The organism is Streptomyces hygroscopicus subsp. hygroscopicus (assembly GCF_001553455.1).
GTDB classification, from domain to species: domain Bacteria; phylum Actinomycetota; class Actinomycetes; order Streptomycetales; family Streptomycetaceae; genus Streptomyces; species Streptomyces hygroscopicus.
This window is the reverse complement of the sequence record NZ_BBOX01000212.1, coordinates 1-50,593: the sequence shown is the minus strand read 5'-3', so window position 1 is coordinate 50,593 and position 50,593 is coordinate 1. Positions and strand designations below refer to the sequence as shown.

Annotated in this window: 48 protein-coding genes; 23 read left to right on the top strand and 25 right to left on the bottom strand. The window is 72.0% G+C overall.

The window, feature by feature from the left end; all coding sequences use genetic code 11:
* The 4 genes from AXW62_RS22275 to AXW62_RS22260 form a co-directional block, all read right to left on the bottom strand.
* Nucleotides 1-826, bottom strand: an 826-nt coding sequence (locus AXW62_RS22275; protein WP_060946089.1) for an APC family permease, incomplete at its 3' end; no start/stop codon positions are given.
* A complete protein-coding gene (locus AXW62_RS22270) occupies nt 823-1,206 on the bottom strand; it encodes an ArsR/SmtB family transcription factor (RefSeq protein WP_060946088.1) in 384 nt (127 codons plus the stop codon). The genes AXW62_RS22270 and AXW62_RS22275, both read right to left, overlap by 4 nt.
* Before the next feature lie 67 nt (nt 1,207-1,273).
* Nucleotides 1,274-2,050 carry an SDR family NAD(P)-dependent oxidoreductase gene (locus AXW62_RS22265; protein ID WP_060946087.1) on the bottom strand — a complete coding sequence of 259 codons (777 nt, stop codon included), beginning with the start codon at nt 2,048-2,050 and terminating at the stop codon, nt 1,274-1,276.
* A gap of 171 nt (nt 2,051-2,221) precedes the next feature.
* Complete coding sequence (locus tag AXW62_RS22260) at nt 2,222-3,070, bottom strand: SDR family oxidoreductase (RefSeq protein ID WP_060946086.1); 849 nt, start codon at nt 3,068-3,070, stop codon at nt 2,222-2,224.
* A 143-nt stretch (nt 3,071-3,213) separates the two neighbouring features.
* Here AXW62_RS22260 and AXW62_RS22255 point away from each other — a divergent pair, with 143 nt between their 5' ends.
* The 4 genes from AXW62_RS22255 (at nt 3,214) to AXW62_RS22240 (ending at nt 7,439) form a co-directional block, all read left to right on the top strand.
* The gene (locus AXW62_RS22255) at nt 3,214-3,771 is read left to right on the top strand and encodes a TetR/AcrR family transcriptional regulator (protein ID WP_244503139.1); all 558 of its coding nucleotides are present in this window, start codon (nt 3,214-3,216) and stop codon (nt 3,769-3,771) included.
* Between the two features lie 513 nt (nt 3,772-4,284).
* A complete protein-coding gene (locus tag AXW62_RS22250) occupies nt 4,285-4,644 on the top strand; it encodes an ArsR/SmtB family transcription factor (RefSeq protein WP_060946084.1) in 360 nt (119 codons plus the stop codon).
* A 386-nt stretch (nt 4,645-5,030) separates the two neighbouring features.
* The gene (locus AXW62_RS22245; protein WP_060946083.1) at nt 5,031-5,822 is read left to right on the top strand and encodes a thioesterase family protein; all 792 of its coding nucleotides are present in this window, start codon (nt 5,031-5,033) and stop codon (nt 5,820-5,822) included.
* Between the two features lie 279 nt (nt 5,823-6,101).
* Entirely contained in the window at nt 6,102-7,439 is a 1,338-nt protein-coding gene (locus tag AXW62_RS22240; RefSeq protein ID WP_060946082.1) for an MFS transporter, read from the top strand.
* 291 nt (nt 7,440-7,730) lie between these two features.
* On the opposite strand, the gene AXW62_RS22235 is transcribed toward AXW62_RS22240, so the two are convergent.
* Entirely contained in the window at nt 7,731-9,068 is a 1,338-nt protein-coding gene (locus AXW62_RS22235; protein ID WP_242438245.1) for an FAD-binding oxidoreductase, read from the bottom strand.
* Between the two features lie 261 nt (nt 9,069-9,329).
* Between AXW62_RS22235 and AXW62_RS22230 the strand changes: the two genes are divergently transcribed.
* Nucleotides 9,330-9,803, top strand: coding sequence for a nuclear transport factor 2 family protein (locus AXW62_RS22230; RefSeq protein WP_060946080.1), 474 nt, complete (start codon nt 9,330-9,332; stop codon nt 9,801-9,803).
* 26 nt (nt 9,804-9,829) lie between these two features.
* Complete coding sequence (locus tag AXW62_RS22225; RefSeq protein WP_030830811.1) at nt 9,830-10,390, top strand: TetR/AcrR family transcriptional regulator; 561 nt, start codon at nt 9,830-9,832, stop codon at nt 10,388-10,390.
* 789 nt (nt 10,391-11,179) lie between these two features.
* Here AXW62_RS22225 and AXW62_RS22220 read toward each other — a convergent pair.
* A complete protein-coding gene (locus AXW62_RS22220; RefSeq protein ID WP_030830813.1) occupies nt 11,180-11,395 on the bottom strand; it encodes a tautomerase family protein in 216 nt (71 codons plus the stop codon).
* A gap of 263 nt (nt 11,396-11,658) precedes the next feature.
* Between AXW62_RS22220 and AXW62_RS22215 the strand changes: the two genes are divergently transcribed.
* From AXW62_RS22215 to AXW62_RS22200, 4 genes are all read left to right on the top strand, one after another.
* Nucleotides 11,659-12,522, top strand: coding sequence for a helix-turn-helix transcriptional regulator (locus AXW62_RS22215; RefSeq protein ID WP_060946079.1), 864 nt, complete (start codon nt 11,659-11,661; stop codon nt 12,520-12,522).
* Between the two features lie 345 nt (nt 12,523-12,867).
* The gene (locus AXW62_RS22210; protein WP_060946078.1) at nt 12,868-13,749 is read left to right on the top strand and encodes an aldo/keto reductase; all 882 of its coding nucleotides are present in this window, start codon (nt 12,868-12,870) and stop codon (nt 13,747-13,749) included.
* A 224-nt stretch (nt 13,750-13,973) separates the two neighbouring features.
* The gene (locus AXW62_RS22205; protein WP_060946077.1) at nt 13,974-14,582 is read left to right on the top strand and encodes a 3'-5' exonuclease; all 609 of its coding nucleotides are present in this window, start codon (nt 13,974-13,976) and stop codon (nt 14,580-14,582) included.
* Nucleotides 14,583-14,749: 167 nt separating this feature from the next.
* Nucleotides 14,750-15,505, top strand: coding sequence for a dienelactone hydrolase family protein (locus AXW62_RS22200; RefSeq protein ID WP_060946076.1), 756 nt, complete (start codon nt 14,750-14,752; stop codon nt 15,503-15,505).
* Between the two features lie 101 nt (nt 15,506-15,606).
* On the opposite strand, the gene AXW62_RS22195 is transcribed toward AXW62_RS22200, so the two are convergent.
* Together AXW62_RS22195 and AXW62_RS22190 are read right to left on the bottom strand one after the other, a co-directional pair.
* The gene (locus AXW62_RS22195) at nt 15,607-16,509 is read right to left on the bottom strand and encodes a serine hydrolase (RefSeq protein ID WP_060946075.1); all 903 of its coding nucleotides are present in this window, start codon (nt 16,507-16,509) and stop codon (nt 15,607-15,609) included.
* Complete coding sequence (locus AXW62_RS22190) at nt 16,506-17,408, bottom strand: LysR family transcriptional regulator (RefSeq protein WP_030830831.1); 903 nt, start codon at nt 17,406-17,408, stop codon at nt 16,506-16,508. Before AXW62_RS22190 ends, AXW62_RS22195 begins: the two co-directional genes overlap by 4 nt.
* Nucleotides 17,409-17,586: 178 nt before the next feature.
* On the opposite strand from AXW62_RS22190, the gene bla reads away from it, so the two are divergent.
* A complete protein-coding gene (gene bla, locus AXW62_RS22185) occupies nt 17,587-18,570 on the top strand; it encodes a class A beta-lactamase (RefSeq protein ID WP_060946074.1) in 984 nt (327 codons plus the stop codon).
* A gap of 475 nt (nt 18,571-19,045) precedes the next feature.
* Here the strand turns inward: bla and AXW62_RS22180 are convergent, their stop codons facing one another.
* Nucleotides 19,046-19,333, bottom strand: coding sequence for a hypothetical protein (locus AXW62_RS22180; protein WP_060946073.1), 288 nt, complete (start codon nt 19,331-19,333; stop codon nt 19,046-19,048).
* A 98-nt stretch (nt 19,334-19,431) separates the two neighbouring features.
* Nucleotides 19,432-19,884: an RrF2 family transcriptional regulator gene (locus AXW62_RS22175; RefSeq protein WP_060946093.1), complete on the bottom strand. Its 453-nt coding sequence runs from the start codon at nt 19,882-19,884 to the stop codon at nt 19,432-19,434.
* Nucleotides 19,885-20,091: 207 nt separating this feature from the next.
* Here AXW62_RS22175 and AXW62_RS22170 point away from each other — a divergent pair, with 207 nt between their 5' ends.
* A complete protein-coding gene (locus AXW62_RS22170; RefSeq protein ID WP_214516868.1) occupies nt 20,092-21,234 on the top strand; it encodes an NADH:flavin oxidoreductase in 1,143 nt (380 codons plus the stop codon).
* Nucleotides 21,235-21,802: 568 nt separating this feature from the next.
* A complete protein-coding gene (locus AXW62_RS22165; RefSeq protein ID WP_079080232.1) occupies nt 21,803-22,738 on the top strand; it encodes a D-alanyl-D-alanine carboxypeptidase family protein in 936 nt (311 codons plus the stop codon).
* A gap of 69 nt (nt 22,739-22,807) precedes the next feature.
* Here the strand turns inward: AXW62_RS22165 and AXW62_RS22160 are convergent, their stop codons facing one another.
* Together AXW62_RS22160 and AXW62_RS22155 are read right to left on the bottom strand one after the other, a co-directional pair.
* On the bottom strand, nt 22,808-24,289 hold the full coding sequence (locus tag AXW62_RS22160) for a GntP family permease (RefSeq protein ID WP_060946070.1): 1,482 nt from the start codon (nt 24,287-24,289) through the stop codon (nt 22,808-22,810).
* Nucleotides 24,290-24,477: 188 nt separating this feature from the next.
* On the bottom strand, nt 24,478-25,467 hold the full coding sequence (locus AXW62_RS22155) for a Bug family tripartite tricarboxylate transporter substrate binding protein (protein WP_060946069.1): 990 nt from the start codon (nt 25,465-25,467) through the stop codon (nt 24,478-24,480).
* A 98-nt stretch (nt 25,468-25,565) separates the two neighbouring features.
* Here AXW62_RS22155 and AXW62_RS22150 point away from each other — a divergent pair, with 98 nt between their 5' ends.
* Nucleotides 25,566-27,233, top strand: coding sequence for a sensor histidine kinase (locus AXW62_RS22150; RefSeq protein WP_107406328.1), 1,668 nt, complete (start codon nt 25,566-25,568; stop codon nt 27,231-27,233).
* The gene (locus AXW62_RS22145; RefSeq protein WP_030830855.1) at nt 27,230-27,922 is read left to right on the top strand and encodes a response regulator; all 693 of its coding nucleotides are present in this window, start codon (nt 27,230-27,232) and stop codon (nt 27,920-27,922) included. The genes AXW62_RS22150 and AXW62_RS22145 overlap by 4 nt, the downstream gene beginning before the upstream one ends.
* Before the next feature lie 126 nt (nt 27,923-28,048).
* Here the strand turns inward: AXW62_RS22145 and AXW62_RS22140 are convergent, their stop codons facing one another.
* Nucleotides 28,049-28,864: an SAM-dependent methyltransferase gene (locus AXW62_RS22140; protein ID WP_030830856.1), complete on the bottom strand. Its 816-nt coding sequence runs from the start codon at nt 28,862-28,864 to the stop codon at nt 28,049-28,051.
* A gap of 191 nt (nt 28,865-29,055) precedes the next feature.
* Complete coding sequence (locus AXW62_RS22135; RefSeq protein WP_060946068.1) at nt 29,056-29,931, bottom strand: Sco1979 family transcriptional regulator; 876 nt, start codon at nt 29,929-29,931, stop codon at nt 29,056-29,058.
* 411 nt (nt 29,932-30,342) lie between these two features.
* Here AXW62_RS22135 and AXW62_RS44055 point away from each other — a divergent pair, with 411 nt between their 5' ends.
* From AXW62_RS44055 to AXW62_RS22110, 5 genes are all read left to right on the top strand, one after another.
* On the top strand, nt 30,343-30,732 hold the full coding sequence (locus tag AXW62_RS44055) for an ATP-binding protein (RefSeq protein WP_030830859.1): 390 nt from the start codon (nt 30,343-30,345) through the stop codon (nt 30,730-30,732).
* Between the two features lie 132 nt (nt 30,733-30,864).
* Nucleotides 30,865-31,197 carry a hypothetical protein gene (locus tag AXW62_RS22125; RefSeq protein ID WP_236259992.1) on the top strand — a complete coding sequence of 111 codons (333 nt, stop codon included), beginning with the start codon at nt 30,865-30,867 and terminating at the stop codon, nt 31,195-31,197.
* 339 nt (nt 31,198-31,536) lie between these two features.
* The gene (locus tag AXW62_RS22120; RefSeq protein ID WP_060946091.1) at nt 31,537-33,828 is read left to right on the top strand and encodes an AbfB domain-containing protein; all 2,292 of its coding nucleotides are present in this window, start codon (nt 31,537-31,539) and stop codon (nt 33,826-33,828) included.
* A 122-nt stretch (nt 33,829-33,950) separates the two neighbouring features.
* A complete protein-coding gene (locus tag AXW62_RS22115; protein ID WP_060946066.1) occupies nt 33,951-35,801 on the top strand; it encodes a glycoside hydrolase family 76 protein in 1,851 nt (616 codons plus the stop codon).
* Between the two features lie 268 nt (nt 35,802-36,069).
* On the top strand, nt 36,070-37,518 hold the full coding sequence (locus AXW62_RS22110) for a glycoside hydrolase family 43 protein (RefSeq protein ID WP_060946065.1): 1,449 nt from the start codon (nt 36,070-36,072) through the stop codon (nt 37,516-37,518).
* A 47-nt stretch (nt 37,519-37,565) separates the two neighbouring features.
* On the opposite strand, the gene AXW62_RS22105 is transcribed toward AXW62_RS22110, so the two are convergent.
* A complete protein-coding gene (locus AXW62_RS22105; protein WP_060946064.1) occupies nt 37,566-38,204 on the bottom strand; it encodes a TetR/AcrR family transcriptional regulator in 639 nt (212 codons plus the stop codon).
* Between the two features lie 170 nt (nt 38,205-38,374).
* On the opposite strand from AXW62_RS22105, the gene AXW62_RS22100 reads away from it, so the two are divergent.
* From AXW62_RS22100 to AXW62_RS46940, 3 genes are all read left to right on the top strand, one after another.
* The gene (locus AXW62_RS22100; protein ID WP_060946063.1) at nt 38,375-38,989 is read left to right on the top strand and encodes an NIPSNAP family protein; all 615 of its coding nucleotides are present in this window, start codon (nt 38,375-38,377) and stop codon (nt 38,987-38,989) included.
* Between the two features lie 81 nt (nt 38,990-39,070).
* Entirely contained in the window at nt 39,071-39,412 is a 342-nt protein-coding gene (locus AXW62_RS46945; RefSeq protein ID WP_306305062.1) for a LysR family transcriptional regulator, read from the top strand.
* A complete protein-coding gene (locus AXW62_RS46940) occupies nt 39,409-39,996 on the top strand; it encodes a LysR substrate-binding domain-containing protein (protein ID WP_306305063.1) in 588 nt (195 codons plus the stop codon). Before AXW62_RS46945 ends, AXW62_RS46940 begins: the two co-directional genes overlap by 4 nt.
* Nucleotides 39,997-40,316: 320 nt before the next feature.
* Here AXW62_RS46940 and AXW62_RS22090 read toward each other — a convergent pair whose 3' ends face one another.
* The 10 genes from AXW62_RS22090 to AXW62_RS22040 all read right to left on the bottom strand — a co-directional run bounded on the left by AXW62_RS22090 (nt 40,317) and on the right by AXW62_RS22040 (nt 50,440).
* On the bottom strand, nt 40,317-41,177 hold the full coding sequence (locus AXW62_RS22090) for a class II fructose-bisphosphate aldolase (protein ID WP_051886208.1): 861 nt from the start codon (nt 41,175-41,177) through the stop codon (nt 40,317-40,319).
* A 51-nt stretch (nt 41,178-41,228) separates the two neighbouring features.
* The gene (locus tag AXW62_RS22085) at nt 41,229-42,116 is read right to left on the bottom strand and encodes an SIS domain-containing protein (protein ID WP_060946062.1); all 888 of its coding nucleotides are present in this window, start codon (nt 42,114-42,116) and stop codon (nt 41,229-41,231) included.
* Nucleotides 42,117-42,152: 36 nt separating this feature from the next.
* Nucleotides 42,153-43,463 (bottom strand): alpha-glucosidase/alpha-galactosidase, encoded by a 1,311-nt coding sequence (locus AXW62_RS22080; protein WP_060946061.1) that lies wholly within the window; start codon nt 43,461-43,463, stop codon nt 42,153-42,155.
* Complete coding sequence (locus AXW62_RS22075) at nt 43,460-44,416, bottom strand: carbohydrate kinase family protein (RefSeq protein ID WP_060946060.1); 957 nt, start codon at nt 44,414-44,416, stop codon at nt 43,460-43,462. The genes AXW62_RS22080 and AXW62_RS22075 overlap by 4 nt, the downstream gene beginning before the upstream one ends.
* Before the next feature lie 46 nt (nt 44,417-44,462).
* The gene (locus AXW62_RS22070) at nt 44,463-45,374 is read right to left on the bottom strand and encodes a carbohydrate ABC transporter permease (RefSeq protein ID WP_060946059.1); all 912 of its coding nucleotides are present in this window, start codon (nt 45,372-45,374) and stop codon (nt 44,463-44,465) included.
* Entirely contained in the window at nt 45,371-46,321 is a 951-nt protein-coding gene (locus tag AXW62_RS22065) for a carbohydrate ABC transporter permease (RefSeq protein ID WP_060946058.1), read from the bottom strand. The genes AXW62_RS22070 and AXW62_RS22065 overlap by 4 nt, the downstream gene beginning before the upstream one ends.
* Nucleotides 46,322-46,331: 10 nt before the next feature.
* Complete coding sequence (locus tag AXW62_RS22060) at nt 46,332-47,660, bottom strand: ABC transporter substrate-binding protein (protein WP_060946057.1); 1,329 nt, start codon at nt 47,658-47,660, stop codon at nt 46,332-46,334.
* A 165-nt stretch (nt 47,661-47,825) separates the two neighbouring features.
* Nucleotides 47,826-48,656 carry an endo alpha-1,4 polygalactosaminidase gene (locus tag AXW62_RS22055; RefSeq protein WP_102885028.1) on the bottom strand — a complete coding sequence of 277 codons (831 nt, stop codon included), beginning with the start codon at nt 48,654-48,656 and terminating at the stop codon, nt 47,826-47,828.
* Between the two features lie 706 nt (nt 48,657-49,362).
* Nucleotides 49,363-49,689: a DUF742 domain-containing protein gene (locus AXW62_RS45965; RefSeq protein ID WP_244503141.1), complete on the bottom strand. Its 327-nt coding sequence runs from the start codon at nt 49,687-49,689 to the stop codon at nt 49,363-49,365.
* Between the two features lie 301 nt (nt 49,690-49,990).
* Nucleotides 49,991-50,440 (bottom strand): roadblock/LC7 domain-containing protein, encoded by a 450-nt coding sequence (locus AXW62_RS22040; protein WP_060946054.1) that lies wholly within the window; start codon nt 50,438-50,440, stop codon nt 49,991-49,993.
* Nucleotides 50,441-50,593 lie beyond the last annotated feature (153 nt).

Below are 50,593 nucleotides of genomic sequence, written 5' to 3'. Positions count from 1 at the left end.
CCGGCGCGAGCCCCGGGAGCCCGGCGGCCCGTACGGCGTCGGCCAGCGGGGCGCCCGCCGCGCCCAGCCCGCCGCCGCCCAGCACGGCCAGCGCGGCGACGGCGACCGCCGCGTAGACGGCCAGGGTGATGCCGAGCGCGAGGGGGATGGCGCGGGGGATGGTGCGGGCCGGGTCGCGGACCTCCTCGCCGAGGGTGGCGATCCGGGCGTATCCGGCGAAGGCGAAGAACAGCAGGCCGCCCGCGCGCAGCACCCCGCCGAGGGTCGCGTCGTGACCGATCCCCAGCCGTGCGGCGTCGGCCTCCCCGGAGGTGAGGAGGGCGACGACCACGGCGGCCAGGACCGCGAGCACGACGGCCACGATCGCCCGGGTCAGCCAGGCGGCCTTGTGCACGCCGACGTAGTTCACGGCCGTCAGCGCCACCACGGCCGCCACCGCCACCGCGTGTGCCTGGGCGGGCCACACGTAGGAGCCGACGGTCAGGGCCATCGCCGCGCAGGAGGCGGTCTTGCCGACCACGAAACCCCAGCCGGCCAGATATCCCCAGAAGTCGCCCAGCCGCTCACGGCCGTAGACGTACGTACCGCCCGAGCGCGGGTGGCGGGCGGCGAGACGCGCGGAGGAGGTAGCGTTGCAGTACGCCACCGCTCCGGCCGCCACCAGGCCGAACAGCAGCCCCGAGCCCGCCTCCCGGGCCGCGGGCCCCAGCGCCCCGAAGACGCCCGCGCCGATCATCGACCCCAGGCCGACCACGACCGCGTCGAAGACCCCCAGGCGGCGCCGCAACTCCCCCGGTGCGGGCGGGGTGTCCGCCGGTCCGCTCATCGGCCCCGGTCCGGGTCGGAGCCGGCGGCCGGCGGCAGATCGCGTGCGCCGAGCCGCAGATGCTCGATGTGGTAGATGGCCTCGTCGAGGAGTTGGGCGACGTGGTTGTCGTAGAGGCTGTAGACGATCCGGCGGCCCCGGCGCGAGCCGGTGACCAGTCCGAGGGCGCGCAGCAGCCGGAGCTGGTGGGAGACCGCGGACTGCTCCATGCCGACCGCCTCGGCGAGTTCGGTCACCGCGCAGGGGGCCTGGCGGAGCCGGGTGAGGATCATCAGCCGCGAGGGGGTGGCCAGGGCCTGGAGGGTGGCGGCGATGGTGGCGGCGGAGTCCGCGTCCAGATGCGCTGCCGGGGTGGTCTGACTGTCGGCTCCGTGTCCCATGACGTCATCGTATCCACAGCATTACATGAAGAGGTCTTCATGCGTTCCAGTGGGGACATCGGGGGGGTCAGCGGATGGTGAGGCCGCCGTCGACGGCGAGGATGGCGCCGGTGGTCCACTGAGCGGAGGCCAGGTAGGCGGCCGCGGCGGCGATGTCGTGGGCGGTGCCCAGGCGCCCCAGGGGGTAGGAGTGCTCGATCCGCCGGTCGTGCGCGGTGCGTTGCTCCGCGGTCATGGGGGCGAGGTAGGAGCGTTCGTAGGTGGGGGTGTGGACCGCGCCGGGGGCGATGGCGTTGACCCGGACTCCCTGGGGGCCGAGTTCGTTGGCCAGGGCCCGGGTCAGGGAGTTGAGTGCTCCGCGGGTGGCGGAGTACGCGGCCGAAGAGCGCCCGGCGACCATTTTGTGGGCCCAGTAGCTGCTGATGTTGATGATGTTTCCGCGGGCGTTCAGGAGGGCGGGCAGCAGTTGCTGGCTCAGCAGCAGCGGCACCTGGACGTTGAGGTGCCACATCGTGTTCATCGCGTCGACGGTGGTGTCGGCCAAGGAGGCGAAGTGGGCGATGCCGACGTTGTTGACGAGGGTGTCCACCCGGTCGGTCAGGTCCGCCACCTGTGCGGCGATCCGGGCGGGGGCGTCCGGCGCGGAGAGGTCCGCGGCCACGGTCCGCACGGCGGTGCCGTGCCGCCCCAGTTCCCCGGCGGCGGCCTGGAGCTTGTCGCGGTTGCGGGCGACGAGGATCAGATCCGCCCCGTCCGCGGCGAAGGCGTCCGCAATGGCCAGGCCAAGGCCCTCACTGCCGCCGGTGACAACGGCGAGGGGCGCGGTGGTGTGGTGCTCGTGCATGTCAGGTCCATGGGGTGATCGGTGGAGGCGCTCGGGGACGCGGAACGGGGTGATCGGTGGAGGCGCTCAGAGGCGCGGAACGTGGTGATCGGTGGACGCGCTCAGGGACGCGGAACGTGGTGATCGGTGGACGCACTCAGAGGCGCGAACCGGGGTCATCGGTGGAGGCACTCAGAGGCGCGAACCGGGATGATCGGTGGAGGCACTCAGAGGCGCGTATCGGCGTAGCTCTGCGAGCTGGTCGCTGCGGGTGTTCTCGATACCGGCAAGGGCGTCGCTGCCCAGGGGGAGGCGCAGCGGGGGGTTTGGCATGTCGGCCAGGGCGACGAGGGCCTGGGCCATGCGGACGGGGTCGCCGACCTGGCCTCCCGCGGCGCCGGCGGACCGCGCCAGCGCTTCGTGCACGGGAAGGTAGTCGGGGATGGCACCGCCGGTGGGCAGCCGGCTCGCCCAGTTGGCACGGAAGCCGGTGCGGGATGCTCCGGGCTCCACGATGGTCGTCCGGATGCCCAGCGGCGCGAGTTCGGCGGCCACTGAGACGCTCAGACCTTCCAGAGCGTGCTTGCTGGCCGTGTAGGCGCTCATCCCGGGGGCGCCGATCTGCCCCGCCAGCGAGCTGATCTGCAGCACGCGGCCCGCCTTCGCTGCGCGCAGATGCGGCAGAGCGGCGCGCAGGACGTTGACGGCGGCGAAGAAGTTCACCTCGAACTGAGCGCGCAGCTCCGCGTCGTCCAGCTCCTCCAGTGGGCCCGCCAGCGCGTAGCCGGCGTTGTTGACGACGACGTCGAGGCGGCCGAATCGCGCGATCGCGCCATCGAGGACCTGCCGAAGCGCGTCGGCGTCGGTGATGTCCACGCTGCTGGTGAGCAGGCGTCCTGGGTGGTCAGCGGCCAGCGGCCGCAGCGGCTCGTCGTCGCGCGAGACGGCGACTACTCGCTCGCCCGCGCCCAGAACCTCGGCTACCAGCGCCCGGCCCAGACCGCCGGACGCACCGGTGATCAGCCATACACGGGTGTCCACGCTCCGCACCTCCCGTACGAGTCCACTAAACGGACAGGATCTGTCCGCTTTCTTCAGCGTAGAGAAACGGACAACTCTTGTCCACTTGCGGGTAGGGTGGGGGCATGAACGCGGAGCAGCCTGCAGCGGCCCAGGAGACAGCGATGCCCGTGCGCGTCGATGCGCAGCGCAATGCCGCGCGTGTCCTGGCGGCAGCGCGCCGCGCCGTCGCGGCCAACGGGCTGGGCGTGAGCTATCACGAGATTGCGCGGGAGGCCGGTGTCGGTGTGGGGACCGTCTACCGGCGCTACCCCGATCGCGACCAGCTCATGGCGGCGGTGCTGGCCGACATCCTCGCCGAGCTGATCGCCACCGCACACCAGGCCCTGAGCTGCGAAGACGCCTGGGAGGGTTTCTCGCTGCTGTTCACCGGCCTGGCCGTGCGCACCGCGCAGAACGCGGGACTGTCCGGCTCCCTGGACCAGCATGGCGGGCCCGCCATCGCCGAGCAGCGCCACCAGCTCCTCGGTCTCTCCCAACGGGTCATCGAACGCGCCCAGGACGAGGGGCGCCTGCGCCGGGACCTCGCCTGGCAGGAGGTGCTGCGACTGACGGGGGCCGCGACGGTGCAGGGGTGCGTGCTGGGGCTTGAGCCTGATTCCGCACACGGTCACCGCCCGGTGCTGACCGTTCTGCTCGACGGTCTGCGGGCAGGCGGGTAGTCGGGGCCAGAGGCTGATGCCGTCCGGACCCGCGCGGGACCGGGCGCCGACCGCGACCCTGCGACGGCGCGCCCCATCCGCAACCCTGCGGGGGCGGGCACCGTCCGCGCTCCTGCGGGGCCGGGCGCCGACCGCAACCCCGCGACGCCGCACCCGGTCTGCGACCCTGCGGGGCCAAGCTCCGTTCCGCGACCTGCGGGGCCGGGCCCGACCGCGACCCCGCAAGGCCGCACCCCATCCGCAACCCTGCAGGGCCGGGCGCCGTCCGCAACTGCACCCGGCCGGGCGCCGACCACAACCCCGCGACGCCGCACTCGGTCTGCGACCCTGCAGGGCCGAGCCCCGACCGCAACCGCACCCGGCCGGGCGCCGACCGCGACCCTGCGGGGCCGAGCCCCATCCGCAACCCCGCAGGACTGCGCCTCATCCGCAACCGCACCCGGCCGGGCGCCGTCCAGGAGCGTGCGGGCCGGAGCAGGGGGTGCCCTCGGCCCGCCGCCCTACGATGGGCACATGCCGGTCAGCGAACCCTCCCCACCTGCGACCCGGTCGCATACGCACCCCAGCGGCGCGGCGCAGTTCTCCACGGCCGCCAACGTCTTCTCGCTGCTCTCCGACCCGACCCGACTGCACCTGGTGTGGTCCCTCGCCCGGGGCGAGGCCGATGTCAACACCCTCACCGAGGCCAGTGGGGCGGCCCGCCCGGCGGTGAGCCAGCATCTGGCCAAGCTGCGGCTGGCCGGGCTGGTCCAGGTGCGCAAGGAGGGCCGCCGCTCGGTGTACTCGCTCCACGACGGCCATCTGCGGCGGCTGGTCATCGAGGCCGTCAACCACGCGGATCACATGGTCACCGGGGCCCCGCCGCACGACTGAGCGTCACGGTGCGGGCATGCGGCCGCCCTCTGGGGCAATCCCCCAGGGTCCGCACAATTTCGCACCCCCACACCCTTCCTCATACCGAGCCGACGACGGCTCGGGGCAACGGCGACGGCGACAGCGACAGCGACAGCGACAGCGACAGCGACGACGGCAACGGAACGGCGACGGCAACGGCACCGGCACCGGCACCGGCAACAGCGACGGCTCAGCGCACCCCAGCGGCGTCCAGCAGCCCGTCTCGGCGGGCCGTACGGCCACGGCTCCGGCCGGGTGCGTGGACCACCGCACCGCCGCGTACGTCATCCTGGTCACGGCCCCTTTGATCACCGCTGATCACCACTGGTCACCACCACGACGTTCCGCCCGAGGAGAAGCCCCCCTTGACCGCCGACAGCTACTACGAGCCGATCGATGAGTACCGCTACAAGCCCACCGGCCACGCGAGCGGCGCGTGGAACACCGACGAACAGCACTTCAGCCCGCTCGGCGGCCTCATCGTCCACGCCATCGACCGCTACCTCGCAGGGCGTCCGCACACCGGGCTGCTGCTCAGCCGGATCAGCTTCGACATCCTCGGGCGCCTCGCCCTCGACGAGTGCGAGATCCGGGTGGAGACCGTCCGGCCCGGCCGCACCATCGAACTGCTCGAGGCCGTCGTGCGCATAGCCGACCGCCCGGTGGTCCGGGCCCGCGCCTGGCTCCTGGCCGCCGTGGACACCACCGCCGTCGCCGGCGGCGCCGATGACCGGCTCACCCCTCCGGAGGCACTCGACCCCCGGCCGATGACCACCATGTGGCCCGGCGGGTACATCGCCTCCCTGGACTCCCGTCCGGTCGCCCCGCCCCGGCCGGGCCGCGCGACCGTCTGGGTCTCCACCCCGCTCGCCCTCGTCGCCGGGCAGACCAGCACCCCGCTGGCCTCGTACGTCGCGCTCGTCGACACCGCCAACGGCATCGCCGTACGTCAGCCGCCCACCGCCTGGATGTTCCCCAACGTCGACCTGACCCTCCACCTGCACCGCCAGCCCGAGGGCCCCTGGGCCGGCCTGGACACCACGGTCACCTTCGGCGGCACCGGCCAGGGCATCACCAGCACCGTGCTGCACGACCTGGGCGGCCCGGTCGGACACGCCCAGCAGATCCTCACCGTCCGCCCCCTGCCCAGCCCCTGACCGCGCACGGGACAGGCCGACCGCGCACGGGACAGGCCGACCGCGCACGGGACAGGCCGCCACCGGCGAGGTGGCGGCGCCCCTGTACGATGAACGCCGCAAGCAACGAACCAACTCTGCCTGACGCAGAGCTGGCGCGACCGCTCGGCGGCCGCGGTCCTGATGCCCCCGGTCGGCGCGGACCCGGTATCTACCCCGGTCCCGCGCGAGAGGACAGCTCTCGGCGCACTCCGCCACGTCGGCCGGGGCGCGCTACCAGGCGGCGGAAAGGCATCGGCCGTGGCATCCACGGTCCCCGGGACCACCCCTCCCGCCCGGCGCGTCGGCTACGGGCACCTGCTGCGCACACCGGGCGCTTGGACCTTCCTGCTACCCGGGTTCGCCGCCCGGCAGCCGTTCGCGATGCTGACGATCAGCATCGTGCTCCTGCTGCGCCACACCACCGGGTCGTACGGCACCGCCGGCGCGGTCGCGGCCGTCACCGGCGTCTCCATGGCGCTGTTCGCGCCCAGGAGCGGCAAGCTCGCCGACCGCTACGGGCAGAGCGCCGTGCTGGTGCCGGGGGTGCTGATCCACGCGGCGGCCGCAGCCCTGCTGACAACGCTCGCGCTGGCACACGCTCCGCTGTGGGCCCTGATCGCCGCCGCGGTGCCGACGGGCGCCTCCGTCCCGCAGATCGGGCCCATGGTGCGGGCCCGCTGGGCGGCCGTCCTCGGGGACGGCGCCCAGGACGGGTCCGGGGCGCGTCCGGACCACCGGCCGCTCCTGGCGACCGCGGCCGCGTTCGAGTCGGTGACCGACGAGTTGACGTTCGTCATCGGCCCCGTGCTCGCGACCGCCTTGAGCACCGGTGTGCACCCCTCCTCCGGGCTGATCGCGGAGGCCGCGCTGACGCTGGTGGGCGGACTGCTCTTCGCGGCCCAGCGCCGCACCGCACCGCCACCGGCCCCGGTGCGGGCGGACGCGCGGGAACGGCACGCCTCGGCCCTGTCCATACCGGGCGTGCGTGTCCTGGCCGTGGCCTTCCTGGGCATCGGCTCGGTCTTCGGCGGTATGCAGGTCGCCCTGACCGCCTTCACCCAGGAACACGGTCAACCGGGCCTGAACGGCGTGCTGTACGGCGTCTTCGCGGCGGGCAACATGCTCTCGGGCGTGGCCTGCGGTGCCATCGCCTGGCGCGTCTCCCCGCGGCGGCGGCTGCTGACCTCCTACGCCGCGCTGGCACTGGTCTGCTCGACCCTGTGGGCGGTGCCGACGCCACTGCCGCTGGGCGGGCTCGGACTGCTGGCGGGGCTGTGCGTGGCACCTGCGCTGATCACCGGCTACACCCTGGTGGAGGCGCTGGTCCCGGCCACGTCCCGGACCGAGGCGTTCACCTGGCTGACCGGAGCGGTCGCGCTGGGGCAGGCCGCGGCGGTGACGGCGGGCGGACGGCTGGCCGACGGCTTCGGCGCGAGCGCCGCCTTCACGGTGCCGCTCATCGGCACGGCCCTGGCGCTGCTGACCGTGGTGTCCCTGCGCGGGCGGATCGCACCGCACGGCGCCACGGCGATACGCGATGAGCACACCGCCCCCGACGCCCGGCCCGAGTCGCTACGGACGGCGGACACCTCCTGAGCGACGTCCCACGGGAGCGTCGGGGACACCGCGCCGCGCGGCTCCTCGGGACGGAGCCGGTCGGCGCCCGCCCGCCACGGGCTCAGCCCGCGGCCCGCAGCCCGTGGCCCGCGACCACCACGGGCCTTGGGCCCGCGGGCCCCACCAGCCTCTGCCCCTCAGCCCGAGAAGCCGTAGCCCTCAACCCCCAGCCCGAAACCAGCCCATCAGCCGCCAGCCCGACAGCCGTAGCCCTCAACCCCCAGCCCGACAGCCACCAGCCCCCAGCCCGACAGCCCCCGGCCCGACACCTCAGCCGGTGATGGGCTTGACGACCTTGCCCGGGTTGAGGATCCCGTGCGGGTCGAGGGCCGCCTTGACGGCCCGGTGCAGGTCCAGGACCGCCGGGGTGAGTTCCTGCTCCAGGCCGTCCCGCTTCAGCAGCCCCACGCCGTGTTCGCCGGTGACCGTGCCGCCGAGCTCGATCGCGTCCGCGATGATCTCGTGGAACGCGGCCTGGGCCCGCTCCCGGGCCGCCGTGTCGCCGGGCTGGGTGATCAGCAGCGGGTGGAGGTTGCCGTCACCGGCGTGGGCGATGTTGGCGATGAGCGTGTCATGGCGGGTGGCGGCACGCTCGATCCGCGCCAGCATCTCCGGTACGGCCGCCTTGGGCACGCACACGTCCTCGGTGAGCACCGGGCCCAGCCGCTCCAACGCCGGATAGGCGAGCCGCCTGGCCGAGAACAGCGCGTCGGCCTCCTCCTGGTCGGTGGACTGCGCGGCCCAGGTCGCGCCCGCCTCCTCGAAACAGGCGAGCATCCGCTCGGCCTCCTGCGCACCGGCCGGGCCCGGGGCGTCCGTCCGCCCGAGGAGCACCACGTCCGCGTCGACGGACAGCCCCATGTTCTTCCACTTGTCGACCGCGGCGAGGCAGTGGCGGTCGATCAGTTCCAGCGCGGACGGGGTCAGCCCCGCGGCCCCGATCGCCGCTACCGCGCGGCCCGCGGCCACCACCGAGGAGAAGTACCCGGCGACCGTGCGCTCCGCCTCACGCTGGGGCCGCAGCCGCACCGTGACCTCGGTGATCACTCCCAGGGTGCCTTCGGAGCCGACCATCAGCCCCGCCAGGTCGTATCCGGCGACGCCCTTGGCGGTCCTGCGGCCGAGCCGCACGAGCTCACCGGTGCCGGTGACCACTTCCAGGCCGAGCACGTAGTCGCGGGTGACGCCGTACTTCACACAGCACAGCCCGCCCGCGTTGGTCGCCACGTTGCCGCCGATGGTGGACCAGGGCGCGCTCGCCGGATCCGGCGGGTACCAGAGACCGTGCTCGGCACAGGCGGCCCGCAGGTCGTCGTTGACCACACCGGGTCCGACGACCGCGAGGCGCTCCACGGGATCGATCTCGTGGATGGTGTTCATGGCCTCGGTGGAGAGCACCACGCAGCCCTCGACGGCGTTGGCGCCACCGGAGAGGCCGGTACCGGCACCCCGGGTGACCAGCGGAACACCGTGCCGTACGCAGGCGCGCACCACGGAACGGACTTCCTCCGCCGTGCGTGGCCGCACCACCACGCGGGGCGTGCCGTACGGCGCCCACTCCGCCTCGTCGTGGACGAATCCGGCGGCCACGCCGGGGTCCTCGACCATCCGGCCGTCCGGCAGCTCCTGCCGCAGATCATCGATCAACACGCCCGGTCCCCTGCCTTGTCGTCGAGCACGGTCTTCCCCGCTCGCACGGTACCCACCGCCGCGGGGACCGGTGAACGCCACCCCCGCCTTGCGCGAGAACCATCGTTCTCCTACTGTTGCCACCGGAAGAGGAGAACGCGCGTTCTCCACACCCCGTTCTCCACACCCCGTTCTCCACACCCCCGTTCCCCGCTCCCCCGCACGGCTCAAGGAGACGCAGTGACCGACGCTCCACGCCCCCCGCTCCCCCCGTTCACCCGGGAGACCGCGATCCAGAAGGTCCGTCTGGCGGAGGACGGCTGGAACTCCCGTGATCCGGAGAAGGTCGCCCTGGCCTACACCGTCGACTCGCGGTGGCGGAACCGCGCGGAGTTCGCCACCGGACGTGACGAGATCATCGCCTTCCTCACCCGCAAATGGGCGAGAGAGCTGGACTACCGGCTCATCAAGGAGCTGTGGGCCTTCGACGGCAACCGCATCGCCGTGCGCTTCGCCTACGAGTGCCACGACGGCTCCGGCAACTGGTTCCGCTCCTACGGCAACGAGAACTGGGAGTTCGACGAGTCCGGGCTGATGAGCCGCCGCCACGCCTCCATCAACGACCTCCCCATCAAGGAGTCGGAGCGGCTGTACCACTGGCCGCTCGGGCGCCGCCCCGACGACCACCCCGGTCTGAGCGACCTCGGCCTCTGACCGCCCGGCACCAGGAGGACGGCGAGATGATCAGTGCCGAGACGGCGGAGCTGCGGATACTCGACGCGGCCGAGGCCCTGTTCTACGGGCGTGGGATCCAGGCGGTGGGCATGGACGAGATCCGCTCCGCGTCGGGTGTCTCCCTCAAGCGGCTCTACCGGCTCTTCCCGTCCAAAGGGGACCTGGTGCAGGCGTATCTGCGCCGGCGCGACGTCCGGTGGCGGCAGAAGCTGGCCGCGTACGCCGACGCCCGGGACACCCCCGAGGAGCGCATCCTGGCGGTCTTCGACTGGCTCCACGAGTGGTTCGGCGAGCCGGAGTTCCGCGGTTGCGCCTTCAGCAACTCCTTCGGGGAGCTCGGCGCCACCTCCTCCGCCGTCGCCGAGACGGCACGGGCGCACAAGGAGGCGTTCGTCCGGTACCTCGCCGAGCTGACGGCGGCCGCGGGCAAACCGGCCTCGCTCGCCGACCACTTGGCGCTGCTCGCCGAAGGGGCCATCACCACCGCGGCCATCACCGGCAGCGCCGAACCCGCGCGGCGGGCGGGAGAGGCCGCACGCGTGCTGCTGAAGGCGGCACAGCGGTGACCGTCCTGCTGTCTCTCGTGCGAAAGCGGCCCACGGCAGCCCCTGGGCCCGGTCCGGCCGGGCGCTCGCCGCGGGACACGCGGCGGAGCGCCACTCCGCGCCCGCGCCGCCGCGAGCGCATACGGCCCAGGCCCATCGCCCGGCCGGTCCGGACCGCGAACCGCCCTGGCCGTGCGGTGATTGCCGGACAGCCGGTCGCGATGCCTGCGCGGAAAGGACCGTAACCGGCGGTGTACGGGCAGGTCCGCTCGCCGGTGGGAGGCGAGGGTGCCGGTGCGAGGCGAGGGTGCCGGTGGGTTCGTCGGCTCGGACGATGTCCGGTCGGCCTCACGGTCGGTCAGCGGACCGCACCCGCGTCACCCTCCACACCCGACACCCGCGGGACGGGCGCCGTCGCCCGCCGAGCGCCTGCGGGCACGACCGCCCCCGGGCGGCGGTGCCGCCCGGGGCGCCGAGGAGCCGAGGAGCCGAGGAGCCGAGGAGGCAGCCGTCCCCTTCGAGCGGCAGCCGACGGCACACCGGCCCGAGCAGCCGACACTCCGAGTGGCCGACGCCCCGGTAGCCGACACCCCGAGTGGCCGACGCCCCGGCGGCCAACGCCCCCGGTAGCCGACACCCCCGGTAGCCGACACCCTGGTGGCCGACGACCCGGTAGCCGACACCCCTGCGGCCGACACCCCCGGTGGCCGACGCCCCCGGTAGCCGACACCCCAGTAGCCGACACCCCGGTAGCCGACGCCCCCGCAGGTATGGGGTCCCGCCAGTGCGGGGCCCCGCGGCGGGCCGGGGTCAGTCGCCGGGCGGCTGCTGGAGCATGGCCAGGGTCAGGACGTTGCCGCCGATGCCCCAGCCGCCGTCGGTGACCTCCTCGACCAGGACCATGGTGTTGGCCCGGGCGCGCTCACCGTAGATATCGACGTACAGCTCGGTGGCGCGGGTGACGATCTCCTGCTTCTGCTTCTCGTCCAGGGATCCGGCGGGAACCTTGAAATTCGCGAATGGCATGGTCGTTCTCCTTCGTAGCCATGGTGGCGGGGAGCTCCCCGGTGAGCGGGCCGTCCGGCCCGCCACGGCGGAGGAAACCGCCGCGGCCGGCGACCGCGGCCGGTCGTGCGGAGCTCGTGGCCCCCGGGGCTCCGGCCTCCGTCACCGCCGTGCCCCGGGGATGTCCCCAGCCTGGACCGGGGTTTCCGTGGCAACCAGGGCTGTCCCCACCCAGGGGTTGTCAGCCCCTGGCTCAGCCCCCGGGTACCAGGGACCATGGGGGTGTGAACCATTCCGAACTCGCCGCGTTCCTGAAGTCCCGGCGCGACCGGATCCGCCCGGCCGACGTCGGTCTGCCCACCGGCCCGCGGCGCCGGGTGCCCGGCTTGCGGCGCGAGGAGGTCTCCCAGCTGGCCGGACTGTCCGCGGACTACTACACCGAGCTGGAACGCGGACGCGGCGCCCAGCCCTCGGCCCAGGTGCTGACCGCCCTGGCCCGCGCGCTGCGGCTGAACGGCGACGAACGCGACCATCTGTTCCACCTCGCCGACCGCCCCGTGCCCCCGGCGACGCACGGCCCGGCCGCGCAGGTCCAGCCGGCCCTGCTCGGCCTGCTGGACCGGCTCACCACCACCCCCGCCCAGATCATCACCGACCTGCACCAGACCCTCGTCCAGAACGAGCTGGCCGCCGCGCTGGTCGGCCGTTCCCAGGCGGTGCGCGGGCCCGCGGCGAGCTTCGTCTACCGGTGGTTCACCGACCCGGACGCCCGTGCGCTCTACCCGCCCGAGGACCACCCCCACCACTCCCGGGTCTTCGTCGCCGACCTCCAGGCCGTCGCCGCCCGGCGCGGCAACGACAGCGAGGTGCAGCGGATGGTGACCGCGCTCCGGCGCCGCAACGAGGAGTTCGCCGCCCTCTGGGACACCCATGACGTCGCCCTCCGGCGGACCGACCACAAGCGCATCGTCCATCCCGCGCTGGGCGTCATCGAGCTGGACTGCCACGCCCTGTTCAGCGAGGACGGCCGCCAGCGCCTGCTGTGGTTCAACGCCCCGCCCGGCACCGAGGGCGCCGCCCAGCTGGAGCTTCTCTCGGTCATCGGCACCCAGGACATGACGACCAGCGAGAACAGCGCGGCACCATGATCCGCCGCCCTGCCGGGTCGTCCCCCGGGGCTGGGTCGTCCCCCGGGGCCGGGGCGGAGCGGCGGCGGCCACCGGAACCGGGGCGACGGCCTTCGGGATCAAAGCGACGCTTCGGGCCGGAGTAGCGGCTTCGGGCCGGAGTGGCGGCTTCGGGGCATGCGGGGCCGGGCACGGCCCCGTGATCGTGCCAACCGTGACCGTGCCAACGTGGTGACGTTCGGCGTCGGGAGCGAGCGCCCGGCCCGACACCGGGAACCCTGTCGCAGTACGAGCGGACTCGCTCCGGTGCGGTGTCACGGCACCGGTGGCGGGCCCGCCGGTCTCCGACCCGCACAAGGACCCCGCATGAACGGACCAGCCCCTCTCCTGACCCTGAACAACGGCGTACGGATGCCCGCTCTGGGCCTCGGTGTCTACCAGAGCGCGCCCGACGAGACCGTCACCGCGGTGACCACCGCGATCGAGAACGGCTACCGCCTGATCGACACCGCGGCCGCCTACGGCAACGAGAAGGAGGTCGGTGAGGGCATCGCCCGCTCGGGCATCGACCGCCAGGACATCTTCGTCATCACCAAGCTGTGGCTGACCGACTACGGCTACGACTCCGCCCTCCGCGCCTTCGACACCAGCATGACCAAGCTCGGCCTCGACCAGCTGGACCTGTATCTGCTGCACTGGCCGGTCCCGTCCGCGTTCGACACCACGGTGGCCTCGTACAAGGCCGCCGAAAAGCTGCTGGCGGACGGCCGTGTGCGCGCCATCGGCGTGTGCAACCACAGCCCCGAACACCTGACCGATCTCATGGCGCGCACCGACGTGGTGCCCGCGGTGAACCAGGTCGAACTGCATCCGCACTTCAGCCAGCCGCGGGTGCGCGCGTCCGACGCCCGCCACCGCATCGTCACCCAGTCCTGGTCGCCCATCGGCGGAGTGACCCGTTACTGGGACGACAGACCGGACGAGGTCAGGGATCCACTCCAGAACCCGGCCATCACCGGCCTCGCCGACACGTACGGCAAGACCCCGGCCCAGATCATCCTCCGCTGGCATGTCGAGCACGAGCTGTGCGCGATCCCGAAGTCCGTCACACCACACCGCATCGCGGAGAACATCGGTGTCTTCGACTTCTCACTGACACCCCACGAGGTGGCCGCCATCGACGCGCTCGACACCGGAGTGCGCGGCGGGCCCGACCCCGACCGCGTCGGTCCCGACACCTTCTCCTGACCCACCGGCACCGTGCGCACGAGCCACCGGTGCGGGGCGGCCACCGGGCCGCCCCGCACCACGGAACCGCCCTCGTTCCCGGCCTCGTTCTCAGCCTCCTTCCCGGCCGAGCGGGCCCCACGCCGAGGCGCGTGAGAACGGTATTCGGGGAGGAGTAGTCTCCTGGACAGGAGCTCGTACGGTTCGTTCGGCCCCACACCGAAACGAGGAGAGACCGTTTGTCTTTGTCGACCTATGTCGTCTTCGACCTTGAATTCACTTCATGGCCGGGAGCGCTGGAGCGGGATTGGTCGGGGCCGGGGCAGCTGCGGGAAATCGTGCAGATCGGCGCGTTGCGCATCAGCGCCGGCCATTCCGCCGACGCCCACTGTGTGGTCGAGGAGTTCGAGGCGCTGGTCCGGCCGGTGGTCAGTCCTCGACTGTCCCCGTACTTCACCGAGCTCACCGGCATCGACCAGGAAACCGTGGACCGGGAGGGAGTCGCGCCGGCCGAGGCGCTCAGTGATTTCCTGGCCTTCTGCCAGGGCCAGTCCGTGCTCTCCTACGGCAACGACATGGTCGTCCTCGGGGAGAACGTGGGGTGGGCCCGGGCTCGTGGCGAGGAGGTCAAGAACGGCTTCCTCTCCGCCAATTTCCTGAATATCCGCCCCTGGCTGAACACCGTCGCACCGGCCACCGCACCGGCCAGTTCCGGCCGTCTGTGGAAAGCGCTCGGCCTGCCCGAACCGATTGCCGGCAGTGAGCATTCGGCGCTCTTCGACTGCTATTCGATCGCCGCTTCGATCAGACATGTATGCGCGGGCGGCGCTCGCCTGCCCGAAGGCTGTCTGTAGCGGCGTGTCCCGCTCCTGCCCGCCGCCACCCGGTACCCGAGAAACACCTCGCCCGATGGGCGACAAACCCGCCGCCCGGTACCCGAAAAACCCAACGCCCGGCGGGCAGCAAACCCGACGCCTGGTGCGGAGAACCGCCGCCCGGTATGAGAAAGGACATCCCCCCCATGACCGCAGTACGCGGAACAGCCGTGGACATCCCCACCCAGGACGGCATCGCCGATGCCTACCTGGCCCACCCCGACGACGCCGACCGCCACCCGGCCGTTCTGCTGTACATGGACGCCTTCGGGCTCCGGCCCCATCTGCGGACGATGGCCGACCATCTGGCCGGGGCCGGTTACACCGTGCTGGTGCCCAACGTGTTCTACCGCCAGGGCCGCGCTCCCTTGGCGGAGCTGCCCGATTTCATCGACCCCGCCGCCCGGCCGGAGATCCTCGAGAACATCCTCCCGGCGGCCCGCGCGCTCACTCCCGAACTGGCGATGCGCGACGCCGGCGCCTATCTCGACTGGCTGGCCTCCTGCCCGCAGGCCACCGACCGGCCCGTGGGCATCACCGGCTACTGCCTGGGCGCCGGGCTGGCCCTGCGGACCGCCGGCACCTTCCCCGGCCGCGTCGCCGCGGCGGCCGGTTTCCACGGTGGCCATCTGGCCACGGAGGCGCCGGACAGTCCGCACACGGTCGCCGGCCAGGTCACCGCCGAGCTGTACTTCGGACACGCGGACCAGGACCACGCCCTTCCCCCCGAGCAGATCGAGCGGCTGGAGAAGGCCCTCGACGAGGCCGGTGTCCGCCACCGCACCGAGGTCTACGAGGGCGCCCAGCACGGCTACACCCAGGCCGACACCGCCGCGTACAACGCCGAAGCCGCCGAACGCCACTGGCGGGCCCTGCTCGACCTGTTCGGCCGCACCCTCTGACCAAGGCCGTGGCCACAACCGGTGGCCAAGACCCGTGCACAAGGCCGGTGCACAAGGCCGGTGGCCGGCCGTCCCGGGCTGGTCACCTCCGTCAGAAGGGTCTAGAGCTGCCGGAGGTGGTCGCGCAGCGCGCGGGCCACCTGTGCCATGACGGCGTCGGCACCGGGCTGGCTGGCGGCGGGCACGAGTGACTCGGTGAGCACCGCGATGGCGAACGCCTGACCGTCGGAGTGCTCCACGATGCCGATCTCGTGGCGGAGGTTGAGCAGGGTGCCGGTCTTGGAGGACCAGGTGGTGGCGTCGGAGCTGAAGTCCGGGGCGAGTCGGTGGCGCAGTACGTTGTGGGCCATGAGGCCCCGTACCCGCCCCGCCACTTCGGGGTGGATGCCCGACGGTGTCCACAGGGCCTGGAGCAGTTCCACCCAGGCGCGGGCGCTGCCGGTGTTGGCGCGGGTGGTGTCCAGTTGCGGCACCCGGTGGCCGCGTCCGCTGGTCCCGGCGTCGATGGCCAGGGCGTGGGCGAGGTGCACCTGTGCGGCGTCGAAGCGTTCCACGGGCGTTTCGCTCAGTTCGCGCATGCGGTGCCGGACGGTGATGCCACGCAGCCCGAAGTCGTGGAGGATGTCGGCGACCTGGGCGGGCGGGGTGAGGTCGAACAGTGCGTCGGCCGCCGTTCCGTCACTCACGCAGGTGCTCAGGTACAGCAGGTCGTCGATGGCGATCCGGACGGGGTGGCGGAACCGGCTCAGCCCGGTGGGGCCGGGTGTGGTGATCCGTCCGGGAAGCACATCGAGCATCGTCGCCCCGTCGAGGTCGCCGCGCCGGATACGCTCCACCGTCGCCAGCGCGAGCGGGACCTTGACCAGGGAGGCGGAGGGCAGCTGGGTGTCCGGGTCGATCCCCAGTTCGTCCCCCGTATGGAGGTCCCGTACGAGCAGGCAGCCGTGCAGGCCGCCGTCCCGCAACTGCCCGCGCAGATCGTGCAGCAGTGCCTCGGTGCTCATGCCTCCGCCCCTTCCCCGGTGTCCGCCGGGGCGCCCGCGCCGAGGCAGCGGGCGATGGCGCCGCCCAGGCGCCCTTCGATGTGCTGGGGATTGCCGTCCGCCGCGGCGGTGAGGGCGAACCCCCGGCTGAGTGTGATCTCACCGATGGGCCGCCAGGTCAGGGAGAGTTCCCCGGCCTGCGCGGGTGAGCACAGCAACAGGTCGCGGGTGGAGAGGACTTCGGCGGCGGCGGTCGTCAGATCGCCGGCGGCCACGAGTTGTGCGGGCCGCAGCCCGACCGCGTCACGCAGCCGGGTCAGCGGATCGCGGATGTGCGGCACATCGTCCTCGGGCTGGATCCAGATGCGGCGGGCCGGCTCCGGAGAGGCTCGTCCGACCCGCAGCGTCTCGACGTAGACACGTCTGACACCGGGGTCCCGCGCCGTGGCGAGCCCGAGCGGCACGGACCACGTCGCCTCGTCCTCGGGCACCGCCAGCAGGGCGGCCCGCACCTGCTGTGCGTGGATCAGCTCCAGGCGCTGCGCGGGCGTGGCGACCCGGAGATCGAGCGTGACACCATGCCCCCGCGCCTCGGCGACCAGGCGGGCGAGACCGGCCGTGGAGCAGATGCCGGGCACCGCGAGCCGCCACGGCTTGCGCTTGGCGGCTTCCGCCTCGTGCAACAGCACATCGGCCGCCTGCACCAGTTGCCTGGCCACCGGCAGCATGTCCCGCCCGAAAGGGGTGAGAACGGCGCGCCGCGAGGTGCGCTCGAAGAGCGGCTCGCCGAACCGCTCCTCCAGAGCGGCCACGCGACGGCTGGCCACCGACTGGGACATCCGGGCTGCCGCCGCCCCGACGGTGAAACTCCCGCGTTCGCTCACGCTGACGAACGCCCGGCACACACCCACCAGATCCACAGCCGCACCCTATGCCAGATCGGCATGGAAAAGCGCATGAGCGTATTGGACCGCATAGCCGCCCGCGGGCGAGGCTGACTCCGGCGCCGACATCACGCCCCGAAGCGGGCCATGTCGGGCCAGGTCATCTCATTTCCCGTGCGCCCCGCGCGACGGGACCCACCCGGAGGTTCCGCCCATGCGACTCACCCGTGCCCGGCACACCGCTCTCGGCGCGCTCGCCACGCTCGCGCTTCTCGTCCCGCTGACGGCCTGCGGCCAGGGCGGCTCCACGGACTCCTCCGCGTCGCCGGGCTCATCGGGCTCACCGGGCTCATCGGGTTCGTCGTCCGCGGCCGCGGAGCGGGCGAAGCCGACGGGTTCGGGCGCGGCGGGCAAGGCGTTCACCGGAGCGTTCAGGAAACTGGAACACGCCTACGACGCGCGGCTGGGCGTCTACGCCATCGACACCGGCACCGGGCGCGAGGTGGCCTATCGCGATGGCGAGCGGTTCGCCTACGCCTCCACGTTCAAGGCGCTGGCCGCCGGTGCCGTGCTGCGGAAGTACTCGCTGAGCGGGCTGGATCGGGTGATCAGGTATGCCAAGGACGATCTGGTCGACTACTCCCCCGTGACCGAGAAACACGTCAAGACCGGGATGACCCTGGGCGCGCTGTGTGACGCCGCCGTCCGCTACAGCGACAACACCGCGGCCAACCTGCTCTTCGATGTGCTCGGCGGGCCCAAGGGCCTCGACGCCATGCTCGAGAAGATGGGTGACGACGTCATCCAGATGGAGAACGAGGAACCGGAGCTGAGCCGGTGGGTCCCGGGCGAGACGCATGACACGAGCACCCCGCGGGCGATGGCCGAGGACCTGCGCGCGTTCGTCCTCGGTGACGCCCTCGGCAAGCCGGAGCGGACACAGCTCACCAAGTGGCTGCGGACCAACACCACCGGGGACGAGCTGATCAGGGCCGGGGTGCCCAAGGGGTGGGTGGTCGGGGACAAGACCGGAAACGGCAGCTACTACGGCGCCCGCAACGACATCGCCGTGGTGTGGCCGCCCGACAGCGCGCCCATCGTCCTGGCGATCATGTCGTGGCGCGGCGACAAGGACACCACATTCGACAACAAGCTGATCGCGGACGCGGCGTCGGTGGTGGCCGACACACTGTCGTAACGCGGCGTCCCCGCGTGACCGCTGCGTGCTCAACCGCGTGGCGGCCACGCGGTTGACCACGCGGCTGGTGGTGACGCGGTAAGCCACGCGTCCGATGACGCGGTAAGCCACGCGGCCAGTGACCCGGTGGACCACGCAACCAGTGGCGCGGTGAACCGCGCGGCCAGTGACCCGGTGGACCACGCAACCAGTGGCGCTGAACCGCGTGGCCGGTGGCGCGGTGAGCCGCGCGGCCAGTGACGCGGCGGACCACGTGTCCAGTGACACGGTAAGCCGCGCGGCCGACGACGCGGTAAGCCACGCGGCCAGTGACGCGGTGAGCCGCTTCGCGCCGGTACACCCGCGCACCGGCCAGCCTCCCGACGACCCGGGCGACGGTCGGCGGCGCGTTCACCGTCGTATCACCGCCACGCGGCGACGTCCGAGCCCGGAGCGGGCGGTTGAGCCGGGGCCAGGCCAGGAAAAGAGCGGGCCGTCAGCGGTCTTCCGGCTCCTCCGCCCCACCCGTTCGGGTGGCACGCCGGCGCAGCTTTCCCAGCAGGGCGGTGCCGCCGACGGCCATGCCGATGGCGATGACCTTCCCCGCGCCGTAAAGGTCGAGGGCCGGGGTGTCCGAGGAGCCCGGCAGCCCGAAGGCCGACCACAGGGCCACGGCGATCCCGCACACGATGAGGCCGACCGCCCCCAGCGGTCCGGTCCCCCACCACCACGGACCCGAGTCGTCGTGCTGGCCTTCTGTCTGGTGGTGTCCGTCGGCAGTCACAGTGCACTCTCTTCGAGGGAAGGGGCGAGGAGGCCCCCGGGACAGGAAAGACGCACGGCGGAGCGCACTGGTTCACTCCTGCCACGCAAGACTGCGGATCAGCCCTGTCGAGCGCGGCGCTCCGCGCCGATCCGCCGCAGTTCCCGCACACTGTCCGCGAGTGTGCGGTCGCCCAGTGAGGCGAGCACCGCTTCCTCGACCTCGGCCGTGAGCGCGGCGAAGTACGCACCGGCGTGCATGGTCACCTGACACGCGGGTTCGGCCTCCGGTGAGGGGGCCCACAGGGGCTTGTCGCCGACGGCGCAGCGATAGATCTCGGCCAAGGTGATCCGGTCGGCCGGCCGCCCCAGCCCGGCCCCGCCCGCACGGCCCTTGACGCAGGCGACCAGCCCCGCGTCCGACAGCGGGACGAGGAGTTTCCGGACCAGGCTCGGGTTGGTGTTCAGCTCACAGGCCAGCTGGGACGAGCTGCGGGGCGCGGCCCCGTCCTCGTCGGCGACCGCGAGCAGCAGCATCACCTGGAGCGCACGGGAGAACCGGATGTCCAACACGGTCTCCACCTCCCCCCGCGGATCGGGGCACAGCCTACTCGACGGCCCGTTCCGGCCATACCCAAAGCGCAACACTTACAGTTGCAGTTTACGCCCGAAAAATGTATCTTTCAGAGTCACATTTTCGTTGGCTCCGGGGAAGCCCGTGGCCCCCCGGCCGGGGGAAACCAGGGCCGCTCCGGAACGACCCGGCGAAGAACACGGCACATGACACGTCAGGAGAACGACACAGTGAGCACCCGCGCGGCCACGGCACTGTCCCGCCCCTTCACGCTGGGTTCGGCCAAGCTGCCGAACCGGATCGTCATGGCCCCCATGACCCGCCAGTACTCCCCCGACGGCATCCCCGGTGAGGACGTCGCCGCCTACTACGCACGCCGGGCGGCGGCGGGAACCGGCCTGATCATCACCGAGGGCACCACCGTCGACCACCGGTCCGCCGGTTACCTCGACCGCGTCCCCCGGTTCCACGGCGAGGAACAGCTCGCCGGATGGGCGAAGGTCGTCGAGGCCGTACACGCGCACGGCGGCGCGATCATGCCCCAGCTGTGGCACGTGGGCATACGGCGCCCCGCCGGAGCGCCGCCGTGCCCCGACGCCCCGTCCGTGGGACCGTCCGGGATCGCGCTGGACGGCACGCCCGGAGCGGGCGAGACGATGACCCTCTCCGACATCGACACCGTCATCGCCGCCTTCGCCGAGGCCGCGCGGGCCGCCGAGCGGATCGGCTTCGACGGCGTGGAACTGCACGGCGCCCACGGCTACCTCATCGACCAGTTCCTCTGGGAACGCACCAACCGGCGCACCGACGCCTACGGCGGCGACCTGGCCTCCCGGACCGCCTTCGCCACCGAGCTGGTGAGCGCCATCCGCGAGAAGGTGGCCCCCGACTTCCCCGTCGTCCTCCGGTTCTCCCAGTGGAAGGGCGAACACTACGACGTCCGGCTCGCCGAGGACCCCAAGGAACTGGAAGCCGTGCTCACCCCGCTGGCAGAGGCCGGAGTCGACGCGTTCCACGCCTCCGGACGCCGGTACTGGCGGCCGGAGTTCCCCGACACCGGATCGGATCTGAACATCGCCGGCTGGACGAAGAAGCTCACCGGCAAGCCGGTCATCACCGTCGGCTCGGTCGGCCTGGACAGCGCCTTCCAGACCACCTCGCTCTCCGGTGCGAAAGCGGCGGTGGACAGCATCGAACGGCTCCTCGACCGCCTGGAGCGGGACGAGTTCGACCTCGTCGCGGTGGGCCGCGCACTGCTCGCCGATCCCCAGTGGGCCGAGAAGGTCCTGAACGACCGCCTGGACGAGCTGATCCCCTTCAACCGGGACGCGGTGGAATCCCTGCACTGAGCCCCCTGGGACCGCGCTGAGCCCCCGCGGACGAACGCGGCGCCGCCACCCGAGCCGAACAACCGCCCGCCGCCCGCCCCGGCGGGCGGCGCGGCACCCGGCGGCCGTGGTCGCCTGCCGCAACCGCCCCTCTACAATGCGTGGTGCCAGCGTGAGAAGAGGCGGCACACGGGGGGAGCGGCCGTGACCATCACCAGCACCCGAATCGACGGTGCACACGGGTACGTACCAGGCAAGCGCCGACATCGGCCGCCGCGGCGCCCCACCTCCGCCGGTTCCTCGACGGGCGTGACGCCGAACGCCACCGCGCGCTGACGGACGTCCGGGTGCGGGCCGGGGGCGCAGGGGCCGCCCATGGCCCGGACGGCGCCGTCCCCAGGAAATCGCCGAACTCCCACCCGAAACGTCCACACTTGCCATACGGCATCCACCATCGCGGCAACAACGCCACCCGGATACTGGTTGATTCCCCAGAGGCGCCGCCGGGCCCACACCCCGGAGTATCGCGGCTTTCCGCCCGGTGAGACGATGCGCCCGCCCGAACAACCCCACCCGAAACGGAGGGCGAATGCATAAACGTCGTGGAACCGTGACCCGCCGCTGGAGAGTCGCGGCGGTCGCGTCCACGGTGGCCGTATCGATCGCGGTCCCGGTGGCGATGGCCCAGGCATCGACCGAGCCACCACCGGAGGTCAGCGCCCAGGGCGCGTACCTGCTCGACACCGGCTCCAACAAGGAGCTGATGGCCAAGGACGCCGACACCAAGCGTCCGATGGCGAGCACCACAAAGATCATGACTGCCCTCGTGGTACTCGAGACCAAGGGCCTGGACCTCAACCAGCAGGTCACCATCAAGCAGGAGTACCGGGACTACGTCACGAAGTCCGGTGCCAGCACGGCGGACCTGCAGACCGGTGACAAACTCACCGTCAACCAGCTGCTGTACGGGCTGATGCTCCCGTCGGGCTGCGACGCGGCGATGGCGCTGGCCGACACCTTCGGCACCGGCGACACCACGGACGAGCGCACCAAGTCGTTCATCACCAAGATGAACGCGAAGGCCAAGGACCTGGGGCTGACCAACACCCAGTACGACTCCTTCGACGGTGTCTCGGCCGACCCCGACAACTACTCGACGCCCCGCGACCTGGCGCAGCTGACCCGGCGCGCCATGGAGAACGAAACGTTCGACACGGTCGTCAAGTCGGTGTCCACCAAGCAGGAAGCGCCGGCGGCCAACGGCAGGACCCGGTACTACTCCTGGGACAACACCAACCAGTTGCTGGGTTCGTACGAGGGCGCGATCGGCGTCAAGACCGGGACTACCACCCCCTCCGGTCCCTGTCTGGTGTTCGCCGCCAAGCGCGGTGACAAGACGGTCGTGGGAGTCGTCCTCAACGACGCGGACCGCTACCCGGACGCGAAAAAGATGCTCGACTGGACGTACGACACCACCACCGAGGTGAAGTGGCGTCAGCTGCCGAAGGGCGCTCAGCGGGACTGAGCGTCCGCACGCCCCGAGGCGACAGCGCGGTGCCCCGGCCGGATTCGTTCCGGCCGGGGCACCGGTGGCTCAGGCGAACACCGACAGCAGCAGGGCCATCGCCAGCCCGAAGACGCTGACCAGGGTCTGCACGGCGGTCTGGGTCTTGGTGGCCTGGCCGAGGTCCATTCCGAACGACTCCTTCACCAGCCAGAACCCCGCGTGGTTGACGTAGTTCAGGCCGATGGAGCCGGCCCCGATGGCGACCACGAGCAGGGATGCCTCCAGGCCCCCGCCGTCGCCGATCAGCGGGGCCACGATGCCGGTGGCGGACACGATGCCGACGGTGGCCGAGCCGGTGGTCAGCGACAGCAGCAGGGCGATGAGCCAGCCCAGCAGGATCAGATTGATATGGGCGCCTTCGGCGGCCGACGCGATGGCGTCGCCGATGCCGGAGTCCTGGAGGACCTGCTTGAACGCCCCTCCCCCACCGATGATGAGCAGGATCGCGGCGATGGACTTCAGGCTGTCGGTCAGGGAGGCACGGGTCTCCTCACCGGAGCGGCCGGAGCCGGCGATCGTCACGCCGAGGGCGAAGAGGAAACCGGCGAGCATCGCCACCAGCGGTTCCCCGGCGAACACCAGGGCCGCGCCCAGTCCGCTCGACTCGTCCATCACCGTCTCGGCCAGGGTGCGCAGCAGCATCAGGACGACGGGGACCAGCACTGCGGCCACGGCCAGGCCGGTGGGCACACCGGTCCGGCGGGGCCCCGCCGCGCCCGCCCGCGCACCGGGTCCCGAAGCGGCCGGAGCGGAGGAGGCAGAGGAGGTGGAGGAGGTGGAGGAGGCGGACGGGGCGGCGGGAGCGGGCTCCCGCTCGGCGCCGGCGAACTGCGCCACCAGCTCGGCGTCCGGGCGGACGTCCATGAGCCGCGGCGCGATCCAGCGGGCGTAGACGGGGCCGGCCAGGATGACGGTGGGCACGGCGCAGACGATGCCGACGCCGAGGGTGAGACCGAGGTCGGCGTGGAGACCGGTCATCGCGGTCAGCGGTCCGGGGTGGGGCGGCAGCATGCCGTGCAGGGTGGACAGCGAGGCGATGGCGGGCACGCCCAGGAGCACGTACGGGCTGCCCTTGGTGGCCCCCTGGCCCTCCAGCCTGCGGGCCACGCTGAAGATCAGCGGCAGCAGGACGATCAGGCCCACCTCGAAGAACATGGGGACGCCGATGACGAACGCCGCGGCCCCGACCAGCCATGGCAGCCTGCGGGGCTCGGCGCGGTCGACGAGGGAGCGGGCGATGGCGTCGGTGGCGCCCGAGTCGGACAGCAGACGGCCGAGCATGGCGCCCAGGGCGAGCGTGACGCCGACATCACCGAGGGTGCCGCCGGCCCCCTCCTCTATGGAACCGGCGAGTTTGGCCAGGGGCTCCCCGGCCGCGATCCCCGTGCCCACGCTGACCAGGATCAGCGCGACGAACGGATGCACCCGCAGCCGGGAGTTGATCAGGTAGATGAGCGCGGCGATCGCCACCGTGAGGATGAGCAGCAGCCACCAGGTGTGTGCGGTCATGCGGTGCCTTCCAGGACATGCGGGGGTTTCCATACGCCACCAGGGCATGAGTGGGCCAGGGGACGGGGGTCAGGGGCAGGGGTCAGAGGCAGAGGGCAGGGGCGGGGGCAAAGGGGCAGGGGGTTGCGCGGATCATGGGCATGCGGGCGTGTGGCGGCCGCCGGCGGCGTCCGCCCGGCGGGCCGGGGTCAGTCCAGTCCCAGGCGTCCGACCATCTCGGCCACGGCCTTGTCCTGCCGGGCCAGATAGGTGGCGAAGGCGCCACCGGTGGTGAAGGCGTCGGTCCAGCCGTGGCGGCTGAGCTCGGCCTGCCACTGCCGGGAGGTGTGCAGCGCGGTCAGCATCTCGATCCAGCGTTTCCGGTCCGCGGTGCTGATGCCGGGCGGGGCGACGATCCCCCGCCAGTTGTCGAAGACCAGGTCGATCCCGGCCGCCTTCAGCGTCGGCGCTCCCGGCAGCGCGGCCACCGGCCGCCCGCTGGTGACCGCGAGCACTCTGAGCTGCCCGGCGGCGATCTGGTCGAGGTACTCGCCGACGCCGCTGGTGGCGAAGTCCACCCGGCCGTCCAGCAGCGCCGGGAGCAGGTCGCCGCCACCGCCGTCGTAGGCGGCGTACCTCACCTTCTTCGGCTGGATGCCGACGGCGTGGGCCAGCGCCATGGGCAGCAGGTGTTCCGGGCCGCCCGGTGAGGAACCGCCGCCGACCGTGACGTCTCCGGGGCTCCTGCGCCAGTCGGTGACCAGGTCCGCGATGGTGCGGTACGGCGAGTCCGCGCGCACCACCACCGCCTCGGGTTCGTCGATCAGGCGCGCGATCGGTGTGGTCCGCGCCACGGTCACCTTCGCGTGGGCGACGTGCGACGCGCCGAGGACTCCGAGCCCCATCTGCAGGGCGAGCCGTCCGTTGCCCCGTTCGTCGACGATGCGGTGGAGACCGACGGTGCCACCGGCTCCGGGCAGGTTGAACACCTCCACGTCCGCGGCGGTCCCGGTCTCCTCCAGCACCCGGGCCACGGTCCGTGCCGTAGTGTCGTACCCGCCCCCGGGTGTGTTGGGCACCACGATCCGCAGACCGTCGCCGGCGGTGTTCCCGGTGCCCGGCCAGGGGGCGCAGGCTCCGGCGAGCAGGGTCAGCACAACGGCCAGGGTGCCGGACAGGACGCGGGTGGGACCTCTCATGGCACCTCCCTTTCGCTTCCCACTCGGCGGACGCCATGATTGTGCGGCCTGGCGGAAGACACGCCCAGGTTGTGTCAGCAGGAGAGATTGAGTTCATTGTGGTCGCCGCGTTCCGTCGCCAAACGCTCGCGGGCGAGATGCTGGTCCTCCAGCTCGCCATCGTCGTGGTGGTGCTGATGGCGGTCGCCGCGGTGTCGCTCGCGCAGTCGGCGGCCACCTTCAACCGGGTGGAGGGCCGCCGGGTCGGCGCGCTCGCCGAGCAACTGGCCGCCCAGCCGCTGGTGCGCAGCCGGCTGGTGGGCCCCTCGCCGGCCGAGGCGCTGGCCCCGCTGGTGTATTCCACCCGGGTGCAGTCGCGGGTGACGTCCGTGACGGTGGCCGACCGCGAGGGGCGCGTGGTCAGCTCCACCAATCCCACGGTGCTCGGCGACCGGCTGCCGCTGCGCAAGGGGGTCGCCGAGGGCCGCGGCTGGTCGGGCACGCTGGACTGGGACGGCAGCCGGGAGCTGGTGGCCCAAGTGCCGGTCCTCGGCGCCACCGGGAAGGACCTGGGCCGGAACCTGGGCACCGTCATGGTCGGCGAGGCGTCTCCCACCGTGTGGCAGCGGCTGAGCGGGGCCTCCTCGTACCTGCCCGTCTACCTCGGCGTCGCCAGCGCGCTCGGCGTCGTCGGCTCCTGGCTGCTCGCCCGGCGCGTCAAGCGGCAGACCCTCGGCCTGGAGCCGCGGGAGATCACCGGGCTGGCCGAGCACCGTGAGGCGATGCTGTACGGCATCGCCGAGGGCGTCGTGGCCCTCGACCCGCAGCACCGGGTGACCCTCGTCAACGATGTGGGCAGGCGGCTGCTGGACCTGCCGGAGGACTGCGTGGGCCGGGACCTGGCCGAGCTCGGCATCGAGGGACGGCTGCTGGATGTGCTGGCCGGTGCGCGCGGGGAGTCGGCGGATCCGAAGGACGAGGTCGTGGTCCGGCACGGCCGCGTCCTGGTGATGAACCGGATGACCGTCGTCAAGGACGGACGGCCGCTCGGCTCCGTCACCACCCTGCGGGACCGCACCGAGCTGGCGCGGCTGGAGCGCGAGATCGGCTCCTTCCGCAGCACCTCCGAGCTGCTGCGCGCACAGACCCACGAGTTCGCCAACCAGCTGCACACCATCTCCGGGCTGATCCAGATCGGCGAGCAGGAGGAAGTGGTGCGCTACATCCGGGCGCTGAACCAGCGCCGCCAGTCGCTCGACATGTCCATCGGCCGCCGGGTCCGGGACACCGCCGTCGCCGCGCTGCTGATGGCCAAGGCGTCCCAGGCCGCCGAGCGGAAGGTGGCCCTGCGCCTCTCGGACCGCACCGCGCTCGACCGGCTGACCCCCGAGGACGCCGCCGATGTGGCGACCGTGGTCGGCAACCTGGTCGACAACGCCATCGACGCCGCCACGTCCGAACACGGCGACGGCGACCGCGACCGCGCCGGCGAGGAGCCGTGGGTGGAGGTCGAGCTGCGCCGGGACAACGCCAGTGTGGAGATCGTGGTGCGGGACTCCGGCCCCGGTGTGGCCCCCGAACTCGCCCAGGAGGTCTTCGCCCACGGCTTCACCACCAAGGCCGCCCGGGAGGGCGAGCGCGGCATCGGGCTCGCCCTCACCCGGCTGGTCTGCGAGCGCCGCGGCGGTGAGATCGCGGTGACCAACACCCCCCAGGGCGCGATGTTCAGCGCCCGCATGTCCGTCAGCCACCCCGCCGGCGCGGTGGCGGAAGGAGCGCCCCGATGACCGAGTCGGCCGGCACGATCGATGTGCTCGTCGTGGACGACGACTTCATGGTGGCCCGTGTCCACCGCACCTTCGTCGAACGGGTCGAACCGTTCCGCGTCGTGGGCACCGCCCACACCGGCGAACAGGCGATCGAGGCGGTCGACGCCCTCCGCCCCGATCTGGTCCTGCTCGACCTCTATCTCCCGGACCTCTTCGGCCTGGACGTCATCCCCCGGCTGCGCACCGCCGGGCACGACTGCGACGTCATGGTGATCACCGCGGCCCGGGAGGCGGACGCGGTGCGCGGCGCCGTCCGCCAGGGCGTGGTGGACTACCTCCTCAAACCCTTCGACTACGAGGACCTGCAACCCCGCCTGGAACGGTATGCGACCCAGCGCGGGCGGCTGCTCACCACGGTCGTCCGGGGCCAGGCGGACGTGGACCGCGTCCTGGCCGGGGCGTTCGCGCCCCCGGCCGGCAGCGGTCTCCCGAAGGGCATGAGCGTGGAGACCGCCCGGCTCGTCGAACGCGCCCTCCGCGGGACCGACGGCACCCTCTCCGCCGCCGAGGCGGCCACCGCCACCGGCATCTCCCGGGTCAGCGCCCGCCGCTACCTGGAGTACTTCCACGCCACCGGCAACGCCGAGGTCTCCCTGCGCTACGGCACCACCGGCCGCCCGGAGCGCCGCTACAGCTGGCGGTCGTAGCGGCGCACGGCCGGGGTCTCCCCGGACGGCGGACGGCCGATCCTCCCCGGACGGCGGACGGCCGGGGTCTCCCCAGACGGCGGACGGCCGGGGCGTCCCCCGGCCGGGCCACCGTGCGGTGTGCCGTCAGGGCTTTCGGGCGACCGCCCCGTACATGGCGATGTCCTCGTCCTTGATCGTCTCGGTGGTGGTGCCGTCCGGGCGCCACTTGTGGACCTGGGTGAGGCCGGGCTCGACCAGGTCCAGGCCGTCGAAGAACCGCGCGGCCTCCGCCTCGGTGCGCAGCCGCATGGGCATGTCGCGCGCCGCGTACTCGCGCGCCACCCGGGCCACCTCGTCCGGCGCGAAGTCGGCGGTGCCGATGGACATCGCCAGATAGCTCCCCGAGGGCAGCGGCTCCAGGAGGCGGTTGACGATCCCGTAGGCGTCGTCCTTGTCCAGCACGAAGTGCACGATGGCGATCACGGTCAGCGCGACGGGCCGGCCGAGGTCGAGGGTCTCGCGCAGTTCCGGGGCGTCGAGGATGGTGGCGGGCCGGCACATGTCCGCCTCGACGTAGGCGGTCCTGCCTTCGGGGGTGCTGGCGAGCAGCCCCTGGGAGAGGGTGAGGACGATGGGGTCGTTGTCCACGTAGACGACCCGGGAGTCGGGGGCGACCGCCTGGGCGATCTCGTGCAGGTTGGGCGATGTCGGGATCCCGGTCCCGATGTCGAGGAACTGCCGGATCCCCGCCTCCTCGGCCAGGTACCGCACGGCCCGGTTCATGAAGTCGCGGTTGGCCCGCATGTGGATCGGCAGCGCGGGCCACTCCCGGGACATGGCGATGCCCGCTTCCTTGTCGGCCGGGTAGTAGTCCTTGCCGCCGAGGATGTAGTCGTAGATACGTGCCGAATGCGCGCTTTCGGTGTCGATACGGTCGGCCGACCATCCGTTCTCGCTCAACGCGTCCCCTCCCATGGGGTCGTCCCACTGGCTCGTCGTTCACTGTCGGTGTGGCTGGCCCGGTACCAGGGGACCGCGCGGTCTTCTGGCACCGGACGGATGCGGTGCCGGGGTGCCGGGCCCCGACCGGTGGGGTGAGCGCCAGGACGTCGGCGCCGCCCGCCTCCGCACCCGCCGGAAACCGGGTCATCTCAGATCTCCTTGCGGATCTCGCCGAGGACGGCCTCGGTCTTCCGGGCGGGCACCGCCTGGGCGCCCAACCGGTCCAGGGCCTCGCGGTGCGCCATCACGTCCTCCTCCTTGTTCAGGTACACGCCCCCGACCAGGGCGCTGAGGTAGACGATGTCGGGCAGTTCCGACGCCTTGAACCGGAAGACGTGGAACGCGCCGGCGTTCATGGCCGGGTGCGGGCCGCTGCTGAACGGCATGATCTGCAAGGTGACATGGGGAAGCGCGCTGGCCTCGATCAAGTGGTCGATCTGGGCGCGCATCACGGCCGGCCCGCCGACCGGCCACCGCAGCACGGTCTCGTCCATCACCACCCACAGACGCGGAGGGGCCTGTCGGGACAGCAGTTCCTGACGCCGCATCCGTAAGCCGAGCCGGCGCTCGGTGGCCTCCGCCGGAGCATGCGGGTGGGCGGCGCTGAGCAGCGCACGGGCGTAGTCCTCCGTCTGCAGCAGCCCGTGGACGAACTGGCCCTCATAGGCCCGGATCTGGAACGCCGCCTGTTCCAGGCTCAGATACGCGGCGAACCAGTCCGGCACCACATCGCGGTAGGCGTGCCACCAGCCGCGCTGGTTGGCCTCACGGACCGAGGTCAGAAAGGTGTCCAGCTCGCGCTGGTCGGTGACGCCGTACGTCCGCAGCAGCTTCTCCACGTCCGCGAGCCTGAGCCGGGCCACTTTGGCGGCTTCCATCCTGCGGATCGTGGAGTGGCTGACCCCGATGGCCGCGCCCGCCTGGTCGTACGTCAGCCCGGCGCGCGTGCGCAGCTCCTCCAACTGCCTGCCCAGGATCATGCGGAGGACAGAGGGAGCACCGCCCCATGCGGTTTCCGCTGCCACGCTGCGCCTCCCCGAACCGGACTTCACGGTTGCAGTCTGTCACGGCCGCCGGTCCGCCTCCCGCACGGCCGCCGTCCGGCACCGGCCGCCACGCCGTAACCGGGCGAACTGGTCGTATCGGCGATCTCGCCTCCGGTCACCGGCCCGCCTGAGTGCCCTACTCCTCCGATGGCAACTTGCAAATTTCAACTTACCGCTTGCAACTCGCTCATTGCAGCTGTCACAGTGGTCACACCGTCCGATCACGGTGGGAACGCTTGCGTGGGTACGTCCGTAGGCACTGCGCAGCGCGAGAGCGGCACGGTTCATGGTGCGAAGGCAGACGAAAGGCGACCGCTCGTGGCTCCCCTCGCCCTTCCCCCGGCGCCCCCTCGGGCGCCCCGGGAACAGAACACGCACCCGGCATGGGTCTTGAGGCTTCCGGCCATCGCCTCCTCGGTGGGCGCGGTGCGCACGGCCGCGCGGGAGCGGCTGCGGGCCTGGGGGGTGGCTGCCCCGGTGTGCGACGACGCGCTCCTCGTCGTCTCCGAGCTGGTCACCAACGTGATCGCCCACACCTTCAGCGACCACCTGGAGTGCCGGCTGCGCGCCGAGGCGGGGCATCTGCGCATCGAGGTCGAGGACCAGATGCGGACCGGCACCGTTCCCGCGCCGCGCACCCCGGCCCCCGACGAGCACGGCGGACGAGGGCTTCTCCTGGTCGGCGCGGTGAGCAGCGCCTGGGGGGTCGAGGACGCCCCGCACGGGCGGGGGCGGACCGTATGGGCCGAACTGCCGTCGCGGACGGAAGAGTGCCGCTGAATCATGGACCGACAGCATGGTGGCGCACCTGACACGCCGTCACCCCGCACAAGGGGCGTCCGACGGAGCCATCGCGGACGCCTCCGCCTACCGGACGGGCTGCCCGCCAGGCTGGGATACGACGCGGTGGGGATGCCGGCGGACATCGGACGGCGGGTCATGCGCTGTCTGCCCCGCATCGGCTGCGTCTTCGCCGACGACCGGCAGTGGTGGTGGATCGTGCCCTCCGGATCGCATATCGACGTGGCCTGGCCGCCGTTCACCAGCTATGCGGTGGGCGCCTATGTGACCGGCCGGAGCGCGGCGCGCGCCGTACGCTCCCGCCAGCCCCGCCTGGTCCACCACCCCCAGGACGACTCGCCGTACACGCCGCCGATCCCGCTGTACTTCATGACCTGTCATATCGCGGGCATCCGGCCCCGCTGGTCACCGGGGGACGCCACCGGGCCGACCCGAGCGCTGTGAACCGCCGCCCCACGGGGCGGAACGCTCCGGCGTCGGCCCCGTAGGCCGACGCTGCGCCCGATGCCCGGTCCGGCATCGGGCATCGGGCATCGGGCATCGGGCATCGGGCATCGGGCATCGGGACCAGCCTGACCGACAACGTTGTCCCACGGTATGGACAAACCCGGACGCGAGTGTTCTGGTATTCGTGCAGCAAGTGTTCCCTGTGGAAGTTCCGCCGTTCTCCGGGCGGCGGCGCCAACCGGACCATGGAGCAGCAGCGTGCTGAGACACTTGTTCCTCCGCTTCCCCGCACTTCTCCGCCCGAGACGGACCTGGCGGCGGCGCGTGGCCGCCGCCGTGGCCCCCGCGTTGGCCGCCACCGCCCTGCTCGTCTCCGGCGCCGGCCCCTCCCACGCCGCCCCGGCCTGGGACCCCAAACCCTCCCCGATGACGACCCCGTGGACGCACCAGGTCCCGGTCGACAACCCGCTGCCGGAATATCCGCGCCCCCAGCTCACCCGGCCCGACTGGGCCGGTCTCAACGGCATCTGGGACTTCGCGGTCACCTCCCGCGACGCCGGACAGCCGGCCACCTTCGGCGAGCGGATCCGAGTGCCGTTCGCCCCCGAGTCCGCGCTCTCCGGCATCCGGCGCACGATCACCCAGAACGACAAGCTCTGGTACCAGCGCACCTTCACGGTGCCCTCCGGCTGGAACGGCCGCCGGGTCCAGCTCAACTTCGGCGCCTCCGACTGGGAGACCACGGTCTGGGTCAACGGCAAGCAGGCGGGCGCCGTCCACCGCGGCGGCTACGACGCCTTCTCGTACGACATCACCCCCCTGCTGAACGGCGGCACCAACACCGTCGTCGTCTCCGTGTACGACCCCACGGAGACCGGCGGCCAGGCCATCGGCAAGCAGCGCGTCCAGGACGTCACCCCGCACCCCGGCAGGAGCATCGTCTACACCGCCTCCTCCGGGATCTGGCAGACCGTCTGGCTGGAGCCCACCGCCCCCGCGCACATCACCCGCCTGGACATGGTGCCGCGCCTGGCGGACAACACCCTGCGGGTCACCGTGCGCGGCTCCGGAGCCGACGGCGCGGGCGTCAAGGTCACCGTCTCCAGCGGCGGTACGGCGGTCGGCAGCGCCACCGGCACGGTGGGCACCGAGTTCTCCGTACCGGTGCCGAACGCCCGCCTGTGGACGCCGGAGGACCCGTTCCTGTACGACGTCACGGCCGAGCTGACCGCCGGCACCGGAGCCGACCGGGTCGGCAGCTACACCGGTATGCGGTCGATCGCGGTGAAGGACGTGGACGGGGTCCGGCGGCCGGTGCTCAACGGCCGGTTCGTCTTCCAGACCGGGACCCTGGACCAGGGCTACTGGCCGGACGGCATCTACACCGCGCCCACCGACCAGGCCCTCAGGTTCGACCTGCAACAACACAAGGACCTGGGCTTCAACATGGTCCGCAAGCACATCAAGGTCGAGCCCCAGCGGTGGTTCTACTGGGCGGACCGGCTCGGACTGCTGGTGTGGCAGGACATGCCCTCCATGGACAGCCCCACGACCCCGGACACCGCCGCCCGCGCCCAGTGGGAGACCGAGTACCGCGCCATCATCGACCAGCACCGCAGCTCGCCCTCGCTCATCCAGTGGGTCGATCAGAACGAGGGCTGGGGACAGTACGACCAGGCCCGGATCGCGGACATGGTCAAGGCGTACGACCCCGCGCGCCTGGTCGACAACATGAGCGGGGTCAACTGCTGCGCCGCGCACGACGGCGGCAACGGCGACGTCGTCGACAACCACAACTACGTCGGCCCCGGCAACACCCCGGCGGAGCCGGTGCGCGCCTCGGTGCTCGGGGAGTACGGCGGCCTGGGCTACCGGGTGCCCGGCCATGAGTGGTATCCGGGCGGCGGGTTCAGCTACGAGGACCAGCCGAGCCTGTCCGCGCTCGACAACCGGTTCGCCGGCCTGCTCGACGGGATCCGGGAGAACGCCATGCCCGCGGGCGGCCTGTCGGCCGCCGTCTACACACAGATCACCGATGTCGAGAACGAGGCCAACGGGCTCCTGACCTACGACCGCCAGGTGGTCAAGGTCGACCAGGCCCGGGTCCGGGCGGGCAACCAGGCGCTCATCGCGGCGTCCCGGACGGTCGGCGCGACGGTGAAACTGCCCGTAGGGCAGGCGGTGTCGATCCGGGTGACCACCCCCGGCTACACCGACCGCTACATCCGCCACTACGACGGGCTGGGCTTCACCGAAGTGGTGAACGCGGCCAGCGGCGATCTTCTGAAGAAGGACGCCACCTGGACGGTCAGGGCGGGGCTGGCGAACCGGCTCTGCTACTCCTTCGAGTCCCGCAACTACCCGGGCGAGTACCTGCGCCACCGCGACTTCCGCGTCCGGCGCGAGCCGGGCGAGAGCACCACCGGGTACAAGGAGGACGCGACCTGGTGCCCGGTCCGGGGCAGCGGGGGCGTCCGGCTGTCGGCCGCCAACTACCCCGGGCAGTACCTGCGGCACATCAACGCCGAGCTGTGGCTGGCCCGGTCGGGCGGCAGCCACACCTGGGACAACCCGGCCTCCTTCACCGAGGACACCACCTGGGCGATCGAACCGCCCTGGGCACCCTGAACGGCCCCGCGGGCACGGACTGACCGGCCCGCGCCTTCGGCGGCCGCCCCGCACGGGCGGCCGCCGCCGCTCTCCTCCCCCACCTCCCACGCGCACGGCCCCCACGGAAAGGCGGGTACGTCATGTCAGCGCGTCTCCATCGGCTCCTCCGCGGCCTCCTGACCCTGGCCATCGCCCTGGCCGGCCTCGCCGTCCTCCCCGCACCCGCCCGCGCCGCGACCCCGGTCTGCGCACTGGCGTGCGACACCCTCGACCCCTCCAAGGCGCAGCGCGACACCTTCCCGGTGCCACAGGTGAACCTCAACGGCCGGATCCTCCGGCTGCACGTGTCCGACCCCGACGACATGGCGTGGGCCAGCATCGACAACGGTGTGACCGGTGACGCGGTCTGGCTCGACCGCTCCTGGGACCGGGGCGCCTCCTGGGACGGTCTGCTCGGCAAGGCGAGCATCCCCGGCACCTGGACCGGCACCCGCACCCTGATGTACAACCTCACCGACCCGGTGGGGCACCGGCGCGGCTGGGTGCGCGCCTGCGCCGACGCCACCGGCGTCACCTGCACCGACTGGGTCTACCCGAAGGTGTGCGACGGTTCGTTCTGTGACGGCGCCGATCCCGCCACCGCGGCGGGCGACGACCGCCCGGTGCCGTCGACCACGCTGTTCGGGCGCACCATCAGCCTGCACGTCGACCAGAAGAACGGAATGGCGTGGGGCGTCATCGGCAGCGGCGGCACGGGCGACGAGATCTGGCTCGACCGCTCCTGGGACAACGGCGCGACCTGGCCCGAGGGCTCCTCGCTCGGCCGTACCCGGGTGTCCGCGGGCAAGACCTCCGCGCGCACGGCCATGTTCGCCACCCGGGATCCGCGCGGGCTGCTGTTCGGCGGCGCGGTCCGCGCCTGCGGCCGCGAGGCCGCCCACCAGGAGGGCAGCTGCACGGCCTGGGTCAGACCGGCGCCGAGCCGGGCGCGGGGCGCGGCGGACGCGCTGATGGCCTCGTACCAGCCGTACGAGGGCTGGTGGCGCAGCAGTTGGTGGAACTCGGCGGTGGCGGTCACCTCGCTCATCGACTTCGCCCAGCGCACCGGGCGGCATGACTACGACTGGGTCATCGCCCGCACCTTCGAGCAGAACCGCGGCACCTTCCCGGCGGGCGTCCGCAGCTCCGACGCGGTGGAGGGCCATTTCATCAGCCGCGCCATCGACGACGCGGCCTGGTGGGGGGTGGCCTGGCTGACCGCGTACGACTACACCCATGAGCGGCGGTACCTGAACGAGGCGGTCACCATCGCCGATTACGTCCACCAGTACTGGGACACCGGCACCTGCGGCGGCGGTGTGTGGTGGGACCGGGAGCGCACCTACAAGAACGCGGTGACCAACGGGCTGTACCTGTGGCTGACGACGTCACTGCACAGCCGGGTCCCCGGTGACACCGTCTGGGGCGGCCGGGCGGCCACGGCCGCGACCTGGTACCTGAACAGCGGGCTGATCAACGGTTCGGGTCTGGTCAACGACGGGCTGACCGGCGACTGCCGCAACAACGGCCAGACCGTGTGGAGCTACAACCAGGGGCTCGCCATCGGCGCCTTCACCCAGCTGTGGCGGTCCACCGGGAAGGGCCGGTACCTGGACATCGCCCGGCGCCTGGCCGACGCCGCGACCTCCTCCACCGCGCTGACCCGCGACGGCGTCCTGACCGAGTCCTGCGACACCGGCACGAACGCGTGCGACGACAACCAGAAGCAGTTCAAGGGCATCTTCATGCGGCACTTCGCCGACCTCGCGGACGCCACCGGATCGGCCGCGTACCGGACGTACCTCACGAAGCAGGCCGACTCGATCTGGAGCACCGACCGGGACTCCCTCAACCGGCTCGGCCAGCGCTGGGCGGGCACCGCCCCCAACCAGGTGGACTGGCGCACCCAGGCCAGTGCGCTGGGAGCGCTGACCGCCGCGGACGACCGGTGACCCGTCGCGCCACGCGACGGGCCGCCCGCCTTCTCCGGACCCCCCACCACCCGCGCTCGTATCCGATGTAAGGAGCTTCCCAATGCTGATGTCAAGCCGCTGCCGTGACCGGTGGTGTGGCTTGGTAGCACGCTCCGTCGCGGATCATGGCCCACAGGACGTTCAGACGTCGGCGGGCGAAACCCATGCAGCCATACCCAGAGCCCCTGGGTTCACCGATCTTACGAATGACCAGTTCAAACCCACTACTTGAAAGGTAGGGCGACCCATGGGCCCAGGGCCCCGCACCGCCCGCCGCCTCGCGGCACTGCTCACCGCACTCCTGGCCGTCCTGTGCGGCCTCGTCTCGGCCCCGGCGGCCACCGCGGCGGCGCCGCAGGCCGCCGCGGGCACCTTCCGCAATCCGCTCAACACCGGCCCCGACCCGTACATGACCTTCTGGAACGGGTCCTACTACCTGACCACCACGCAGGGCGACAGCATCCGGATGTGGCGCTCGTCCTCCCTGGGCACCTTGCTCGACGCCGATCCCCTCACCGTGTGGACGGACTCCGACAGCTCCCGCAACCAGCACATCTGGGCACCGGAGTTCTACCGCTTCAACGGGCGCTGGTACCTCTACTACACGGCCGACGACGGCGTGGACGACCACCACAGGATCTACGTCCTGGAGTCCGACCGTGACGACCCGGCCGGCCCCTACCACTTCAAATCCCGTCTGACGCCGCCCAACCACGCCATCGACTTCGCCATCGACCCCGGGATCCTCCAGCACAACGGGCGCCTGTACCTGGCCTACTCCGGCATCAACCAGTACCAGCACAACGGCATCAACATCGCCCCGATGTCCAACCCGTACACCGTCTCCGGCGACGCCGTCGCGCTCAACGCGGCCGGCGGCTGCCCCGAGGTGCGCGAAGGGGCCGAGTTCCTGTACCGCAACGGCCGCACCTGGATGACGTACTCCACCTGCGACACGGGCAAGCCGGACTACCAGGTCTGGATGATGTCCCTGCCGTCCGGTGCCGATCCGCTGGTGCCGGGCAACTGGACCCAGCACAGCGGCGCGGTGTTCTCCCGCGCCGACGACCACGGCGTCTACGGCCCCGGTCACCACGCGTTCTTCCGCTCCCCCGACGGCACCGAGGACTGGATCGTCTACCACGCCAAGACCACGTCCACGTACACCTACACCGACCGCACCACCCGCGCCCAGAAGATCACCTGGAACGCCGACGGCAGCCCGAACCCGGGCCGTCCGCTCGCCATGGGGGCGACCCAGGACCTGCCCTCCGGCGACCCGGGGGCGGGCACGTACTGGATCAACGACGACGGCCGGTCCAGCGGTGGCGGAAGCGTCGCCTACACGGGCACCTGGAACTCGGGCACCGGCTGCGCCACCCAGTGCTTCTGGAGCGATGACCACTGGAGCGACCGGGCGGGCAACACCGCCACGTTCACCTTCACCGGAACCCGGATCGCCCTGCTGTCGGTCCGCGACACCGGCAACGGCATCGCCGCCCTCAGCATCGACGGCGGCGCGGAACAGCGCGTCGACTTCTACGGCGCGATCCGCACCGGCGAGACCCTGCAGTACCGCAGCCCCCGGCTGCCCTACGGCAGGCACACCCTGCGCGTCCGCGTGACCGGCGAGCACAACGCCCAGTCGGGTGCGGCGTTCGTGAGCGTGGACCGCGCGGAGGTGTACACGCGCTGAGCCCGCGGCACATCCGTGGCCCCGCCGGGGCGGGGCCACGGGGAGCCCTACGGTGTGTCCGCCGCGCCGGCCGCCGGCAGGAGCAGGCCGTGCAGGGCGTACTCCACCAGCTTGCGCACCTCCTCGGGGGCCAGCGACTCGTGCCGGGCCATCAGGCGGAAGGTCAGCGCGCCCAGCAGCACGTCCGTGGCCGTCGACGCGTCCACTCCCGGCCGGGTCAGGCCCGCCGCGGCGGCCCGCTCCCAGTACGGCTCCAGCGCCGCCCGGCGGGGCGTCAGGAAGAACTCGTGGAAGTACGGCGCCGCCTGCGGCTCGGTCGCGCAGGCGGCCAGCAGCTGCCCGAAGAGGGCGCCGTCGGGGCTGGTGTAGTAGGTCAGCAGGTCGGTCGCGAAGGTGACCAGGTCGTCGATGGGACGGCCGGTGTCGGGGAACGCCACCGCCTCGGCCGTGTCCCGGCCGAACGCCTCCGCCATGATCGCGGCCTTGCAGGGCCAGTGCTTGTAGATGGTCGCCGTGCTCACCCCGGACCGGCCGGCGACGCGGTCGATGGTGACCGCGGCCACGCCGTCCTCGCGCATCAGCGCGCTGGTGGCGGTCAGCACCGCGTCATGCGCCCGCGCACTGCGCGGCCGCCGGGGGCGGTCCGGCACTCCGCGGCTCTCGGCTACCTCGGCGGGGGTGTCCACGGGCGGCCCCTCCTCTGCGCTTGCCTCGTAACTGAAGTGATGTTTCACTTTAGTTTGGGGCGCTCGGGCAGCGCAATCCCGCCGCGCGGGAGCGGCGACGCCGCGGGAGCGGCTCGTCCGCCCGGCCCAGGAGAGAGCGACCGCACCGGAACGACCGGAGGACACCCACCATGCTCTACGAACTCGCCACCCTCTCCCTCACCCTGCGCAGCGTGCCGAAGGCCCTGTCCGCGCTGGAGTCCTACACCACGAGCCCCTCCACCGGCGGCCGGCTGCTCGGCTGCTGGGAGCCCGAACACGGCGTGATCGTCGGACAGCTGCTGGTCCTGCGCGGCTTCGAGAGCACGGAGGAGCTCACCGAGGAGCGCCGACGCGTCCTCACCAGCACGGACCCGTTCGGCATCGGGGAGCACCTGACCGCCTTCCAGGTGGAGAGCTACGCGCCGTTCCCCTTCCTGCCACCGGTCGAGCCGGGCCGCTACGGCTCCGTGTACGAGTTCCGCACCTACCACCTCAAGGTCGGCGGCCTGGTGCCCACGATGGCCGGATGGGAGGCCGCGGTGCCCGAGCGCACCCGGCTCCACCCCCTGACAACGGCCATGTACGGCCTGGACGGCGTCCCCCGCATCACCCACATCTGGCCCTTCCCCGACCTCAACGCACGGCTGGAGATCCGCCGCGACGCCTACGCACGCGGCATCTGGCCCCCCGAGAACGGCCCGGAGAACATCGCCCACGCCACCTCCACGATCGCCCTGCCCACCCCCATCTCCCCGCTCCGCTGACCCGGTGCCGGTCCGGCGTTCCGGGCACCGGCCGCGGCGGACATGACGTCCGGGGCGATCCGCCCGCGGACACGCCTTACCGTGGCGCACGTAGATCTCAACTTGCTCGTGGCGCTCGACGCGCTGCTGGAGGAGAACAGCGTGACCGCCGCGGCGGACCGGCTGAACCTCTCGCCACCGGCGATGAGCCGGACGCTGGCCCGGATCCGCCGGGCGACCGGCGACGACATCCTGGTGCGCGTCGGCCGCACCATGGTCCCGACCCCGCGCGCCCTGGAGCTGCGCGAGGAGACGCGCGAACTGGTCCGGCGGGCCACCGCCGTACTCACCCCCGTGCACGACCTGGACCTGGCCCGGCTGAACCGGCACTTCACGGTGCGGGGCCATGACGCGCTGCTGGGCGTCCTCGCCGCCCCCCCCTGATCGCCAGGACCGGCGCCACGGCCCCGAACGTCCGCCTGAGCCTGCCGGCCGAGCCCTCGGCCGACCAGCGCGACCCCACCCGTGGCCATGTGGACCTGGAGATCGGCGCGAGCGAACCCGACCGTCCGGAGATCTCCTCCGAGGTGGTGGGCACCGACCGGATGGTCCTGGCGCTGCGGCGGGGGCATCCGCTCGCCAAGGGGAAGGTCGACGCGGACAAGCTCGGCCGGATGTCCTTCGTGACCGTCTCGCGCCGGGGCCGCCTGCACGGCGCCGTCGACGACGCCTTCGCGGAACGGGGCCTGCGCCGGCGGGTGATCGCCTCCCTGCCGACGAGCGCCGCGGCGCTGGAGGTGGTGTCCCGTTCGGACGCGGCGGTCATCGTCGCCGAACGGGTCTGCCGGCCCGCCTCGGCCAGGCTCGGCCTCGTGGTCCGGCGGCTCCCCGTGGAGTTGCCCCCGGCCCCGATGGTCGTGACCTGGCACCACCGGTACGACGGCGATCCGGCCCACGCATGGCTGCGCGGCCAGGTGCGGGAGGTGCTCCGCGAGGTGGCCGACGGCCCCGCGGACGACCCCGGCTGAACCACCCCCATGGCACCCGGCCCAAACCCACGCGGCCCCGCGCACCACCCCGGCTGAAGCCAGCCCGGACCCACCCGGCCCCGCGCACCACCCCGGCTGAAGCACCCCATGGCACCCAGCCCGGACCCACCCGGCCCCACGGCCCCATGGCACCCGGCCCAGACCCACGCGACCCCGCAGACCACCTCGGCTGAAGCACCCCCATGGCACCCAGCCCGGACCCACGCGGCCGCGCGGCGTCACCGTTCGACGCCGCGCGGCCGCCCGCACCGGCCGGTCGGGGCGCTTGGCACACTATGGTGTGCCGGTGCGGAACCTGCTCACCGGTGAGCCGAGGCGGTCACGGGCGCCGGCTGCGGGGTGTTGAGCTGTCGCAGCAGCCGCGCCACCTCGCCCGCCATGGCGTGGCGGGCCGGCCGCAGATAGCGGCGCGGGTCCACCAGGGCGGGGTCCGCCTCCAGCATCGCGCGGGCCGCTCCGGTGAAGACCGCGTTCAGATGGGTCGACATGTTGATCTTCTTCATACCCGCGTACACGGACGCCTGGAGCGTCGCGTCGTCCGCCCCGGAGGAGCCGTGCAGCACCAGGGGCACGGGGACGGCCGCGCGCAGGGCGCGCACCAGGTCCAGGTCCACCGTGGCGGTGCGGTCGCTCATCTGGTGGGAGGTGCCGACCGCGACCGCGAGGGCGTCGACCCCGGTGTCGGCGACGAACCGGGCCGCCTCCTCCGGGTCGGTGCGGACACCCGGCGCGTGCGCTCCGTCCTTTCCGCCGATCTCACCCAGCTCCGCCTCCACGAACACCTTCTGTTCGTGACACCACTGGGTGATCTCCCGGGTGCGGGCCACGTTCTCCTCCCAGGGCAGGTGCGCCCCGTCGTACATCACGGAGGTGAAGCCGCGGGCCACGGCCTCCTCGATGAGGTCGGTCCGGGTGGCGTGGTCCAGGTGGAGGGCCACCGGCACGTCGGTGGCGTCGATGGCCGCGTGGGCCGCGGCGGCGAGCGGCGCGAGCGCGCCGTGGTAGGCCACCGCGTTCTCACTGATCTGCACGATCACCGGCAGCTGGGCCCGCGCCGCCCCGGTGAGGACCGCTTCGAGCTGCTCGATGAGTACGACGTTGAAGGCGCCCGCGGCCAGCGGTGTGGCGGCGAGGACCCGGTCGGTGGAGGCGAGGGGCATGGCAGACGTCCTGGGCGTGAAAGGGCGGGTCGGGCGGGCGGTTCGGTTCGTTCAGCCGAGGGAGCCGAGGATGACCGAGCGGGTCAGGTGCTCGGGCCGGTCGGGGTTCCGGCCGGCGTTCTCGGCGAGGCGGACGGCCAGGCGCTGCGCCAGGACGAGTTCGGCCAGCGGGTCCAGGGCCCCCTGGCGCAGATACGCCCCGGTGGCCCGGACCTGGTCGGCCAGGGAGTCCGCCACGGGGACGAGGCTCCATACCGCGCGCCCCTCCCGGGCCACGGCGACCGGGCCGTGCCGGTACTCCATGGCGGAGTACGACTCCGTCCAGTGGGCCGCCGCCTCGCGCACCTTGAGCGCGGCCTCGTGGGCGAGGCCCACGCTCCAGTCGGCCCCGAGGAAGGTGATCTGCTCGGCCCCGGTCAGCTCGCCGGGCAGCGGCGCGGTGAGCGCGGTGGCCAGATCGGCGAGCGCGTCGTCGGTGGGGAGCCCAAGGTGGGCGCGGAGCAACAGCAGTTCGGTGGTGGGGAACCGGGTCTGCACCACGGACTGCTCGTCGGCGTAGTCCAGGCAGATCACCTCGTCGGCCATGGCCGCCGCCGGGGAGTCGGCGACGGCGGTGACCGTGGTGACCCGCACCGGGTCCGGGGCCTCCTGGAGCGCCGAGATGATCTCGGTGGTGGTGCCGGACCGGGTCAGGGCGAGGATCCGGTCGTACGGCCTGTGCAGCTTCGCCTCGGACGCCGGGAAGGCGTCGGTGATGCCCTGGCCGAGGCCCTCGCGCAGCTGGGCGTACGCCTGGGCCATGAACAGCGAGGTGCCGCAGCCGATGACCGCGACTCGCTCGCCCTCGGCGGGCAGCGCCTTGGCGTGGCGCGCCGTCTCGCGCACCGCCCGCTCCCAGCACTCCGGCTGGCTGGCGATCTCGTCACTGGTGTGGGACATGGTTCTCCGTCAGGAAGGGGGTGGTGACCAGGGGGTTCAGCTGCCGAGGGTGGCGCGCAGCCCGGGTTGCAGCCGTTCGGCGTGGGCGCGCACCATGTCGTCGCACAGCTCCCAGATCTGCTCGACCCGCAGGGCGGCGGCGGTCGCCGGGTCGGTCATGGCCGCGTGCCGGATGTGCCGCGGCTCGTCCTCCAGGGCGGCGCGCACCACGAGGTCGTTCATGCTGAGGTAGGTGCGGTTGAGCGCGGCCAGCTGCGGGGGGAGCGCGCCGGCCCGGGTCGGCTGGACACCGGACCGGTCGACCAGGCACGGCACTTCGACGACGCCGTGGGCCGGAAGGTTGTCGATGAGCCCGCGGTTGGGCACATTGCCGTAGACGGTCCTGGGGGTGCCGGTCACCATGGAGTGGATGATCTGCGGGGCGTACTCCATGGTGCCCTCGACGTCGATGCACGCGCCGGTGGCGAGGGCGTCGCGGGTCCGCTCGTACTCGGCGACGTTCTCCTCGACGATGCCGAGGTAGGCGCCGATGGGCAGCCGCAGCCGCTCGACCTCGCTGTCGTGGTGCAGGTACCAGGGCACGTACTCGGAGGAGTGCTCGCTGGTCTCGGTCGGGTAGTAGCCGAGCCGCCGGTACATGTCCACGCGCACCCGCCGGCGCAGCTGCTCGTCCTCGGCGATCAGGGCGTCCAGCCGGGGGTACAGGTCGGTGCCGTCGTGCTCGAACCGGAGCACCCACGCCTGGTGGTTGACGCCGGCGGCACGGTAGGTGACCTCGTCCAGGGGGACGTTCAGCAGGGCGCACAGGTCGTGCATGGTCCAGTGGACCGAGTGGCACAGGCCGACCACCCGGGTCAGACCGGTCGCCGCCACCAGGTACTGCACGTTCATGGCCATCGGGTTGGTGTAGTTGAGCAGCCATGCGTCGGGGCACACGGCGGCGATGTCCTCGCCCAGCGCCTTGAGGAACGGGAAGGTGCGCAGGGCGCGGAAGATGCCGCCGACACCGAGGGTGTCGCCGATGGTCTGCCGCACCCCGTGGCGCGCGGGGATCTCGAAGTCGGTGCGGGTGGCCTCGCCCATGCCGATCTGGACGATGTTGATGACGAAGTCGGCGCCCTCCAGCGCCGCGCGCCGGTCGGCGTGCGCGGTGACGCGCACGTCGGCACCCCGGCGCTCGGCGATGTACCGCGCGGCGGCCTCGGCGGTGGCCAGGCGTTCGGCGTCGATGTCGTGCAGCGCGATGTGCGCGGTCTTCAGCTCGGGGAAGGCGAAGAGATCCGCCAGCAGTCCCTGGGTGAAGACGACGCTTCCGGCGCCGATCAGCACGATTTTGGGGTTGATCATGACGGACTGTCTCCGTTGGTGGTGAGGTGGGTCAGGGCTTCTTCCCAGCTGGGCTGGGCAGTGGTGCCGCCGGCGGCGCGGGTGGACAGCGCTCCGCACACGGCGGCGAGGTCGAGGGTGTCGGCGAGGGACCGGCCCGCCAGCCGTCCGGCCAGGAACCCCGCGTTGAAACTGTCCCCCGCGCCGACCGCGTCCTGGGCTGTCACCCGGATGCCGGCGGTGGTCAGGACGGTCCGGCCGTCGTGGCACAGGGCGCCGTCCGCCCCGTTCTTGACGGCCACCAGCGGGACCTGGCGGGCGAGGAGTCCGGCGGCCGCCGCGACGGACGTACCGTCGGTGCCGGCCAGCCGGTGCGCCTCGGCCGCGTTGGGCAGCAGGACGTCGGTCCGGGCCAGCACGGGCGCCAGCGCCGCCCGGTCCCATCGGCCCGAGGGGTCGTCGTTGGTGTCGAGCGAGGTGGTGGCGCCCGCCGCGCGGGCGGTGTCGAAGAGGCCGGGCAGGTCGGCGGCGAGTCGGGGCATGAGGAAGAAGGACGCGGAGTGGACGTGCCGGGCCGAGGTCAGCAGGCGTTCAGGGACGTCGTGGCCCGAGGTCGCGGCGAGGGTGCCCGGCGCGGTGAGGATGGCCCGGTCGTCGCCGCGGGTCACGATGACCGTGAGCGGCGTCGGCAGCCCCTGGTCCATGCGCAGCCCGCTGACGTCGACGCCGTGCGCCGCGAGCCGGTCGCGCATGTAGTGTCCGGCGCCGTCGTCCCCCACGCGTCCGGCGAAGGCCACCCGCAGCCCCAGCCGGGCGGCGCCGCAGGCGGTGATCGCGGCGGAGCCGCCGAGGGTGAGGGCACCGCTGTCGATGAGCTGTTCGCGCTGGTCGAAGGCGAGTGGGGCGTCGAGCGGTCCGATGATGACGTCGGGGTTGGCGTCCCCGATGACGAGCAGGTCGAAGCTGGGGGGCATGACGTGTTCCTGGAGAGATTGCGGAAGGTGTGGCGCGGGGCCGTGGTCAGCCCTTGAGACCGGAGGAGGTGATCGACCGGACGAAGGTCTTCTGCGCCGCGAGGAAGGCGAGCAGCACCGGCAGGACGGTGATGACGTTCCCCGCCATCACGGCCGACCACTGGGTGTGGTGCTGTCCGCGGAAGGTGGTCAGGCCCAGTTGGAGGGTGTAGTTGGCGTCGTGGTTCAGCGCGATGAGCGGCCACGACAGATCGTTCCAGGTGGTGAGGAAGGTCAGGACGGCGACGGTGCTCAGCGCCGGGCGCGACAGCGGCACCACGATCTGGAACAGCACCCGCAGCCGCGAGCAGCCGTCGATCCAGGCGGCTTCCTCCAGCTCCCTGGGCAGGGAGAGGAAGAACTGCCGCAGCAGGAACACCGCGAACGGCGTCACCAGCGACGGGACGATCAGCGCCCCCAGGGTGTCCACGAGCCCCAGCTTCCGCATGACCAGGAAGGTCGGGATCATCGTCAGCTGGAACGGGATGGCCATGGTCGCCAGCATCAGGACCAGCAGCACCCGGGAGCCGCCGAACCGCATCCGGGCGAAGGCGTATCCGCCCAGCGTTCCGAGCAGCAGGTTCGAGACGACGGCGACGGCCGAGACGATCAGCGAGTTGGCGAACCAGCGCGGGAACATCGCGTTGCCGAGGACGTAGCGGTAGCCGCCCAGGTGGATCCCGGAGGGCCAGAGCGCCGGCGGGAACCGGTTGATCTCCGCGTCGCTCATCACGGAGCTGAGCCCCAGCCAGATCAGCGGTACGGCGAAGAGCAGCGCCAGCGGCGCGAGCAGCAGATGCCACGGGCTGAAGGGCAGCCGGAACCGGCGCCGTGGCCGGGCCACCGGCTCCCCGGTGGCCCGGCCGACCGGCCGGAGGCGGTCGGCGGCCCGCCCCGGGGCGTGGGACAGGTCGGTCATGACGTGGCTCCCTTGAGGCGGCGGTCGTCGCGGCGCCGGACGAGTCGCGTCGCGGCGGCGATCACGAGCAGGGTCACGCCGAGGACGTAGGCGGCCGCGGCCCCATAACCGGCGGTGAAGTTCCGGAACGCCTGCTCCCAGACGAAGTAGACGATCACGGTGGTGGATCCGAGTGGGCCGCCCTTGGTGGTCACGTACACCAGGTCGAAGACCTGGAGGGCGTTGATCGTCTGCCAGAGCAGCAGGAACACGCTGACCGGGGCGATGGTGGGCAGGGTGACATGGCGCAGCACATGGCGGCGGTCGGCGCCGTCCAGGGTGGCGGCCTCGATGAGTTCCCGGGGCACGTCCTGGAGGGCCGCGAGATAGATCACGACGCAGAAACCGGTGCCGCTCCACAGCGAGATGACCACCAGGACCAGCAGCGCCTGGGCCGGGTCGGACAGGAACCCCTGGGGGGAGACTCCGATGCGGTGCAGCAGTGAGTTGGCCGCGCCGAACTCCGGGTCGAGGATGAAGGAGAACAGGACGCCCTGGGCGGCGGCCGAGACCACGAACGGCACGAAGAGCAGAGTGCGGTAGAGGCCGACGAACCGGATGCGGCGGTTGAGGACCAGCGCCAGGAACAGCCCCAGGCCGATGCTCAGCGGCACGTACAGCGCCGTGTAGACCAGGGTGTTGCGCACGGCCTGGCCGAACTGCGGGTCGTGGGCCAGCTGGCGGTAGTTGTCCAGGCCCACCCAGGCGCTCGGCGTGAGGAGGTCGCTGTACTGGAACGACAGCAGCAGGGACCACAGGACGGGGATGATGCTCAGGCCCAGGATGATCAGAACGGACGGCAGGACGAACGCCCAGGCCGTCGCGGCCTCCCGGCGGGCCCGGCGACGTGCGGTGCCGGCCGGTGTGATCGCGGGCGGACGGGTGAGGGGTTTGGGCAGACGGGACATGTGGTGCTCCTCAACGCACTTTGGCCATGGCGGCGTTCGCTTCGTCAGCGCATCGCCGCAGCGCCTTCGCCGGTGTGCTCTTCCCGAGCAGGACGGCGGTGATGGCCTCGCCGAACGGCATGGAGATCTTGGGGTACGCCCGGTCGACGGGGCGCACCCGGGCGGTCTCCAGCGCCTTGGTGAACACCGGCAGACCGGGCACCTCGGCCGCGTGCGCCCGCCACTGCGGACGGCGCTCGGCGGGCCGGCTCTGGGGCAGGCTGCCCACCTCGGTGTCCCAGTAGTACGCCTGTTCGGGCTCCATGAGCCAGCCGACGAAGGTACGGGCGGCCTTCAGCCGCGCGGAGCCGTTGTCGAACACGCTCCAGGTGTCGGGGCCGGAGATGGTCACCGACCTGCCGGTGAAGCTCGGCAGGGGGACGACGTGATAGTCGATCTTGGCCTGCTGGATGTCGGGCAGCTGCCAGGGACCGGTCGCGACCATCCCCAGCCGGCCGGACGCGAACGCCTGGTACATCTGCTCGCCGCCGGGTTTGGGATCGACGTAGACACTCCTGTCCTTGGCGAGCGTCTCGAGCACCTCCAGAGACCGGATCCCGGGTTCACCGGCGAACCCGATCTGCCGCTTCTCCTGGTCGATGACCTCCCCGCCCAGATCCCAGATCATCGGCCACATGCGCCACACCGTGTCCTCGTCGCCCGCGGCGGGCCAGCCGGTGCCGAACCTGCCCTTGCCGCGGTCGGTCAGCTTCCTGGCCGTCTCGATGAAGTCCCGCCACCTCCAGCCGGGCGCGGGCAGGTCCAGCCCGGCCTCGCGGAACAGCTTCTTGTTGCACACCACGGCGAGCGAGTCCAGCACCGCGGGCACCGCCCGGACCACACCGTCGACCGTGACGCCCTCCCGGGCGGCCGGCCAGTACTGCTTCCAGGGCACCTGCCCGGACTCCACGACCGAGGTCATGTCCGCCAGCTGGCTGCTCCTGGCGACACTGGCCAGGTCGGAGCCGAAGATGTAGGCGATATCGGGCGGGGAACCGGCCACCAGGCCGGCCATCACCTTCTGCAGCATGTCGTCCGCCAGCACCCCGCCGCCCAGGTCGATCCGTATCCCGGGGTGGCTCCGGTGGAAGTCGGCCACCAGCCGCTTGACCGTCTTCAGCGCGCTGCTGGTCTGCCCGTGCCACATCTCGATGTGGACGACTCCGTCGGAGTCCACCCCCAGGCCGGTGCCGCATCCGGCCACCGCCGCACCCGCGGCGCCGGTGAGCGCCAGCGCACCACCGCCCCGCAGGACGTCACGCCGGGACGGGCCGCCGCGCACGCGATGAACCGCGTCCATGTCTGCCTCCAGTTGATCAATGAGTGAGCGGCGCCCTCGGAACGGCATGGCGGTCCGGGCATGGCCGCGGCAGGCCGGGGAGCCGGGGCGGGACGGGGACCGTCCCGCGCAGCCGGCCCCCCGGAGTCGAGCGTGGGGGGTGGCGTGCCCGCCGGGGGCGGGGTGTCAGCAGGTCTTGCGGACGTAGCCGCTGCTGCCCGCGGGTGAGACATTGACGTCACGCTGTACGACGCTCACCCGGTCGCCGTACTGGCATGCCTTCTTCATGCCCGCGTCCTTGTACTCGATGAAGATGGCGTGGTCCCCGAACGCGGAGAGGTACCGGGAGCACTCGTTCCAGGCGCCGCACTCCTCGGCGATGGCGAAGTCGAGGCCGTTCGCCGCGTGGTTCGGGGCCAGCTCCACGGTGTTCTTCTGACCGACGGCCAGCCCCTTGCCATGGCCGTAGGAGGAGAGGAGCCGGATGTAGGACTGGGCGTGCGAGGCGGTGATCCGGCCTCCGACGACCTCCCGGGTGTAGGTGTCGAAGTTGTCGAGCTCCAGCGCGTTGAAGCCCTTGGCGGCGCATTCGTCGATCTGGACCTTGATCTTGTTCGCGATGCTCTGCCGCTTGGCGTCGGTGGTGATGTCCAGGATCGCCTCGTCCCAGTCCGGGTCGATGATGACGTTCCCGTTGCCGTCCTTCAGCAACAGGTCCCGGTTCCAGTCCTCCGGGCCGCCGGGGTCCCCGGCGGCCTGGGTCTGGAAGGCGTTGACGTAACAGATGTTGTACAGGCCGGATGCCGGGGAGGCGCTGTGGTCACGGCTGACCACCTTCACTCCGGCCGGCGGGGTGTACGCCCCGCCGATCTGGTAGTCGAAACCGGCGTGGACCGGGGGCAGGGCGACCGCGGCGGCCGATGCGCTGCCCGGGGCGAGAACGCCGACCGTGGCGGCCGCGACGCATGCCACGGCGGCGCCCAGGGTGGTGCGGATGCGCGAACGGTTCAGGCTCATCGCTGAGAGCTCCATGATCCGGGGGCACGACCCCGCCTCGGTCACAGACAGCGACCTGGCGACTCGGGCCGGACTCGCGGCGGGGGACCGCATACCGGCTGGGCGTACCTCTGCTGCCGAGTACGTCGACATCGGCAGTGACAGGGAGTAAACCGATCAGGCCGAGCTACGTCAAGAGTTTGAAACTGCTCAATATTGGCGTTGAACGCGCACAAGTGATCAGAGACCGCCGGGCGGACCGCACAGCGACACGGCCCGTCATGACTCGTGGAGGAGCCGTACGCCTCGGACAGTCTCCCTCACCACGGCCCCGGCACGGCTCTTGGCAGGCTCGCCGTGCGGCTCGCGGTGCGGCTCTTGGTAGGGTCGGTCACCAGTGCGGCGATCAGCGCGGCTCTCGGCGCAGGTCCTCGGCACGAACCTCAGCGTGACCCGGAGCGCGGCCGTCAGCACGGCCTCAGCACGACCTGCACGACCGCTGGCCCAATCCGTCAGCGCGACTCACGCGGCCGTCAGCACGGTCGGTAGCGCAACGCGACCCTCGGCACGACCGCCGGCGTGGGTAACGCGAACCTCAGCGCGAACCTCAGCGCGAACCTCAGCGCGAACCTCAGCGCGAACCTCAGCGCGAACCTCAGCGCGAACCTCAGCGCGAACCTCAGCGCGGTGCCGACCCTCGTCGGGCCGGCCCGCGCACCGGGCACCGCTAGATCCGCCGGAGCCCCACCAGCACCCTCTCCATCAGGTCGCGGTCCGGGAGGTTGCCCTCCGTGGAAGCCGTCTCGTGGACGACGATCAGCCCGCGCTCCGCCATGTCGCCGAGCAGCACCTTGGCCACGCCCAGCGGCACCGAGAGCATGGCCGCCACCTCGGCCACCGACCGCGGCTCCTGGCACAGCGCGATCACCGGGTAGTGGTCCGCCTGCAGGACGTCGATGGAACTGTGGCCCAGATCGGTGGTGGTCACCAGGGTCTCGACCTCGAAGTGGTGGTCGGACCTGGTCCGCCCGCCCGTCCAGGAATAGGCACGCACGAGCGAGGCCGGGCCCTGGCTCTCATCGTGCTCGGACTCCCAGCCGCCCGACGGCTCACGCTCCGGCGACGTCCGCGGGTACGGTTCCGCGGCGTTCCGGGGCCGGACGTCCCCGGCCTCTTGGCGAGGCTGGGGCTCCGGCGTCCCGCCCGAGCGAGACGCCTTCCGCCCGCGTCGCCCTTTACCGAAACTGAAGGCGTTGAGCACGTCGGCGAAGGTCTGTTCGTCCTCCGCCCCCTGTTCTCTGCGAGATCCCTGCCCGGAAGGGCCTTCACCGGTGCTCATGATCTCCCCGTCCGGCCTAATTGGCTGCTGTCCGCTTCAATCCCTGCAGATTCAACTCCTGGAGCTCGGCGCGTAGTTCCGGGGTCAGCATCTCGCCGACCTGATCGACCAGTACGGTCATCTCGTACGCCACCTGGCCGATCTCGCAGTCCGGCGCCGCCAGCACCACCAGGCAGGAGCCGTCCTTGATCGACATCAGCAGCATGTTGCCGTATTCCATCTGGATGACGGACGACCGCACCTCACCGGTGTCCAGGCACTGGGAGGCGCCCTGAATCAGGCTGATGGCTCCTGCGGCGATGGTGGCGACCTGCTCGGCACGGTCGTCCGCCAGCCGGTCCGACGCGGTGAGCAACAGTCCGTCGGCCGAGACCACCACGGCGTGCGCCACATTGGGCACCCGCTCGGTGAAGTTGGTGACCAGCCATCCGAACTGGCTCACCTCCCGCAGGTGGGGTGAGGTCATGGGTTCTTCCTGTCCATCTTCGCTGAGACCTTACGTCTCGTCGGGGTTGGCCCGACGGATGCCTGACTGGTAGTTGCTGAGGAATGTGTGGGTGCGCCCCGCGTCCAGCCGCGCGGCTGCCTCGTCCCCGGCGGGACGCGGTGTGGGCCGGTC

Bases quoted from the DNA above. Each gene is read 5' to 3' on its own strand.
- AXW62_RS22060 (WP_060946057.1), bottom strand. From the start codon at position 47,660: ATGGACGCGGTTCATCGCGTGCGCGGCGGCCCGTCCCGGCGTGACGTC.
- AXW62_RS22255 (WP_244503139.1), top strand. From the start codon at position 3,214: ATGCCCGTGCGCGTCGATGCGCAGCGCAATGCCGCGCGTGTCCTGGCG.
- AXW62_RS22145 (WP_030830855.1), top strand. From the start codon at position 27,230: ATGACCGAGTCGGCCGGCACGATCGATGTGCTCGTCGTGGACGACGAC.
- AXW62_RS22155 (WP_060946069.1), bottom strand. From the start codon at position 25,467: ATGAGAGGTCCCACCCGCGTCCTGTCCGGCACCCTGGCCGTTGTGCTG.
- AXW62_RS22210 (WP_060946078.1), top strand. From the start codon at position 12,868: ATGAACGGACCAGCCCCTCTCCTGACCCTGAACAACGGCGTACGGATG.
- AXW62_RS22195 (WP_060946075.1), bottom strand. From the start codon at position 16,509: ATGAGCACCGAGGCACTGCTGCACGATCTGCGCGGGCAGTTGCGGGAC.
- AXW62_RS22170 (WP_214516868.1), top strand. From the start codon at position 20,092: ATGACACGTCAGGAGAACGACACAGTGAGCACCCGCGCGGCCACGGCA.
- AXW62_RS22065 (WP_060946058.1), bottom strand. From the start codon at position 46,321: ATGTCCCGTCTGCCCAAACCCCTCACCCGTCCGCCCGCGATCACACCG.
- AXW62_RS22250 (WP_060946084.1), top strand. From the start codon at position 4,285: ATGCCGGTCAGCGAACCCTCCCCACCTGCGACCCGGTCGCATACGCAC.
- AXW62_RS22040 (WP_060946054.1), bottom strand. From the start codon at position 50,440: ATGACCTCACCCCACCTGCGGGAGGTGAGCCAGTTCGGATGGCTGGTC.
- AXW62_RS22265 (WP_060946087.1), bottom strand. From the start codon at position 2,050: ATGCACGAGCACCACACCACCGCGCCCCTCGCCGTTGTCACCGGCGGC.
- AXW62_RS22115 (WP_060946066.1), top strand. From the start codon at position 33,951: ATGTCAGCGCGTCTCCATCGGCTCCTCCGCGGCCTCCTGACCCTGGCC.
- AXW62_RS22080 (WP_060946061.1), bottom strand. From the start codon at position 43,463: ATGATCAACCCCAAAATCGTGCTGATCGGCGCCGGAAGCGTCGTCTTC.
- AXW62_RS22125 (WP_236259992.1), top strand. From the start codon at position 30,865: ATGCCGGCGGACATCGGACGGCGGGTCATGCGCTGTCTGCCCCGCATC.
- AXW62_RS22100 (WP_060946063.1), top strand. From the start codon at position 38,375: ATGCTCTACGAACTCGCCACCCTCTCCCTCACCCTGCGCAGCGTGCCG.
- AXW62_RS22070 (WP_060946059.1), bottom strand. From the start codon at position 45,374: ATGACCGACCTGTCCCACGCCCCGGGGCGGGCCGCCGACCGCCTCCGG.
- AXW62_RS22270 (WP_060946088.1), bottom strand. From the start codon at position 1,206: ATGGGACACGGAGCCGACAGTCAGACCACCCCGGCAGCGCATCTGGAC.
- AXW62_RS22055 (WP_102885028.1), bottom strand. From the start codon at position 48,656: ATGAGCCTGAACCGTTCGCGCATCCGCACCACCCTGGGCGCCGCCGTG.
- AXW62_RS22160 (WP_060946070.1), bottom strand. From the start codon at position 24,289: ATGACCGCACACACCTGGTGGCTGCTGCTCATCCTCACGGTGGCGATC.
- bla (WP_060946074.1), top strand. From the start codon at position 17,587: ATGCGACTCACCCGTGCCCGGCACACCGCTCTCGGCGCGCTCGCCACG.
- AXW62_RS22085 (WP_060946062.1), bottom strand. From the start codon at position 42,116: ATGTCCCACACCAGTGACGAGATCGCCAGCCAGCCGGAGTGCTGGGAG.
- AXW62_RS22200 (WP_060946076.1), top strand. From the start codon at position 14,750: ATGACCGCAGTACGCGGAACAGCCGTGGACATCCCCACCCAGGACGGC.
- AXW62_RS22110 (WP_060946065.1), top strand. From the start codon at position 36,070: ATGGGCCCAGGGCCCCGCACCGCCCGCCGCCTCGCGGCACTGCTCACC.
- AXW62_RS22165 (WP_079080232.1), top strand. From the start codon at position 21,803: ATGCATAAACGTCGTGGAACCGTGACCCGCCGCTGGAGAGTCGCGGCG.
- AXW62_RS22225 (WP_030830811.1), top strand. From the start codon at position 9,830: ATGATCAGTGCCGAGACGGCGGAGCTGCGGATACTCGACGCGGCCGAG.
- AXW62_RS22235 (WP_242438245.1), bottom strand. From the start codon at position 9,068: ATGGTCGAGGACCCCGGCGTGGCCGCCGGATTCGTCCACGACGAGGCG.
- AXW62_RS22220 (WP_030830813.1), bottom strand. From the start codon at position 11,395: ATGCCATTCGCGAATTTCAAGGTTCCCGCCGGATCCCTGGACGAGAAG.
- AXW62_RS22075 (WP_060946060.1), bottom strand. From the start codon at position 44,416: ATGCCCCCCAGCTTCGACCTGCTCGTCATCGGGGACGCCAACCCCGAC.
- AXW62_RS22090 (WP_051886208.1), bottom strand. From the start codon at position 41,177: ATGCCCCTCGCCTCCACCGACCGGGTCCTCGCCGCCACACCGCTGGCC.